Below are 54,210 nucleotides of genomic sequence, written 5' to 3'. Positions count from 1 at the left end.
GCCTTTCTTTGGGGTACGTTTCTTTGGCGACGCAAAGAAAGGTACCTCGGCCGCCGGGCCGAGACCCGGCCTCCGCCCTCACATCACGCGCCGCAGCAACCACAGAGACCGAACACCGAAGCACCGCTCAAAGCGTTCGTTCACGGCGTACGCCCATCCACCGTCACCCCCGGCAACACCCCCAACCCCCCACGATGAACGATAGGACAGTTCAGCACCACCCGCGTCACCTCCAGCACCACAAAACCCTTGTCGGCAGCATCCAGCACCTCCTCCTCCGACCGCAGCACGCCCGCCTGCGCAGGGTCGCGCCACGTGACCTTGACCAGCTGCCACAGCGGGCTATAAGCCGCGCTGCGGTTGGCATGGCCCACGGGCTCGGGGGCCGACGCAAACACGCTGGGCTGGCGGAAGTTGGTGCTGCCGTACACGCGAGACGTAGCGCCAGGGCGCCGGTTGCCGCCCACAGCGGCGGGCATGTCGGCCAGCGCATGGGCGAGTTGGGGCACATGGTTGGCCAGGTGCTCGCGCGCCACCTCGGCGTCGGAGGCGTCGGTGGTCACGTACAGCACCTCCTTGCCGTCGAACCAGCCGCGCAGCAGCGGCAGGTGCGCCCGCTCGGCGCTGGCCGGCCCGGGGCCGGTGTTGGCGACAGGTGTGGCGCAGCCTGTGATCAGCGCTGCAGCCAGCAGCAACAGGCCAGCCCCTGGGTGCTGGCGGTAAGGGCGTGTGGTGGCGTGCCTGCAAAGGGTGGGCATGGCAATGGTCCTTTGGAAGTGCGGTTCACCGGGCCATTGTGGTCCCACCACCCACCACCACCCATCAACCGAAGGAACGCGCCGTGGCCATCGCCCCCATGCGCGCGGTGATGGAGAAGAACTCCGCCACCGTATCGTCAATGATCTGCTGCGCCGTTTTGACGGAATCGATCAGCCCCGCCGTCTGCCCTGCCAGCGCCGGCGCGGCCTCCATGTCGCCGCCAAAGTACACGCGCTGTATGCCCTCGAAACTGTCGGCCGGCATCAGCCCGGCTTCGTGGATCGCGGCGGTGCGCTCGGACTTGAGCGCGCGGATGCAGGGGCTGGCGCGGGTGTTGAGCATCCAGGTGCCGGTGGTGCTGGCGCCGACGATGGCGTTCTTGTAGTTGGCGTGCACCGGGCTTTCGGCGCAGCTCACGAAGCGCGTGCCCATCTGCACGGCCTCGGCGCCCAGGGCAAAGGCCGCGGCCATGCCGCGCCCGTCGCAGATGCCGCCAGCGGCGACCAGCGGCACATCGACCCGCGCGCGGATGGCCTGCAGCAGCACCAGGGTGGACACCTCCTCGGGGTTTTTGAAGCCGCCGCCTTCGCCGCCTTCCACCACCAGGCCATCGATGCCCGCATCCACGCACTTGAGCGCGGCCTCCAGCGTGGGCACGGCGTGGTAGACGGTGATACCCGCGTCCTTGAGCGGCGCGATGAACTTGGCCGGGCTGCCTGCCGAGGTGGTGACGAACTTCACGCCCGATGCGCAGACGAAACGCAGCATGGCGTCGTCCTTCAGGAAGCGGATGGGCAGGTTCACGCCGAAGGGCAGGCCGAGGGCGCGCATCTTGGTGATCTCGGCCTGGCAGTTGGCGGTTTCGCCCGACGAAGTCTCGATGATGCCCAGGCCGCCGGCGCGCGAGACGGCCGAGGCCAGCGGCGTGCGGGCGATCCAGCCCATGGGCGCCTGGATGATGGGGTAGCGTGCGCCCGTGTGGGCGAGGACGCGGTTGTTGCCGGTGGTCGGGGTGGTCATGCGTGCGGTCTCCGTTGTTCTTGGGAAAACCCATTATTCGGGGCCGCCCGCCCGCTGCATGTCGCCCGCGTTACGGGACCATGGACCAGGGGCACTCTGCCAGCAGGCGCTGCCAGTCGGCGGTGGGGGCGGCCTGCTGCACGCCATCGCCTGCCTCCAGCCGCAGCCCGCTGTCGAACACCAGTGTTTCGCACGTCACCGGATGCGGCACCCGCAACTGCCAGGCATGCAGCCACAGCCTCTGCAACCCCAACCGCTCGGCCCACCACCGATTGATCGGCCCCTTGCCATGCGTCGCATCCCCGATGATCGGATGCGCCAGGTGCTTCAGGTGCCGCCTTATCTGGTGCCGCCGCCCTGTGGTCGGCACCGCCTCTACGAGCGAGGCACGGGTACCGGGAAAGCGCGGGTCGCTGACCTCGGGCAGGGTGAGCCGGGCCACGAGGCGAAAGCGCGTGTGCGCGTCCTGCACGGCCGCATCGGCCGGGGCGTCGTCGGGTTTCAGGGCATGGTCCACCTCGGTGGCCTCGGGGGCCCAGCCGCGCACCATGGCCAGGTAGCGCTTGTGCGTGGCCTGGTGCTCGAAGGACTGCGACAGCGCGCGCGCCGCGTCGCTGTGCAGCGCCATCACCAGCACGCCGCAGGTGCCTTTGTCGAGCCGGTGCACCGGGAACACATGCTGGCCCAGCTGGTCGCGCAGGGTCTGCATCACGAAGCGTGTCTCGCCCGCGTCGAGCCCCGTGCGATGCACCAGCCAGCCCGCGGGCTTGTAGACCGCGACGAGGTGTTCGTCGCGCCAGAGGATGTGCAGCGGTGGGGACATGGGCGCGGGCGACGGAGTAAATGGCACGAGGTGAAGGGGGGCGAGGGCGCAGACAACTGACGGATTCTGGCAGCAGGGGCGCTAAGCTTGTGCCAGGAGCCTGGAGAAACTGCGAATAAGGGAGAGACACGCCATGAACCATGCCAACAGCCATGCGCCGCATGCCCAGCGCCTGCAATGCCGGTGCGGGCAGGTCACCGGCGAGGTGGTTGAGACCCGTTCGGCCCTGCACGCAGTGTGCTATTGCCGGGACTGCCAGGCCTATGCCCACCACCTGGGCCAGGCTGGCATGGTGCTCGATGCGCTGGCGGGCACGGAGGTCGTCGCCACGCATGCGCGCAACATCACCTTCACCGGCGGCACGGAGCACCTGGCCTGTGTGTCGCTCACGGACAAGGGCCTGCTGCGCTGGTATGCGCGCTGCTGCCACACGCCCCTGGGCAATACCGGGCGCGACTGGCGCATGCCCTATGTGGGCCTGGTGCACAGCTGCCTGCGTCCGCAGGGTGGCGAGCCGTTGGCGCCACCTGCTTTCCCGCCCGTGCAGATGCACCTGGAGACCGCAGGTGCCAAGGGCGGAACGCCGCCGAAGCTGGGCGGGTGGAAGCAGGCCAGGGCGCTGCTGGGCTTCATGCCGCGCATTGCCGCGTCGCGGCTGACCGGCAGCTACCGGGCGACCCCGTTCTTCGATGGCACGGGCGTGCCGGTGGTGCCGGTCCAGGTGCTGACCGCGGTCGAGCATGCGCGGGCCATGGCGGCGGTGGGGGCCACCGCATAGCCGCCCTGGCATGCCAGAATGCGCCCCAATAGCCGAAGGAGCCCCTGCCGATGATGACGATCCCGCGTGCCCTTGCTGCCGCCCTGACCTTGGGAGTTGCCATGTCTTTTTCCGCCACTGTCCATGCAGCCGTGAACGATGGCATCGCTGCTTATGGCAAGGGCGACTACGCCATGGCCTTCAAGGAGTTCAGCGCTGCGGCGAACGCCGGCGATGCCGCCGGCAAGCACATGCTGGCCAGCCTCTACTACACGGGCCAGGGCGTGGGCAAGGACGTGAAGAAAGCCGCGGCGCTGTTCGCCGAGGCGGCGGACGCCGGCTACACGCCCTCCATGGCCAATCTGGGGTTGATGTATTCCAAGGGCGATGGCGTGCCGCAGGACCTGCAGCGTGCAGAGCACTACGCCACGCTGGCGGCAGAAAAGGGCGACGTGCAGGCACAGTTCAACCTGGGCCAGTCCTACCGCAAGGGCGCCGGTGTGCCCCAGAGCCACGAGAAGGCGGCGCTGTGGTACCGCAAGGCGGCCGAGGCCGGATCATTGGCCGCGCAGAACGAATATGGCCTGTTGTTCGCGCAGGGCCACGGCGTGCCGCAGGACTATGTGCGGGCCTTTGCCTGGATCGACATGCCGGCCAATGCCGGCGACCCGCAGGCGATCAAGAACCGCACGCAGCTGCTCTCCATTCTGGACGCCAAGGGGCAGGTGGCTGCGCGCAAGCTGGCTGCAGAGTACGCTGCCAAATACGGCGGCAAGGCCCGCTGATCCGAAGGAGGGTCTTTCACCATGTCCGCAGGCGATTGGAAAGACATGTATGCCGCCGCCGTGGCGGGCGACCTGGCGCTGGTGCGCCACCACATCAGCGCGGGGGTGAACCCCAATTACCAGCATCCCGAGATCCTGTGCACACCGCTGGTGGCCGCACTCATCCACGGGCACGATGCCATCGCGCACTACCTGCTGGACAATGGCGCAGACCCGCAGCTGCGCTCGGAGTTCGACGACATGACGCCGCTGCAGGCGGCCCAGCGCCATGGGCGCAAGGAGTTCGTCGCGCTGCTGCGCGAGCGTGGCGCACGCGAGGTCAAAACCCCTTTCTGGTGGCGCTGGCTGCCGGTGTAGATCAGAGGCTTGCGGCTTCCTTGGCGCGCATCTTCGCGGCGATGTATTCGCCATGCGTCACGTGCAGCAGCCCGGCCACCTTGCTGATGGCGTGCATCTCGTTCTCGTCCAGGCGGGCGTCGGCATACGCCACCTGCCACATGGCCTCCACGAGCTCGATCTTCTGCGGTTGCGTGAAGTGGGCGTTGAGGTTGCCGGTGAAGCGCTGGTAGTCGTAGGCGGTCTTGGCCGTGTCCACGGCCAGCTCCACCAGGCGCTCGATTTCATCGTCGGTGAGGGTGAAGCGCTCGCGCAGGGCGCGGACCATGGCATCGCGTTCCGCGGCGTCCATGGCGGCATCGGCGCGCACCACCTCCACCAGCAGCACGGCGGCGGCCAGTTGCACGGAATGCGCGCGCTCCGCAGGCGAGGCCTCGGGAGAAAACGGGGCGGTGAAGCTGTCGAACAGTTCTTTGAGGGTCTGGAACATGTGCCGGCCAAAAGAAAAGGGGTGGAAGATGCGCGAGAGGGTGCTGCGTGCCATGCCTGGTGGAGCCCGGGTGCAATGTATTGGTTCCCCCCGCCTTGCGGCCCGGCGACAATCGGAGGCAATGATGAAAAAAACGATTCTGCCCCTGCAACTGCTGTTTGCCTCCGATGTGAACGACCCCGCGCCCCTGGTGCTCTACCACGGACGCGGCTGCCCCGACGGCTTTGGCGCTGCGCTGGCCGCCTGGCTGTTTTACGGCGACAAGGCCGAGTATGTGGGCCTGGACCATGGCGACGTGCAGTCGGTGGACGACCTGCCGGCCCTGGCAGGCCGCTCGGTCTACATCCTGGACTTTTCGTTCTCGGCCGAGATCCTGTCTGCCATCGACGAGCGCGCGGCGCGCCTGGTGATGCTGGACCACCACAAGAGCGCAGCCGAAAAGCTCACCGGCTTTGCCTGCCGCTGCGGTGTGGTGCACTTCGACATGGACAAGTCGGGCGCGCACCTGGCCTGGGAGTTCTTCCACCCGCACACCCCCATGCCGGCGCTGCTGCAGTACGTGGAGGACCGCGACATCTGGAAGTGGGAATTCCCAGAAAGCGCGGCCTTTCTCTCGGCGCTGGACATGGAAGAACAGAGCTTCGAGCGCTGGCGCGAGATCGCGTCCTTCACGCCCGAGCAGCTGGAGCGCTTCATGGCCCGCGGCTCGGCCATGGACGAGAAGTACCGCAAGCTCTGCGCTGACATCGCCGAGGGCGCGCAGCCCCTGGTGTTCAACGGCATCGAGGGCCTGATGGTGAATGCGCCCGGCATGTTCCACAGCCTGGTGGGCGACATCCTCTCGGCCAAGACCGGCACCTTTGCGCTGATGTGGAGCGCCGGCGCCAAGGGCGTGAAGGCAGGGCTGCGCTCGCAGCGCAATTTCGACTGCATCGCCTTGGCCGAAAGCATGGGCGGTGGCGGCCATGCGCAGGCCTGTGGGTTCAAGATGAAGATCGAGCGCCTGCCTGAACTCATGTCGGGCGTTCTGAACGCCTGAGCGTTAGACCAAGCGCAGGTCCGTAGCACGGGCCCCAGGGAACACCCTTGCCAGGGCCGTGGCATTCAGCCCGTACATGCGGCCGAACAGGCCGCCGAGCACGGCGCGGTAGTCGTTGAGCACCGGGTGGTCGCGGTCCTGGAACAGGGTGGTGGCCGTCAGCGCCTGTTGCTCGCCCGCGATGCGCCCGCCCGCCACGCCGCCGCCCAGCACCCAGAACACGGTGCCGTGGCCATGGTCGGTGCCGCGGTTGCCGTTTTCGCGGAAGGTGCGGCCGAATTCGCTGACCACCACGACCACGGTGTTCTTCCACGCCGGCCCCATCTCCTGTGCAAAGCCCGCCAGGCCCTGGCCCAGTTCCTCGAAGCGGTTGGCCAAAGCGCCCGTGGCATTGCCCTGGCCCACATGCGTGTCCCACCCACCCACGTCGACAAAGCCCAGGTGGTAGCGCGTCTGCATCAGCCGCGCCATGCGCCGGGCCGTGCCCTCGAAGCCCTTGGTGCTCAGCGCATTGCGGCTGGCGGCGTCCATCTCGCCCTGCATGCTGCGCGCCACCTCGCCCTGGGTGGCAAAGCCCTCGGCCACGGGGCGGGCCAGCGCGGTGCTGCGGTACATCATGTCGATGAGCCCGGCCTGGCGCTCGTCCACGCCGGTCTTGCCGGCGGCTGCGGCCAGCGCCGTGTTGGGCACGTCCACCGTACCGCGCAGCACCAGCGGCAGGGTGCTGGTGAAGGCCATGGGGGCGGCCGTGGTGCGCCTGGCGCCCAGCTCGGCCGCCAGCCGGTTCAGAAAGCCCGAGCCATAGTCGCGCCGCCCACCCAGGGGCTGGCCCAGCTCGATGCTGTCCTGCGTGTCGAAATGGCTGCGCGAGAGGTCGTCCGTGCCGGCAAAGGGCACGAAGGCCAGTTCGCGCCGCTGGTACAGCGGCAACATCGAATCGGCCAGTACCGGGTGCAGGCCCCAGTCGCTGGTCAGCTCCAGCGCGCCACCGTCCTCCCCGGGGCGCGCAATGGCGATGTTGGGCCGGCTTTCGTAATAGAAGCTGCTGCCGGTGGGTACGAGCAGGCTCGCGCAGTCGTAACCACCGCGCAAAAACACCAGCAGCAGGCGCGCATCGCCCGCGCGCGGGGCGGCGGCCACCTGGGCGGTGGCCAGGCCCAGGGCGCTGGCGCCCAGGGCTTGCAGGTAGTGGCGTCGCAGCATATGCGGAGTCCTTTCAGCCGTGCATGAATTCGGGTGAGGAAAGGAACAAAAGGTTCCATTCGCGCGGCGACTGGGCCTGGACCAGCGCGGCCCGCGTGGCCGGTGCCAGGGTGGCATCGATCTGGCGCAGGTACGGCGTCTGCGCCAGCAGCGGTGGCGGCATGCGCTGGCCCTGGCCGGCAATGCCTGCACCGAGCGCACGGGCCGCCTCGAAGCGCGTGCTCATCTGGCCCGAGCCCGACCAGGTGGCGGCATCGAGCGGGTAGCCGTCGGGCGTGGCGCGGCCATACAGTGGCTCGGCCAGGCGCTGCAGCCAGTTGAGCAGGGGATCGGTGCTGGCCAGCACCGGCTGCTCGCCATGCACCAGGCGCGCGCCGGCCAGCAGGTACTGCACCGGGTCGCGAAAGCGCTGGCCCAGCGAGGCCTGGAACTCGGCCGACTGGAACAGCGTAGCCAGCACGGCGGCGATGTCGCCATCGGTGCGCTCGAAGCTGCGCGCCAGGGCGTCGAGCAGGGCGGGCGGCGGCGCGTCGCCCACCAGGTAGACGGCCATCTTGCGCGTGACGAAGCGGGCCGTGGCGCTGTGGCGTGCCAGGCGGTCCAGGGCCTCGTCCAGCTCCGCCAGGCCTTGGGCGCGCAGGGGCTGCCCCAGCAGGGTCTTGGCGTCCCAGTCGTGGCGCTGGGGGTTGAACTCGAACAAGCCCTGGCGCACGTAATGGGCGCGCAGCGCGGGTTTCATGCGCGGGGGCTCTTCGTCCAGCGGGCGCAGGCTGATGCCCACGCCCGTGAGCACGCGCGCCAGCTCCTGCACATCCTGCTGGCTGTAGCCGCCGCCCACGCCCAGGGTGTGCAGCTCCATCAGCTCGCGCGCGTGGTTCTCGTTGATGCGGCCGGCCGCGTTCTGCGCGTTGTCCAGGTAGCGCAGCATGGCCGGGTGGCGCGTGGTGGCACCCAGCAGGTCGCGAAAGCGGCTCAGCGCATGGGGGCGCACGGCGCGCTCCTCGTAGTCGCCCACGGCGGCACGCAGGTTGGCCTTGCCGGCAAACACGTTGAAGTGGTTCATCCAGAACCAGGTCATCTTCTCGCGCAACTGAGCCGGCGAGTACAGAGCGCGCAGCACGAAGCGCTGGCCGGCCTCGCGCTGCAGGTTGCGCATGTCCTTCTGCCAGGCCTCCAGCGCGGCCTTGCGCTCGTCCTCGGTGGGCAGCGCGCGGGCCTCGCGCTGGCGCTGCTCCATCTGCAGGGCCAGGGCCTCGAACGGGGTGCGGCTGATGGCCATGGCGTCGATCTGCGCCTGGGCTGCGGCCGGCAGCGGGGCGCTGGCAGGTGCGCGCAACTGGTCCGCGAGCCAGGCCTGGGCGCCCATGGCGGACATGGCCTGTGCGCCCTGGGCGGTGCTGCCCCAGGTGATGCGGTCCATCAGCCGCGCGCGCAGGGCGTCATCGGGGATGTCGGCCTGCGCCAGCGGCGCGGCGGCCCAAGTGGGCACCATGCTGGCCGATGCACCCAGGGCGACCAGGGCCAGCCACTGGCGGCGGCTGATCGCCGGGGTGGAAAAGGGGGCGAGAGGGTCTTGGCGCATGGTGCGGCATCCATCCAGGTGCCCTGCTGAAGTCAGGGCGGACCGCCATGCTGCGCCTGCCGCCCAGGCAAGGCAAGGGCCCGCAGCGGCTTTTACCCACGCGAAACAAATGCGCGCGGGGTTGTTTGCATTTGTAGCTTTTTCCCAGGCTACCGCGCCTGTGCCGCTTCCTCGAACTTGTCGACCTTGCGCAGGGGCTTGAACACCGTGGCCCAGGCCGCCACCACGCCCAGCGTGCACACGCCGCCCAGCACGGCCGCGGGTACCACGCCCAGCCAGGCCGCGCTGGTGCCGGCGCGGAACTCGCCCAGCTCGTTGGAGGAGCCGATGAACAGCATGTTCACCGCATTCACGCGCCCGCGCATCTCGTCGGGCGTGGAGAACTGAACCAGCGCGCCGCGGATGTACACGCTCACCATGTCGGCGGCCCCTGCGACCAGCAGGGCCGCGAACGACAGCCAGAACAGCGTGGACAGCGCGAACACCAGGTTGGCGGCGCCGAAGATGGCCACGGCGATGAACATGGTGGAGCCCACCCTGCGGTTGAAGGGCCGCATGCTCAGGTACAGGCCGGCGCCCACCTCGCCCACGGCCATGGCACTGCGCAGTGCGCCCAGGCCCGCAGGGCCTACGTGCAGGACCTCGTGCGCGTAGATAGGCAGCAAGGCCACCACGCCGCCCAGCAGCACGGCGAACAGGTCCAGCGAAATGGTGCCCAGGATGATGGGGCGCGAGCGGATGAAGCCGATGCCCGCGCCAAAGCGCTGCCACATGCTGCCCTGCGCCGCGGCGGGGGGCGCGGCGTAGGGCACGGCCACGCGCGTGAGCAGCCAGGCGCCCAGCGCAAAGCAGACGAAGCACAGCGCATAGGTCAGCTCGCCCCCGCCCACGGCGTAGAGCAAGCCGCCCAAGAGCGGCCCGCCGATGCTGGCCGCGCGCATCAGCATGCTGTTGGCGGCCAGGGCCTGGGCCAGTTGCTCGCGCGGCACGATCTGCGGCAGCAGGCTTTGCATGGCCGGCCCCGAGAAGGCGCGCGCGCAGCCGAACAGCACAAGCACCGCGTAGATGCCGTTCACCCCCGTGGCGCCATGGCCCGACAGCCACCACAAGAGGCCGCTGCAGGCAGCGCCCACGGCCCAGCTGATGGCCAGGATGCGCCGGCGGTCGAAGCGGTCGATCAGGTCGCCGGCCGGCAGCAGCAGGCACAGCATGGGCAGAAACTGCGCCAGCCCCACGTAGGCCAGGGCCAGCGGCTCGCGCGTGAGGTCGTACACCTGCCAGGCCACCACCACGGCCTGCACCTGGGTGGCGAATACGGCGATCAGGCGGGCGGACAGAAACGCCAGGAAGCCGCCGTGGCGGTAGACGCTGGGGGCCGGCTGGCCTGCTGGCAGGGGCGTGGAGGTCGGGGACGGTTCGGACACAGGCGAGGAGCAGCGGGAAAGTGCGGGCGCGGGAGGCGTGTGGGGCGAAACCCCAAGGGTTCCCGCCTGGCGCCGGGAAATCAGGGTTTTTACCAGGGCCCCGATGCTACCGGCTTTGCGCCCGGCCTGCTCGGCGACTTCCGGGGACGCGGCGCAGGCGCCAGCTGAAAGTCTTGCAAAAGTTCCTGTTACATCCGCCGATAACCCAGAAACAAGGGGCTGGCATGGGGCCGGCCCTGGCGGCGGCGGCGCATGCGCAGCCCTGCCTGTTCGATCGGTCAGGAGTTCTTCTTCGGGCATGCCATGGCGTTGATGATCAACACCAATGTGATGACGCTGAGCGCGCAGCGCCACCTGAGCGTGGGGCAGAACGCGCTGGCGACTTCCGTGCAGCGGCTGTCCTCGGGCCTGCGCATCAACAGCGCCCGGGACGATGCAGCCGGCCTGGCCATTTCCGAACGCTTCACCAGCCAGATCCGCGGCCTGAACCAGGCGGCGCGCAATGCCAACGACGGCATTTCCCTGCTGCAGACGGCCGAAGGCGCCATCAGCACCATTGCGTCGAGCCTGCAGCGCATTCGCGAACTCGCCGTGCAGGCCGCCAACGGCACCTACAGCGCCACCGACCGCCAGGCCATCCAGGCCGAAGTGGCGCAACTGGCCTCCGAGATCGACCGCACCGCCACCACGGCCCAGTTCAACGGCATGAACGTGTTCGACCCCAGCCAGGGCAGCCTGGTGGGCGATGCCAAGCTGCTGGCCGTGTTCGACGGCATGACCAGTGTGGGCAGCTGGCTGGAGAGCAGCGAAACGCTGATCAGCAAGCTCTACGGCATCAAGGCCGACGGGGCGGCGCTGGCGGTGAAGTACACCGGCTACACCGACGGGGCGGGCGGAGTGGCCGCTTACGTGCAGGCCACGGGCTTCGATGGCCAGGGGCGCGGCACCGGCCTGACGCTGCAGGTGGACATGGCCGACTTCGTGCCGCCCAACTTCCCCGACGGGGGCAACGCGCCTTACTACAACGACCGCATCATCGCGCACGAGATGGTGCACGCAGTGATGGCGCGCAGCACCAATTGGCAGGACATCACCACCAACAACCTGTGGTTTGCCGAGGGCACGGCCGAGTTCATCCAGGGGGCGGAGGAGCGGGTCAAGGGCGACATCGCCAACATCGGGCTGCCCGCCGTGGTGGCGGCCATCAACGGCCCGTCGAACACCAGCGAGTTCTACTCGTCGAGCTATTCCGCCGTGCGCTACATGCACAACCGCATCAAGGGTGCGGGCGGCGAGGGCGTGAAGGATGTGCTCACCTACCTGAGCGCCAACCCGGGTTCGACGCTTGACCAGGCGCTGGCCAACGCCTCGCAGGGGCAGTTTGCCAGCGCCGCCGACTTCAAGACGCAGTTCGCCGCCAACGGCGCGGCCTTCATCAGCGGCTTCGACCTGAACAATGCCGATACCGGCGCCATCGGCGGGCAGGATGTGGATGGCGGCGAGACGAAGACCGCCACCAGCACCGTGCCCAACAGCGGCAGCCGCTCGGGCACCGACGTGCTCGACGGCTTTGCCGAGTCCTTCGAGACCATTGCCACGTCCAAGGGCGGCACGACGACCAAGGTCTTCCAGATCGGGGCCAATGCCAACCAGACCCTGGAAACATCGATAGGCGCCATGGGCCTGACGTCGCTGGGGCTGCGCAGCACGCTGGACGTGACGGTCTCGCCGGCCCAGGCCATCGTGGCGGTGGACCGGGCGCTCGACTACGTCAACGGCCAGCGCGCGGTGATCGGTGCCCAGGCCTCGCGCCTGGAAACGGCCGTGGCCAACCTGCAGAACAGCAGCGAAAACCTCTCGGCCAGCCGCTCGCGCGTGCTCGATGCCGACTTCGCGGTGGAGGCCGCCACGCTCGCGCGCCAGCAGATCCTGCAGCAGGCCGGCTCGGCCATGGTGGCGCAGGCCAACCAACTGCCGCAGGGGGTGCTGGCGTTGCTGCGGTAGCGGGGTTCAGTAGGGCTTCTGGTGCCGGTGCCGGTAGTCCCACGGCGCCAGCGGGCGCTTCTGGGCCCACAGGCCTTCCCCCCCGGCACGTGCCCGGCGCTGCAGCGGTGCCAGGTGCGGGTGGTGCTCCGCATACGGCGCGTACACCCAGGCCAGGCCTGCGGCCACCTGGGCCGTGGCCACGTCGGCGCCGTTGCAGCGCACATTGGCCACCGTGCGGCCATAGCTGTCCTCCTCGATGGGCTGCAGCGTGGCCTGGCGCTTGAAGCACATCTGCGCCAGGTTCTGCCGCGCCTTCTGGCCGAAGGCCTGCCTGCGTTCGGGCGCGTCGATGGCGGCCACGCGCACCTTGATCCGTTCGTAGGCGCCAGGCGCGCCGCAGCGGGCGGTGAGGGTGTCGCCGTCGCTGATGGCGACCACGAGGCAGAGCAGGGCAGCAGGCAAGGGCATGGGCAGGTGCGGAAAAAAAGTGGCGCATTGTCTCCTACTACACTTCGCTGCAGCGCGGCACGGGAGGCCGGGCGCACAAGCAACGACAACAGAGCAAGAGGGGAAATATCCGTGATGCGTACCGAGATTGGTGTGGCCCGTTCGGGCCGGGGGTGGCTGTGGGCTGCAGCGGCGTTTCTGATGCTGGTGGCCGCCCTGCCGGGGGGGCAGGCCAAGGACGAAGCCGGCGCCTATGGCAAGACGCTGGAAAAGATCTACGACCTGTCGCCCGAGACGCTGGCGAAGTTCCAGCGCTTCCAGGAAAAGCAGGCCCAGACGCCAGGCGACAAGGGCAAGGGAATCTACGCCAACACCGAAAGATGGCGCGGTGACGAGCTGTCGCTGCCGACCAGCAAGAACCCCTTCACCGTCGTCGTCAAGGTCTCGGGCGTGGCGCTGGCCGACGGCGATGCCGGCTCGCGCTGGCAGACCAGCCTGCAGTTCGACGGGCCCTCGCCCATCTCCTTTCTACCCGAGCTGGTGCACAAGGGCGCGCGCGCAGGGCAGCTGGTGTCCATGGTGGGGGCAGCCAAGGGCGTGAGCTTCAAGGAAGACCGCAAGGCCGCCCCGCAGCTGGAGTTCGAGTCGTCGCGCAACCTGCGCATCGACCGGGTGCAGGTCGAGGTCTGGTCGGGCATCCGCAAGTCGACGTGGGTCGAACTCTTGATGTCCTGGTCGCCCATTCTCACGGGCGTGGTGTTCCTCGGCGTGGTGCTCTGGTTCCGGCGGCGCTGAGCTAGGGCAACGCAAAATCAAGTCTTCGCGATGGCGCGTGCCCTGATTTGGGATGGGCTGCCAGGCGCAAAGCGCAGCCATAGCCTGTGCTATGGCGAGTATTTGCAACGCCGCAGACCGCCCAAAGCGGGGCGCGCGGCGCGCGAGGGACTTGGTTTGGCGTTGCCCTAATCTTCGCTGGTCCACTCCACCTGTACGCCCAGGCTGCGCAGGTTCTCCACGAAGCGCGGGTGGGCGCGGCGGATGGGGGCGGCGTTGCGGATCTCCGAGCGCCCCTCGATGCTGGCCGCAACCATGAACAGGGCAATCGCCACGCGGATGATGTAGGGGCTCTCCACCAGTGCGGGGCTCAGAGGGTTGCCGCCGAAAGTGATGAGGCGGTGCGGGTCCGACGAGAACACGTGGGCGCCGAACTTGGAGAGTTCGCCGGTCCAGCCCAGCGCGCCGTCGTAGACCTTGTTCCAGAACATGCAGTTGCCCTGCGCGCGCACCCCGAGGGCGATGAAGATGGGCAGCAGGTCCACCGGGAAGTAGGGCCAGGGCGCGGCCTCGACCTTGGTCAGCACATTGCTCGTGAACGGTGTCTGCACCTTGAGCGGGCCGGGGCAGTGCGCGCGCGACCAGCCGTCCTCGTGTGTCACCACCACGCCGAACTTGGCGAAGGTGCGGTCGATCAGCGGGAAGTTGCCAGGCGCGCTGTTGCGCACGATCACGTCGCCGCCGGTGATCGCGCCCAGGGCCAGGAAGGTGGTGATCTCGTGGAAATCCTCGTCGAAGCGGAACTCGCCGCCGCCCAGCGCCGCGCCGCCCTGCACCGTGATGCGCGAGGTGCCGATGCCGTCGATGCGCGCGCCCAGCATCACCATGAAGCGGCAGAACTCCTGCACATGCGGCTCCGACGCCGCGTTGGTCAGCGTGGAGGTGCCGTTGGCCGCCACGGCGCAGAGCACGAAGTTCTCGGTGGTGGTGACGGAGGCGTAGTCGAGCCAGTGGTCCGTGGGCGTGAGCGCGCCCTGGTGGCTGCTGCGCACCAGCAGCGAGCCCTCGGCACGCTCCACGCTGCCGCCAAAGCGCTGGAAGACTTCCACATGCGGGTCGATCTCGCGCACGCCCAGGGTGCAGCCCTTGACGTTGTCTTCGAGCCGCGCCACGCCAAAGCGCGCCAGCAGCGGCGGGATGAGCATGATGGACGAGCGCATCTCCTCGGGCAGGCGGTGCTGTGCGGGGTCGAACACCGTGTGTTCATGGTGCAGGCTCAGGGTGCCCGTGGCCTGGTCCATCTGCACGCTGCTGCCCAGCATGCGGAAGATGTCGAGGATCTTGCGCACGTCGGTGATGTCGGGCACGCCATGCAGGCGCAGCGGCTCGCGCGTGAGCAGGGTGGCGCACAGCACCGGCAGCACGGCGTTCTTGTTGGCGGACGGGGTGATGCGGCCACGCAGGGGCGTACCGCCGTGGACGATGAGATTGGACATGGGGAGAGGGGCAGAAGAAGCGAAAAAGCAGGACGTGCAACGGGGTGCACGGCCAAGGCAAGGGCCTGCACTTTACCCTTGCCGCGCCCCGCTGCCTGTATCTGCCGGTAATCTGCCGCTCAGCAGGTCGGCTTTAGAGCCGGCACTCCAGAGCTCCGCCGGGGGTCAGAAGCCGAAGGGCTGCCCCGGCTTCCAGGCGTCGGCCAGGCGCTTGGCCTCGGCCACTTCCACGATGCTCATGCTGGGCGCCAGGCGGCGCATGGTGCCGGCCGCCCAGAAGGCGCCGCGGTTGGGCGGCACGAGCGTGTCGTCCTGCTGCTGCTCCTTGTGCGCGCGCTGCGCCAGGTCGAGCAGCATGTGGGCCGCCACGGGGCGGCGGCCCACGTTGTCCAGGCCGGTGGAGTAGAGCAGGCCCAGGCTGTACAGGCCCGAGGGGTCGCCCTGGCGCGCGGCGCGCTGGTACAGGTTCTCGGCCTGTTCGGCCTGCTGGGTCACGCCCAGGCCACGTTCATAGCTGTAGCCCAGTTGTACGCTGGCCAGGGCCAATCCTTCATTGGATGCCTTGGTCAGCCACTGGATGGCCTGCTCGGGGTCCTTGGCCACGCCGCGGCCATCGCGCAGCGTGGTGCCCAGCACCAGCATGGCGCGCAGGTCGCCCTTTTCCGCCAGGGCCTGCAGTTCCTTCACCGCCTCGGGCCCCTCGCTGCTGCGGCGGGCCTGTTTCTCCAGGGCTTGCATGCGCGCCTGCTGTTCCTGGGCGGCCTTCTGGGCCGCCACTTCGGCGGCGCGGGCATCGGCTTCGATCTTGGCGGCGCGCTCCTGGGCGCGGGCCTTGTCGGCCTGGACCTTCCAGCCCACCAGGCCCAGGACCAGCACCACGGCCAGGCCCAGGCCGATCCAGGTCGTGGGGAGCTCGCGCGAAGTCTTCTTGCGCGCCTTGGCCTTCTTCTTGGCCTCGGCTTCGGCGGCAGCCGCCTCTGCAGCGGCTGCGCGCGCCCGGGCGGCCTTGCCTATGTAGGGGGCGGGCGCCGGGGCCGGTGCTTCGGCGGCCTTGGGTTCTGCAGGCTTGGGGGGATCCACCTTGTCGTAGGCCACTTGGCAACTGGGGCACTGCCAGTCGGGTGCCGTGTCGCTGGACTGGCGGGTGTATTTGCAGCGGGCGCAGACGCGCCCTGTGGCGGCGGAGGGAGCCGCAGCGGCGGCGCCTTCCTTGTCGATGGGTTCCAGGGACAGCGAAAGCGATGGTGGTCCGGCTTTGGTGTTCACGTAGTTCGTCCTTCACCGCGCACGCTGGCGCGGTCCTCCCGGGCTCCTTGTTCAGCCCCTCCCATAGGGTGCCGCCGGCCCAATGGCGTGTAGTGTATTTGTAGTAATTGGTTTTTTGTATGTCGGGATGTGTAACTGTGCTGCTATGCAGCATCGCCCCGTGCCACTTGGGAAGGGATTTGTAACAATCACCACCAAACATCGCGGACAGCGGCTGGCTGGCTATCGAAATGAGAGCGGCATGGCATCATGTGGCATGGATAGTGCAGGCCAGCAGTCGCCTGGATACTGGAAATGAGCATGTCATCTCCTCAATGGGTTTCATTTCTAGAATGCCGGGAACCACCGGCCCGCCCTGGGTCTCACAGCGACACCCGCCTGCCGATGCCTGCCCTTTCGGAGTGCTGCCTTTGAATCCGCCGATGTCCCCGCGCCAGTCCCTTTGCCCCGCTTTGCCTTTGTTCTTCCGCTCGCTCCGCCCGCTGGCCCTGGTGCTGGCGGGTGCAGCAACGCTGTTCCTGACGGGCTGCGCAGCCCTGCCCAGCGGCCCGCAGGGCCCCCAGGCGCCGCAGGAGAAATTCGGCTCGCTGGCCACCTACTCGCGCCTGTTCGATGCCACCCCGGCACAGACCTGCGAGGCATCGCGCCGGGCGCTGCTCAGCCAGGGCTACATCATCAACACCAGCTCGGCCGAACTGGTGGAGGGCAAGAAGAACTTCCAGCCCGGCGCCGAGACGCATATGCAGATGGTGATCCGCGTGGTCTGCGTGCCCGAGTCGCCCACCGGCAAGATCAGCCTGGGCTTCGTCACCGCCATCCAGGACAGCTTTGCGCTGCGCAAGACCAACAACTCGGCCAGCCTGGGCGTGGGGGCCATCGGGTCCGTGTCGCTGCCGTTCTCGTCGAGCAGCGAGTCGCTGGTGCGCGTGGGCAGCGAGACCATCACCACGGACACCTTCTACGAAAGCTTCTTCGACCTGGTCAAGCGCTACCTGGTGATCGATGAGGCGGCCCAGGTGAATGAATAGGCCCCCCTGAGTCGCTTCGCGCCTTCCCCCGAGGGGGACGCCACCAGGGGCCTGGCAAAGCCAGTTCCACGGTGGCACTGGCCTGCCGTGTGCCCGTTGCTGCGGGCAGCCGACGGTACGTTGCATCCGGAAAGGCAATGCCGCATACCTCGCGAGATGCTGAGGGCCACGTCAGCTGTACAGCTTGGCCCCGGCATCGCGGATGCGCAGCGCCGCCTCGTGGCCCAGCGCGTTGACCACCGGCTCCCACACGCTGGCATAGCGCGGCAGCGCGTCGGGCGCGAACGAGGTGTGCGGCCAGTCCGAGCCCCAGACCAGGCGCTCGCCCATGTGTGCGGCCACGCGGGTGATGGCCGGGTGCAGCAGGCCGTAGGGCGCACTGGCCTGCAGCCGGTACCAGCCCGAGAGCTTGACCCAGGCGCCTTGCCCGGCCAGCTTGGCCAGGGCCTGCCAGGCGCGGTCGTCGGCCGGCAGCAGGCCGTGCAGGCCGGCCAGGTGGTCCAGCACGCAGGCCACGGGCGTGCCCTGGTGCAGGTGGACGATGGTGGCCAGGTCTTCGGGGCTGGCGTACCACTGCACGTGCCAGCCCCGCTCGGCCAGGCGCGGGGCCAGGGCCTTCATGGTCTCGGGGCCATTGCCCACGGGCGAGACGAGGTTGAAGCGCACGCCGCGCACGCCCAGCGCGTGCATGCGGTCGAGCTCGGCGTCGGGCACATCGCCGTCCAGCACCACAACGCCGCGGTGGCGGCCAGGGGACAGCGCCAGCGCATCGAGCAGCACGCGGTTGTCGGTGCCGTACACGCTGGGCTGCACCAGCACCAGATGGCCCACGCCATGCGCGGCGGCCAGCGCCTCGATGTCGGCCAGCGGCCGGTGCACGGGCTCGTAGTGCCCGGCCTGCGCCGGGGCGGCACGGTCAAAGACGTGCACATGGGTGTCCCAGCCCGAAGGCAGGGCAGGGGAGAGAGGGGTCAAAGCGGAAGAAAAAGCCATTTCGATCAACTGCGCATGCACAAAGCGTGCGCGCTTGGAACGCGAACACGCTCCTGGAGTTCACCCCACGGAAATCTTGCGCTCGCGCACCACCTTGGCCCATTGCTCCTGCTGCGCGGCGATGAACTTGCCGGCTGTCTGCTGCGAGGCATCGGCAAACACGTCGCCGCCAAGCTGGCGCACGCGGCCCAGCACCTCGGGGTCGGCCAGGGCCTTGCGCACTGCGGCCACCAGGGTGGCCTTGGTATCCGCCGCCATGCCGGCGGGCGCCAGCAGCGGATTCCATTCAAGCACCTCGTAGCCGGGCACGCCGGCCTCGGCCATGGTGGGCACCTCGGGCAGCGAGCGGGCACGCACCATGCTGGTCACCGCCAGCGGGCGCAGCTTGCCGGCCTGGATGTGGCCCAGCGACGAGGCCACGTTGGCAAAGAACAGCGGCACCTGCCCGCCCATCACATCGGTCATGGCCGGGCCGCCGCCGCGGTAGGGCACGTGCAGCAGCTGCACACCTGCGCGCCCCTCGAACATGGCGCCCGCCAGGTGCTGGGCCGAGCCATTGCCCGAGGAGGCATAGGTCAGCTCGCCCGGCCTGGCCTTGGCCAGTTGGAGCACGTCCTTGACCGACTTGGCCGCAAAGCCCGGCGTGCACACCAGCACGTTGGGAAAGGTCGCCAGCACCGCCAGCGGCGTGAAGGCCTTGGCACTGTCATAGGGCAGCTTGGGGAACAGCGGGGGGTTCACCGCGAAGGACGAGGCATCGAGCAGCAGCGTGCTGCCATCGGGCGTGGCACGTGCCACCTGGGTGGCGGCCAGTTGGCCGCTGGCGCCGGGCTTGTTCTCCACCACCACGCTCTGGCCCAGCGCGTCGGCAATGCGAGGCGCGACGATGCGCGCGATCAGGTCGGCGCCACCGCCGGCGGGGTAGCTCACCACCAGGGTGATCGGTCGGCCGCCGGCCACCGTGGCCGCATGGCCGGCCGCGAGCCAGGGCGCGGCCAGCGCGGCACCGGCGGCCTGCACCAGCAGGCGGCGGCGTGGGAGGGAGGCGGAGGATGGCGAAGAGGTCGTCATGTTGCGGGGCTCCTGCAGTGGTCCGAAAGAGAGGGGTGGAGGCTCAGGTCAGCGTGACGGAGTAGTGGAAGGCATGCGCATCGCCGCGTGTGGTGCGCCATTCCACACAGCGACCCGCAAGGTCGTAGGCATTGCGCTCCACCGCCACGCAGGGGTGGCCTGCCTGCAGGCGCAGCTGGGCGGCCTGCGCAGCGGTCAGCACGCCAAAACCGATCTGGTCCACCGCGCGGTGCACGTGCACGCCGCAGCGGCGCGCGAACATGGGGTAGAGCAGGTCGTCCCAGCCGCCCAGCTCGTCGTCGGCCAGCGGGGCGAACAGGTCCAGCGGCAGCCACATGTCTTCGAGCAGGCAGGGCTGGCTGGCCAAGAGGCGCAGGCGCAGCAGGCGCAGCACGGTCTCGCCCGGGCCCACGCCCAGGGCGCGCGCCACCACAGCGGTGGCCGGCACGCTCTGGCGCAGCAGGATGCGCGATTGCGGCACCTCGTTGCTGCCACCGCCAAAGCGGAAGAAGCGCAGCATGGAGCCGCCCGACAGGCCCTGGCGCACAAAGGTGCCTTTGCCGTGGATGCGCTCGATCAGCCCCTGCTCGACCAAGAGCTCCAGCGCGCGGCGCATGGTGCCCAGGGCCACCTGGTGCTCGGCGGCCAGCAGGTTCTCGGACGGCAGGGCGCTGCCCGGCGGCCACTCGCCCGCCACCACGCGGGCGCGCAAGGCGGCGGCCAGCGAGGCATAGCGGCGCATGCCGGGGGAAGTGTCGACCAGGGCCAGGTGCGGGGAAGCTTGCATGCTGAGAACTATAGTTCTCTAGAGGACTATGGAAATCCGGGATTACCCTGAATGGCGCGTCGGGGGCCCGTTGCGGGATTTCAGCGCCAGAAGAGGGCGCTACAGCACAGCCTGCTCGGCCCAGGTGCCGGGCGCCAGCCCATCGAGCGTGTAGGGCCCGATGGCGGCACGGACCAGCCGCAGGGTGGGAAAGCCCACCGCCGCCGTCATGCGCCGCACCTGGCGGTTGCGGCCCTCGCGGATGGCCAGCTCGATCCAGGCCGTGGGGATGGCCTTGCGCTCGCGGATGGGGGGTGTGCGCGCCCACACGGCCGGCGCAGGGTCGAGCAGGCGGGCGCGGGCCGGGCGGGTCGGCCCGTCATTGAGCTGCACGCCGTTGCGCAACTGCGCCAGGGCGTCTTCACCGGGCTGGCCCTCCACCTGCACCCAGTAGATCTTTTCCATCTTGAAGCGTGGGTCGGCGATGCGGGCCTGCAGCGGGCCATCGCTGGTCAGCAGCAGCAGGCCCTCGCTGTCGGCGTCAAGCCGCCCGGCCACGTACACGCCTGGCTGGTCGATGTAGTCCTTGAGGCCCTGCCACTTGCCCTCGGCGGTGAACTGGCTGAGCACGCCATAGGGTTTGTTGAAGCGGATCAGGCGCGGGGTCATGGGCTGTGGCAGGCGAAGTGAGCACCGAGCATAGCTGCCGCAGGCGGCCTTTCTGCCGGCCTGGCCGCAGTGCGGCGCTGCTGCTAAATGGTTCTTATTATCGTTATTGCGGTTTCCGTGAGACACTGGCGCCGCTGTCCGCCCATTCCGGGTGGCTCTGCCCCCTATCCTGCTGCCTAACCCATGACCGACAAGGACCTGCTGGCCATCATCGACCGGGCCGTTGACGAATTCAATGGCGACCTGGACGAACTCGAAAGCGCCATCGGCATGCTGGTGCTGGGCCGCCACTACGGCTGGCGCGTGATGCTGCTGATCCACAGCCCGAGCACGATCCGCAAGTACACCAAGATCCTGAACGTCCAAAGCCTGCGCGACGTGCTGCCCGAGGTGGGGGTCCTGGCCCATCGCTCCAAGGCATGGCGCCTGGTGGAAGGCACCAGGAACTTCTGGAAGGTGGTGCGCGGCCAGGTCAGTGGTGTGCGCAGCGCCCGGGTCGACAAAAGCCCGGGCGGCTGAGGATCAGGGGAAGCCCACGCGGTCCAGCATCTGCTGGACCTTGGTCACGTTGGCGCCCACGGCGCTGATCGGGATGGTCTCGCTCTTGAAGGGCTTGTTGCCCGTCATGGCCTTGAGGGCCGGGTTGTCGATGGCCAGGCCCTTGGCGGCCGGCCATTCGTTGTTGCCGTTGGCGAAGTAGTTCTGCGCATCGGCGCTGGCCAGGTATTCCAGGAACTTGATGGCGTTGTCGCGGTTCTTGGCATTCCTGGCGACCGCGCCGCCGGCGATGTTCAGGTGCGTGCCCCAGCTTTGCTGGTTGGGGAAGACCACGCCGACCTTGTTGGTGGCGGCCACGTCCTCGGGCTTGCCCGAGCGCATCATGCGCGCCAGGTAGTAGCTGTTGGTCACGCCGATCTCGCATTCGCCGGACGCCACGGCGTTGATCTGGTCGGTGTCGCCGCCCTTGGGCGGGCGTGCCAGGTTGGCCACCACGCCCTTGAGCCAGGCCTCTGCGGCGGCGTCGCCCAGGTGCTCGGCCACGGCGCCGAACAGGCTCAGGTTGTAGGGGTGCGAGCCCGAGCGGATGCACAGCTTGCCCTTGTTCTTCGGGTCGCCCAGCTTCTCGTAGGTGTCCACATCCTCGCGCTTGACCTTGATCTTGTTGTAGACGATCACGCGGGCACGCGTGGACAGGCCGAACCACGAAATACCGCCGTCGGCCGCCGGCGTGCTGCGCAGGTTGGCCGGGATGGCATCGCTCAATACCTTGGACTGGATGGGCTGGAACAGGCCATCCGCCTCGCCGCGGTACAGGCGGGCCGCGTCCACCAGCAGGATCACGTCGGCCGGAGAGGCCGTGCCCTCGGCCTTCAGGCGCGCCAGGATGCCGGCGTCGTCGGAGTCCACGCGGTTGATCTTGATGCCGGTGGCCTTGGTGAAGTTGTTGTACAGCGCCTCGTCCGTCGCGTAGTGGCGGGCCGAGTACAGGTTGAGCTCGCCCGTCTGCGCGAAGGCGGCCGAGGCCGCGAGCGCGGTGGCGAGCAGGATGCCGATGGTTTTCTTCATGGTGGAGCAGCTTTCTGGAGAAGGGGTGTGTTTATGGAGAAGGCGCAGGCGGCAGGCCCAGCAATTCGGGGGTGGCGTCGGCCAGGGTCTTGCAGCCGGTCAGTGCCATGGCGATTTCGAGTTCGTCACGCAGCAGGCGGATCACCTGGGCCACGCCGGCGGCACCGGCATTGGCCAGGCCCCACACGGCAGGGCGGCCCACCAGCACGGCCGAGGCGCCCAGCGCCATGGCCTTGAGCACGTCGGTGCCGCGGCGGATGCCGCCGTCCACCAGCACGGGCATGCCGCCCTGCACGGCCTGCACGATGCGCGGCAGCGCCACGGCCGTGGCGGGTGCGGTATCGAGCGTGCGACCGCCGTGGTTGGACACCACCAGCCCTGCCACCTGCAGGCTGGCGGCCTGGCGGGCGTCGGCAGGGTGCAGCACGCCCTTGAGCAGCACCGGCAGCCGGGTGATGGACTGCAGCCAGGCCACATCGTCCCAGGTGGGCGCCTGGTGCAGCAGGGCGTCGAACATCGCGCTCTGGCCGGGCTGCAGTGCCGGGCGCGGGGCCGGGGGCAACTGCGCCAGGTTCACCGCGCCCATGCCGGGCGGCAGCCGAAAGCCGGCGCGGCGCTCGCGGTCGCGTGCGCCGCTGGAGGGGGCGTCCACGGTGAGCACCAGGGCCTCGTAGCCTGCGGCCTCGGCCCGCTGCACCAGCGCGCGGTTGAAGCCCTGGTCGTGCTGCAGGTACAGCTGGAACCACAGCGGGCCCCGGCCCTCGTCGCTGAGTGCGGCCTGGGCCACGGCTTCCAGCGGCAGGGTGGACTGGGTGCTGAGCACCAGCCCGGCGCCCAGCGCGGCGGCCGCGTAGGCCGTGGCCAGTTCTCCATCGCCATGGGCCATGCGCTGGAAGGCCACGGGCGCCAGCAGCACGGGGTGCGCCAGCGTGCGGCCCAACAGTTCCACGCGCGTGTGGCCGCCTGCCAGGGGGCGCAGCACGCGCGGCCACAGGGGCAGCGCATCCCAGGCGCTGCGGTTGGCGCGCAGGCTGATCTCGTCGGCTGCACCGCCTGCGAAGTAGGCCCAGGCGTTGTCGTCCAGCAGGGTGCGCGCATGGCGCTCATGGTCGTCGAGCGAGACGATGTGCGCAGGCACCTGCTGCAGGGCGGGGGTGGGAGGGGTGGACATGCGTGCCCAGCCTACACGTCGGCCCACATGCGCAGCAGGTTGTGGTACGTGCCGGTCAGGCCCACGATGGCGCCCGATGCATCGCCCACGCTGCCGCGCAGCTGGGTGAGGTGCTGGTCCATGTCGAACAGCAGGCGGCGCTGCTCGTCGCTGCGCACCATGCTCTGCACCCAGAAGAAGCCGGCCAGGCGCTGGCCGCGCGTGACGGGCTCCACCCGGTGCACGCTGGTGCCGGGGTAGACCACCATGTCGCCGGCGGCGTACTTCACGCGCTGGGGGCCGTGGGTGTCTTCGATGACGAGCTCGCCGCCGTCATAGTCTTCGGGGGCGCTCAGGAACACGGTGCACGAGATGTCGGTGCGCACGCGCCCCTTGCCGTCGGGCAAAAAGCGCACGGCGCTGTCCACATGGTTGCCGAAGGCATTGGCCGCCCCGCCATAGCGGTTGAACATGGGGGGCGAAATGGTCTTGGGCAGGGCGGCCGAGAAGAACAGCGGGCTGCGTTCCAGCCCGCGCAGCAGCAGCTGGCGCAGGGCCTGCGCCGCCTCGCACTGCTCGGGCAGCTGCTCGTTGTTCTTGGCCTGCGCCGCCTGCGGCCCGGCCGAGGCCCGCCCGTCATGCCACGGCGCATCCCGAAGCAGTTCCTGGGCGCCCCGCAGTTCGTCGGCGTTCAGGAGGTTCGGGATGTGCAGCAGCATGGCGGGTGTCGGTGTCTCGGGTGGGGCCAATGGTAGGGCAGTCGCTCAGAAGCGCGTGCCTACGGTCACGCGGATGTTGCGCGGCTCGCCCAGCGTGACGAAGCCGGGGTACAGCTGGTCGCCGTAGCTGCGGTTGGTCGCGTTGGTGATGTTCAGCTTGGCATACAGGCTTTCGGTGAAGTTGTACTGCGCCATCAGGTCCAGGGCCACATAGCCTTGGGCGTACGCCGTGGCCGAGGCCGCACCGGTGGTGCCGCTCACGGGACGGTTCTCGCTCACGCCGCGCACGCCGCCGGCCACGCGCAGCTTGGTATTGGCCTGGTAACCCAGCCACACGCTGGCGCTGTGCTTGGGCGTCAGGCCCACGCGCTGGCCGATGGTGTTGGCTGCGGCGCTGCCCGTCTTGTCGATGGTGGCCACGGGGATCCAGGTGTACGACGCATAGATGTCCCACTGCGGGTTGATGCGGCCGACCACGTCCAGCTCGACGCCGGCGGCGTGGCGCTTGCCGTTGAGCAGGTAAGCGGTGCCGGCAAAGTCGGCATCGGTGGTGCGCTCGTTGTACTTCTCGGTGCGGAAGATCGCGCCGCGCGTGGACAGGTTGCCGCCCAGCCAGTCCAGCTTGGCGCCGAGCTCGAAGTTGCGGCTCTTTTCCGCGTCGGTGTTGGCGGTCTGCTGCGTGGTGAAGCGGTACGTGTCGGCCGAGGTGTTGAACGAGGTGCTGTACGAGAAGTGGTAGGAGGCCGTGTCGCTCGGCTGGAACAGCACGCCCACACGCTGGCTCCACAGCGAGTTGTAGCGCAGGCGCGTGGTCTCGTGGGTGATCACGTTGTTGGCGTAGGCGTCACGCTCGGGCGTGGAGCTCACGCGGTCCCAGCGCAGGCCGCCCAAGAGCTTCCAGTGCGGGGCGATCTGCACCAGGTCCTGCACATAGGCGCCCACCGAGGTGGAGTCGTAGTTCTGGTCGTAGCGGTACGAGGGCGACAAGGCGGTGGTGCGGCCGTCGTCCGGCGTGCCCACCGTGGTGTTGCCCTTGTTGTAGTTGGTGCCGGGCTGGCCCAGGGCCACGTTGAAGAAGGCCTTTTCCTGGCTGGCGTCGATGCCGGCCATCAGCTCGTGCTTCATGCCGCCCCAGTTGGCCTTGGTGGTGTAGTTGGTCTGGGCGTACACGCCTTCGTGCGTGTCGGCGCGCGGGCTCAGGCCGGCGCTGGTCAGGAGGGTGCTGCCGTTCAGGTTGGCCCAGGTGGTGGCGGCGCCGCCCGTGGTGCCGTAGCCTGCCGTGGTGCCCCACTGCGAGCGGTCGAAGGTGCCGGCGCGCAGCTGGGTGGTCAGCTCGCTGCCGTCGTCGAAGCGGTGGATCCACGAGGCCATGGCGTAGGTGGCCTTGCCGCGCAGGTAGTCGCTCTGCGTGCCGTAGAAGTTCTTGGGGTTGATCAGCGTGGGGGCCGTGCCCTGCAGGTAGCGCAGGTTGGCCCATGGCACGTTGTCCGAATTCAGGTGGAACAGGCCGACCGAGAACTCGTTGCGCGTGCCCACGCCAACGCTCACGGTGGGGGCGATGCCGTACTTGTCGATCTTGGCACCGTGGTTGTCGCCCTTGGTGTGCATCAGGTTCAGGCGGAAGGCCGCGTCTTCACCCAGCAGCTTGTTCAGGTCGGCCGTGGTGCGCAGCACGCTGTCGGTGCCGTAGGTGGCTTCCAGCTCATACTGGTCCAAGAGCAGCGGCTTCTTGTTGACCTGGTTGACCACGCCGCCGGTGGAGCCCCGGCCGAACAGCATGGAGGCCGAGCCGCGCAGCACTTCGATGCGGTCGTAGTTGAAGGTGTCGCGCTCGTACTGCGAGGGGTCCTTCATGCCGTCGATCATCAGGTCGCCCACGGTGGACACGGAAAACCCGCGCAGGCGGATGTCCTGGTCCGTGCCGTTCTCGGTGGCCGCGAAGGTGATGCCCGAGGTGTAGTGCAGGGCCTGCTTGAGGGTATCGAGCTTGGCCTCGTCCATCAGGCGCTCGGTCATCACCGTCAGCGACTGGGGAATGTCGCGGATGTCCTGCGTGCCCTTGCCGATCTGGGTCTTCTTGGTCTGCAACTGGTCCTTGGACTGCACTTCGGCGGCTTCCTTGACCGTCACCGTGCCCATGGTGGCCTCGGGCGTGGCGGTCTGCGCCCAGCTGCTGACCGAGGCGGCCAGCATCAGCGCGCCCAGGGGCAGCAAAGCCTTGTCGCTGGCCGGTGCGATGGCAGCCGTTGCGGGGCGGGACGGTTGTTGCGGGCGCAGTTTGCTGCCCCGCTTTGCGGGTTGTTTTGCCAAAGTGGCCTCCAGATGGATAAGAAAAACGGTGTGACGGGCAAGACGCCAGTGGCTGGCAGGGCGCGCATTCGGGTGGCTGGCCAGGCGCTGTCTACCCAAGAATGTTACATTGGATAACTATGTGCCCCAAGCCGCTGCGATGCATCAACGCAACATCTTCGGCGGTTAACGTGGTGCCAAATGTGCTCTTTGCACAACTTCATGGAAAGAGCAGGAGATGCCGGAACGCGTTGTGGCGCGCCTGCACCTGCCCTTGGTGTGGCTGGGTAAGCGATAAGGGTAGTGCAACTGATTTGCAATCAGGGGTAAATGTAATGAGAAGCAAGTAGGTGTGTCAAGTACAACTGCTCCGTATTCGCATTCACATACTGCCAATGCAACGGGATTGGAACAGCCTGCCCGCCGCTGGGCAGGCGTGGTGGCTGCAAGGACTACCGTGTGCGCAAGCCCGCGCCGCGCATGTGCGGGTCGGCCGGCTGGGTTGGAGAAACGAGGGGCGCGGCGGGCGCTCAGTCGCTGCTGCCGCCCGTGACCGCCTTCACCCCGGCGGCGCCCACGTCCACCGTGGCGCCCACCACCTTGGCCCCCACCTTCACGGTGGTGGCCGCCACGCTCACGGCGGCATCGGCCACGGTGACCACGGCGCAGCCTGTGCACAGGAGTGCCACGGCAGCGGATGCCATGGCCAGGCGCGCAGCGGCCCGGGCCGATGGGGCAGGTTTGGCCTGCCGGGCTGGATGGGGGTGTTTCATGCGGGTGCTCTGGCAGGCGTGCGCCGCCATCATGCGGCGGGAACAAAGAGGGCGGGGTCCACCATGGTGCGGTTGAGCATCACGCCCCAGTGCAGGTGCGGGCCCGTCACGCGGCCGGTGGCGCCCACGGCGCCCAGGCGCTGGCCGGTGGCCAGCACATCGCCCACCTTCACGTCGATGGCGCTCAGGTGGCACACCATGGACAGCAGGCCCAGGCCGTGGTCCAGCCACACCGTGCCGCCGTTGAAGAAGTACTCGCCGGTGTCGATCACGCGCGCCGGCAGCGGCGACAGGATGGGCGTGCCCGTGGGGGCGGCGATGTCCATGCCGCTGTGCGGATTGCGCGCCTGGCCATTGAACACCCGGCGCAGCCCGAACGAGCTGGAGCGCCGCCCCGGCACCGGCACGCGCATGCGCAGCGAATCGAGCGCCTTGCCGGCGGGCTGCTCGGTGAAAGTGGCCATCACCAGGGCCTGGTGGTCGCGCTCGCGCTCATAGCGGGCCTGGTCCTCGGGCGACAGGTCCACCGTGCGCGGCGATACGGTGAGGTGCTGCTCCTTGTACTTCTTGGGCGCCACGGTGTAGGGCAACTGCCGCGCTGCGCCACCACCGGCCGGCTGCAGGGTGGCGTGTGCGGGCCCGGGCGTGGCGGACAGCGGGATGCCCACCACGGCCGTCCATTCGATGGCATCGCCCACCACCAGCACGGGCAGCGGCTCGCCCTTGGCCCCGGGGGTGTGCACCACCGGCCGCGTTGCCGCCGGCCCCAGCGACAGGCGGGCCACGCCGCCCGGCACCTGCAGTGCCTGCGGCCATACCGTGGGGGCGGCAGCTGTGGTGGCCTGTGCCTTGGCGTGCGCACCCGGCGCATGCAGGGCCAGCAGGCTGCCGCCAGCGGCGAGCAGGGCAGTGCGCCGGGACATCAACGGTGCAACGGTGGGGAGGGAGGCGTGAAGGGCGTGGTGGTGCATGGCGCAAGCAGACAACAGGCGCCATTGTGCCGCGTCATCTGGGGAATTCGGCCTACATGGGGTCCTCGGGGGCTCTCCAACAATCGCGCCATGCCCAAACCCGGTCGCACCGTGCGCATCGCGCTCCTCACCTTCGTGGCCACGGCCGCCCTCGTGCTTTTCGCACTCAATTTCACGGCTGGCGAGAAAAAGATCCAGCACCAGTTGCCGCGCCTGTACAGCAGTGCCAGCCCGCAGTTCGAACGGGCCATGGGCAGCCTGCTGGGCCCGGGCATCCTGGGCGGCAACGAGGTCAAGGAGCTGATCAACGGCGACCAGATCTTTCCGCCCATGCTCGCGGCCATCCGCTCGGCGCAAAAGAGCGTGGCCTTCGAGACCTACATCTACTGGTCCGGTGACATCGGCAAGCAGTTCGCCGATGCCCTGGCCGAGCGCGCCCGCGCGGGCGTGCCAGTGCATGTGCTGCTCGACTGGGTGGGCAGTGCCAAGATGGAAGAAAGCTACCTCACCGAGATGCGGGAGGCCGGCGTGCTGGTCGAGAAGTTCCACAAGCCGCACTGGTACAACCTGGCGCGCATGAACAACCGCACCCACCGCAAGCTGCTTGTGGTGGATGGGCAGGTGGGCTTCACCGGCGGCGTGGGCATCGCGCCCGAGTGGACCGGCAATGCCCAGGACCCCGACCACTGGCGCGACTCGCACTACCAGGTGCGTGGCCCCGCGGTGGCGCAGATGCAGGCCACCTTCCTGGACAACTGGCTCAAGGTCACGGGCAAGGTGGTGCATGGGGATGCGTATTTCCCGCCCATTGCACCGCAGGGCAACCAGCGCGCGCAGATGTTCTCGAGCTCGCCGTCGAGCGGCAGTGAGAGCATGCAGCTCATGTACCACATGGCCATCACCGCGGCCGAGCGCAGCCTGGACCTGTCGGTGGCCTACTTCGTGCCCGACGACCTCACGCGCCAGCTCATGCTCGATGCCTTGAAGCGCGGTGTGCGCATCCGCCTCATCACACCCGGCCCGTACACCGACACCGAGACCGTGAAAGCCGCCTCGCGCGCCACTTGGGGCCCGCTGCTGGCGGCCGGTGCCGAGATCTACGAGTACCAGCCCAGCATGTACCACTGCAAGGTCATGATCGTGGACCAGCGCATGGTGTCGGTGGGCTCCACCAATTTCGACAACCGGTCTTTCCGCTTGAACGACGAGGCCAACCTCAATGTCTACGACTCGGCATTCGCCGAGCGCCAGACGCGCGTGTTCGAGGAGGACCTGGCAAAGTCCCGGCGCGTGACCTACGAGGAGTGGCGGAAGAGGCCGCTCAGGGAAAAGCTCGCTGAGCGGATGGCGGCGTTGCTGGAGTCTCAGTTGTAGACGGCGCTTTACCGTTCACAGCTGGTTACTTTGCGGGTCGCCGTAGCGCGTTTGCAGCCCGTTGCGCATTCCTACAATCCCACCATCACAAATGGAGGGAAAGGGATTCCATGGCGCAGCGGCGAAGCATTCTGGCGGGCATATCGGCATCCATCGTCGCGGGCGCCATTCCGGGCATGGCAGCGGCGGCTGCGCAGGCCGCCACCGCCGGCAGGGCTGGCATCCATCCCTGGGCCCGTGTCGGCGACACGGTGGCCGCCGATGTGTTGGTCGATGGCAAGGTGGTCGCGAGGCTCGACCACAAGGTCCAGGTGGAAGGCCTTCCCAGGCGCCCGGCGCTGGTGTTCTCCCTGCCTGCAGGCATCAAGCGCATAGGGCTCAAGGGCGACGCGACGCTGCAGGGCAAGGCCGTGCCGTTCGACAGGACCTGGACGGTGCGCGACATCGGCCCCTTGTCGGCACCTCTGTACGACCAGGGCAAGCCCTGGATCGAGCGCATCCGCGGCCTGGAAAAAAGCTTGGAGCTTGCGGTCAGTGTCAAGGCAGGCGATGGCGGAGCCAGGAAGAAGCCCGCCAAGGCCGCTTTCGCAGACCTCGAGAAACAGCTGGGGGTGTCGCTGCCCCCGCTGGTGAAGGTTCTGGGCGACTGGCGGATCGAAGTCAACGACTCCTATTTCCTGTCGGCCGCTGCGATGTGCACGGTCACCGACCTGCTGCTGGGGCCCGAGTGGGGCTACGAGCGCAAAGGGCCCGACGGGATCGATACCATCCTGTCTGCCGCGGTGCGCGCCCGCTACGACCGCAGTCTGGCCGTGTTCGTCGAGGTCGGCGATGGCCTGGGCGCATTCGCGTGGGACCCTGCGGGCGCCACGCCCGGTGAACCGCTGGGCCCCTGGGGCGATGGCGGCAACCCCGGGGCCAGGCCCGGAGTACCGGGCGAAGGGGTGTGGTACTGGCTGCACCAGGACCACCTCGACAGGCCGCGGCTGCTGCTGGACGACGACTACCGACCCAGGACCACGGAAGCCGCGCTGACCCACGTGTTCCAGCGTTTCGCGGTGACGGAAGTGGATTCGCCCGAGGCCGACAACGAAGTGGTGGTGGACAGCGCCAACCCGCGCCCCAACCTGTTGCAGTTGCACTTCGAGGACGGCAGGCGCCCGCGCCTGTGGCTGCGCAGCTACGACTACAACTACAGCATGTATTGAGGACGGGTTCGGCAGGCGCAGCGCAGCTGCGGCAGGCATTCAGATGACCGACGAAAGTACCGGGGGAGAAATGGATTTCATGGCACAGCAACAGCAACAGCCTGGGCCACAGCGGCGGCACGTTCTCGCGGGCATGTCGGCCTGGTTGGCGACCGCCATGGCCGGTGCGCACGGCGGGCAGGCCTTTGCCGCAGAGGGCGACGCCGTCCCCGTGGGCACCCCGGGCAAGGCCGGTATCCATCCTTCGATCGAGCCGGGCGACCGCGTGGCGGCCGACGTGTTCGTCGACGGCAAGGCGGTGGGCAAGTTCGATCACCAGGCCACGGCGGACGGAATCGCCCGATCCCCGGTGCTGGTGTTCCCGCTGCCCGTGGGTCTCAAGCGTGTGCGATTGCGGGGCAAGGCCACGCTGGAGGGCAAGTCCCGCAGCTTCGACACCACCTGGAAGGTGCGCGACCTGGGGCCCATCCTGGGTCCTCTGTACGACCAGGGCAGGCCCTGGATCGAGCGCGTGCGCGGCGTGGCGGCCAAGGCGGAGTTCATCACCGTCACGCCGGGCGATGGCGGCGCCAGGAAGAAGCCTGCCAGGGCGGCCTTTGCCGATCTGGAAAAAAGCCTGGGCGTGCCCTTGCCCCCGCTCGTGAAGGTGCTGGGGGACTGGCAGATACAGCTCGGCGACTCCGGCTTCCAGTCCGCGGCAGACATGGCCAAGGTCACCGACATGCTGCTGCGCGACTGGGACTACCAGCGCACGGGCCCTCGCGGCCTGGACAAGATCCTGCCGCGTGCCGTGCGGGCCCGCTACGACCGCAGTGTGAGCATCTACATCGAAGTGGGCGACGGGCTGGGCGCGCTCGCCTGGGACCCGGCGGGTGTCACCCCGGGCGAGTTGCCCAACAGCTGGTACGGCAAGGGCCAATCCGGCGCCCAGCCCGGCCCGGCGGGCGAGGGGGTGTGGTTCTGGATGCACCAGGAGCAACTGCACAAGCCCGTGCTGCTGCTGGACGAGGAGCACCGCCCCCGGCGCACCGAATCCGTGCTGAATGCGGTGTTCCAGAGCTTTGTGTTCCTGACACCGTCGGAATCCGAGGCGGACGATGAGCTCGTGGTGGACACGGCCAACCCGCGCCCCAACCTGCTGCAACTGGGCTTCGACACCACTGGCCAGCCGGATCTCTCGCTGCGCAGCTACGACTACCAGTACGGGCTGTATTGAGGGGGCGCTGCGGTGCGTGCCTCCGCACGGCCGCTCGGCAGATCTCAGTGCTTCACGAATTCGTAGGTCACGGCCTCGCTGTCCACCATGTCCAGCACTTCGTGCAGCGCGTCTTCGTCGTCGGTGCTGCTCCACAGCTCTTCGGGGTCGGTGGCGAACAGCGGCTCGATGGCGATGTCCATGTAGCGGCCGTCGGGCAGGCTCAGCACGGGCGTGCCCTCGGAGGTTTCGACCAGCTCCCAGTCTTCGGGGACGGACATTTCGAGTTCGATGGTGACCTTGAGTTTCTTGTTGGCCATGGGAGTGTTCCTGTTGGATATGGGCAATAAATGGATGTGGTCAGGGTAACCGCATTCGGTCCGGTCCGAGTGACGGCGCATGCGTACCTGCAATGTCCTCGTTGTCTGCAGTATCCTTTTGTTGCGAATCGCCCGCGCAGACGGTGGCGGTCGCGCGCAGCCTTGATCCCTTTACCCCCAATCCTTCGGAGTGCCCTCACATGATCGCCAAGAAAGCCCTCGCCATGGCCGCAGCCGCCGTGGTCGCCACCCTTGCCCTGAGCAACGCCGCCCAGGCCGGCCCGCGCCTGGACAAGATCATGGAGAGCAAGGTGCTGCGCGTAGGCACGCCGGGCGACTACCGCCCCTTCGCCATCAAGACCGACGCCGGCCTGTCGGGCCACGATATCGACGTGATCGAAGCCATGGCCAAGGAACTGGGCGTGAAGATCGAGTACGTGCAGACCTCCTGGCCCAAGCTCATGGCGGATCTGCAGTCCGACCAGTTCGACATTGCCGTGGGCGGCATCACGCGCAACGTGGCGCGCATCCGTTTGATCGAGATGCTGCCGGGCTACGCGCCCTTCGGCAAGGTGGCCCTGGTGCGCTCGGCCGACAAGGCCAAGTACACCACCGTGGACGATTTGAACAAGCCCAACGTGCGTGTGATCAAGAACCCGGGCGGCACCAACGAGACCTATGTGCTGCAGAACCTCAAGGCCGCCCAAGTGAGCACGCACGAGAAGAACGCCGAGATCCCGGCACTGATCGCCGAAGGCAAGGGCGACGTGATGATCACCGAGACCTACGAAGCCCTGGTCTACAGCAAGGCCGACCCGCGTTTGCACGCCGCCTTCATCGACGCGCCGCTCACGCCCAAGAGCTACCTGGGCTTCATGCTGCCCAAGGACGATGCGGACTACACGCGCGTGATGAACTTCGTGTGGGGCCAGATCGACAGCCGGGGCATCCTGAAGGGTGCCTCCGACAAGTGGCTGAAGTAAGCCGCTGATGACTGGGCCGGCTTTGGCCCGGAGCGGGGCTATCAGGCCTGCGCTATCACGTGCGCGCGGTAGCTTTCGCTGCCCTCGGCCCAGCCCAGCAGGCGGTCGATGTTGGGGTGCTTGCCCGGGAAGGCCTTGGCATCGGCCACATGCTCGGCATACCACTCCAGGCCCAGGGCAGCCGCCTTGGGCGTGATGCTGCCGCCATACAGCGCAGCCAGCGCGGCATACACCACCAGCGAGCCGGTCTGGCCGGGCTTGTTCTCGATGGTGGCGAGCACCTGGCCATCTGCGCCCAGCAGTTGCAGCGAGGCGAGATGGGAGGCGGAGGGCAGTTGCTGGAGGCGGGCGGCGAAATTCATGAGGAAATCGGTACGGTTTGATGGAAGAGAACCGCCGATCTTAGAACCTCTGCGCCCCATCCATTCCTGCCATCAGTGCTTGGTCGGCAACTTCATCGAATCATCGACCGGCGTCTCGGTGTGCATCACGCACTGCCAGCGTCCGTCAGCGTGTATCCAGGTGGAGCTGTCGTGCATCACCTGTTCGGTAGCCTTGGCCTTGTCGCCGCGCGGCGCCACACCCTGCTTCACGCGGTAGGTCAGGATGCCCATGGCATCGGTCGGAAACTCCACCTGCATGTCGCTGAACTCGAAAGCGGTGACTACCATCGGGCCTTCCTTGGCCATCTTGCCGTACATGGCGCGGTCGAACTTGAGCGCGCCGTGGCTGCTGACCATCATCGCGGGCTCGGCCAGCAGCTCGGTGGCAGCGCCGATGTTCTCGTCGACCATGGCTTGCCAGAATTGGGTTTCCAGATCGATGAGTGTCTGGCGGGGTGCGGTTGTCGTGGGCATGGGGACCTCCGTTGTTGCACGAACAAGGGTCCATGGTGCCGCTGGCGGGCCCGGGCGGGGATCGGCTGAGTGCGATGGGTGGGGTAGGGAAGGGCTGACAGTACGCGGGTCCGCTGTCACGCGGGAGATTTTTGCGGCATTTGGCGCTGGCTGACGTATTCCTCGGGGCTGATGTGCTGCACCTCACCCTCTACGGTGATCACCATGTGGGTGTTTGCATTGCGCGCCTCTTCTGCTGCGCGCAAGCCCGCCCTGGTAAGCGCTGCCAATGCAGCCTGGGCCAGGTCGTCGGTAGTGGACTGTGCGTCGATAGTCGGTGTGCTCATGGATTGGTTCCTTGCGCCAGCAGCAATGGCTGGCGGTGCTGGTTGTCATACAGAAACCAGGCATCGACGATGGGCTGGTAGGTGTGGGCCAGATGGAACCGCCCGGCATCAAACCGCCGCTTCACGACCTCGTCAGCAATGTTATGTCCACCCTGCGATACCCGCAAGCGCACCCGTTCGATGGCCATGTCGGCATTGGGCAGTTGCAGGAAAAAGAGGTTCACCCGATAGCCCAGCGTTCGCCAATGCCGGATCTTGCTGGCATAGGTGCGGCCGGACAGGGTGGTTTCCAGTGCAAAGCTGCGTCTGTGGGCTACATGTTCATCGATTTCCGCCAGCATGATGCGCCCCGCCTTGATGGCGGCTACTTCGGGGGCAAAGGGCGACAGGCCCGCAGCGATCAGGTCCGCGTTGACGAACACGGGGCACCGGGCTTCCGCTGGTAGGAACTCGCGCGCGAACGTCGTTTTGCCAGCGCCATTGGGACCGGCAATGATGATGGCCTGAGCTTGTGCTGCGGTGTTTGCGTGGTCGCTCACAGATGCATTGTGCCTTTGCTGTGTCGAGACCACAGGCCTCACTAAGAACAAAGGCGCCGAGGCGCCTGTGTTCGTAGAGGGGCTTACTTGCCCCAGCTGTCCTTCAACCCCACCGCCAGATTGAACACCGGCTTGCCCGGCTCGTGGTCCACCCGGTCGGCGACGAAGTAGCCGTGGCGCTCGAACTGGAACTTGTCGTCCTTGTGGGCATGGCCCAGGGAGGGTTCCACGATGGCGGTCACGGTCTTCAGGCTGTTGGGGTTCAGGCCTTCGATGAAGTCCTTGCCGCCGGCGTCGGGTTGGGCTTCGAGGAACAGGCGGTCGTAGATGCGCACTTCGGCCTTGACGCCGTCGGCCACGCCCACCCAGGTGATGGCGGCCTTGACCTTCACGCTGTCGGCGCCGGGGGTGCCGCTCTTGGTGTCGGGCACCACGGTGGCCAGCACTTCGGTGATCTTGCCGTCGGCATCCTTGTTGCAGCCGGTGCATTCGATGACGTAGCCGCCCTTCAGGCGCACCTTGTTGCCTGGGAACAGGCGCTTGTAGCCCTTGGGGGGCACTTCCTCGAAATCCTCGCGCTCGATCCAGACTTCCTTGCCGATGGTGAAGTGGCGGTCGGGGCTTTCCACGCCTTCGGGCGGGTGGGGCAGCGAGGGCAGGGTGCAGTCCTCCAGGTGGCCGGCGCCCATGACCTCGTCCCAGTTGGTGAGCACCAACTTGACGGGGTTGAGCACGGCCATGCCGCGGAAGGCCTTGAGTTCCAGGTCTTCGCGCAGGCAGCCTTCCAGCGTGCTGTAGTCGATCCAGCTGTCGCTCTTGGTCACGCCGATGCGATCGGCAAACACCTGCAGCGATTCGGGCGTGTAGCCGCGCCGGCGCAGGCCGACGATGGTGGGCATGCGCGGGTCGTCCCAGCCGCTCACTTTATGGTCGTACACCAGTTGGGCGAGCTTGCGCTTGCTGGTGATCACGTAGGTGAGGTTCAGTCGCGAGAACTCGTACTGGCGCGGGGGCGGGTTGCCCAGCAGGCCGCCTTCGGTCAAACGCTCCAGCACCCAGTCGTAGAAGGGGCGCTGGTCTTCGAATTCCAGCGTGCACAGGCTGTGGGTGATCTGCTCCAGCGCATCCTCGATGGGGTGGGCATACGTGTACATCGGGTAGATGCACCAGGTATCACCGGTGTTGTGGTGCGTGGCGCGGCGGATGCGGTAGATCGCCGGGTCGCGCATGTTGATGTTGGGGCTGCCCATGTCGATCTTGGCGCGCAGCACCATGGAGCCGTCCTCGTGCTCGCCGTTGCGCATTTCGCGAAAGCGCTTCAAGTTCTCGGCCGGCGTGCGGCTGCGGAAGGGGCTGTCCACCCCGGGCTTGCCGAAATCGCCGCGGTTGATGCGCATCTGCTCCACGGTCTGCTCGTCCACGTAGGCGTGGCCGGCCTCGACCAGGTACTCGGCCGCGCGGTACATGAAGTCGAAATAATCGCTGGCCTGGTAGGGCGCGGCGTCGGGGCTGCCGTTCCAGTCGAAGCCCAGCCATTTGACGGCGTCGATGATGCTGTTGACGTACTCCGTATCCTCTTTCTCGGGATTGGTGTCGTCGAAGCGCAGATGGCACACGCCGCCGTAGTCGCGTGCCAGGCCGAAGTTGATGCAGATGCTCTTGGCGTGGCCGATGTGCAGGTAGCCGTTGGGCTCGGGCGGAAAGCGCGTGCGGATCTTGGCCGGGTCGGGCTGGCCCTTGGCGTGGTGGGCGGCATCGCCCGGCGTACCACCCCACTGGCGGCTGGCGTAGGTGCCCTTTTCCAGGTCGTTTTCGATGATCTGGCGCAGGAAATTGCTCGTCTTGGCGGTCTCAAGGGCCGCTTCGGGTGCTGCGGCAGGGGTGTTTGCTGGGGTGGACGTGGTCATTGGTCCATTTTAGGGGGTGGCCGGCCCGTCTGCTGCACTGCAGCGTGCCCGGGTGACGCGCAGGGTTGCAATGGTGCCACCGGCCCCCAAATGGGAACGGAGGGGCACCTTGCGCCGCCCTTTTCCTGGCCGCTTTGCCCTGTTACAACGGTCTGGCGTGAACTATTGCCCAGGAGTGCGCACTCACGTGTACGTAAAGAAACAATAAAGATGGTGTTTCGTGCCATCCTTTCGGACATCTGGTGCGTTGAGTACCAGTGAGGCGATCCTGAGATCAGGGCAGCCTCCACTACCAGGAGATTTCCATGACGAAAACCCGTTCTATCCAATCCGTGGCCGCTGCCGCCGGTGTGGCCCTGGCGCTGTTTGCAGCCGCTGGCTCGGCCCAGGCCCGCAGCGATGTCAATTGGTCGATAGGCCTGAGTTCGCCAGGCGTGGTGGTGGGCGTGAACAGCGGCTACCCCGTGTACTCGGCCCCGGCGCCTGTCTACTATGCGCCGCGCCCTGTGTACTCGGTACCGGCACCGGTGTATTACGCACCGCCCCCGCCCGTGTACTACGCACCGCCCCCACCCCGGTACTACTACCGTGGCGGCGGCTACGGCCACCACCATCACCACGGCCACGGCGGCCGTGGCCGCTGGGACCGCTGAGTTCCTCCGCATTCGGGTTGAGGGCCTCATTGCCTGGCAGCGCAGCCCCCTGTGCTGCAGTGCCAGGCTGAAGGCGAATACGGTGACGGGCACCGCATAATCCCGCGTTGGCAAGAACCAAAGGCTGCCTGGCCGTTCCTTCGATAGATGGTCAGGCCCCACCAACGCCCGGAGTGCATGCATGTCTGCGAACCAGAAAAAGACCGTATTTGTCCTGAATGGCCCCAACCTGAACCTGCTGGGCACGCGCGAACCCGCCGTGTATGGCGCGCACACCCTGGCCGATGTGGAGCAGATGTGCGCCGAGGCCTGCGAGCGCCACGGTTTCACGCTGCGCTTTCACCAGAGCAACCATGAAGGCGCCCTGATCGACTGGATCCACGAGGCCGGCCGCCTGCATGCCGCCGGTGAACTGGCTGGCGTGGTGATCAATGCCGGCGCCTACACCCACACCAGCGTGGCCTTGCACGACGCCACCAAGGGCACGGCCATCAACCTGATCGAGCTGCACATCAGCAATGTGCACGCGCGCGAGGCCTTTCGCCACCACTCCTACATCGCCGCAGCGGCCAAGGCCGTGATGTGCGGCTTTGGCGTGCGCGGTTACGCGCTGGCCATCGACGGCCTGGCGGGTATGTGATGGCGGCTGGGGTCGAGGAAGAAGGGGGCACCACGGCCCCAGGTCGGGATGATCGCCCGGTCGCCAGCCTGCCGTCCCCCGAGATTGACCGGCTGCGTGCCCTGGCCCAGCGCCACACCACGCCCTGCGGCAGTGGTGAGACGGTCTGGCACAGCTGGGGCGAGGCGCATGCGAATGTGCCGCCCCTGGTGCTGTTGCACGGCGGCAGCGGCAGCTGGACGCACTGGGTGCGCAACATCGAACCCCTGGTGGCCGCCGGCCGCCATATCTGGATACCCGACCTGCCGGGCTTTGGCGATTCGGCCACCCCGCCCACGGGCGGCGATGCCGATGCCCTCGTCGAGCCCATGGCCGATGGGCTACGCGCCCTGTTCGGCCCGCGGCCGGTGGACCTGGTGGGTTTTTCCTTCGGCGGGCTGACCGCCGGGCTCCTGCTGGCGGCCCACCCCGAGCTGGCGCGCCAGCTGGTGGTGGTGGGCGCCCCCGCCATGGGCGTGGTGGCGGAGCGGCCCGTGCGCCTGAAGGGCTGGCGCCACCTGCCCCCAGCCGAGCAGCTCGACATGCACCGCTACAACCTGGCCGCGCTGATGCTGCGCGAACCGGCCCTGGTCGAGGGCCTGGCGCTCGAAGTGCATGTGGGCAATGTGGTGCGCGACCGCATGACGCGCCGCCGCCTGGCGCGCACCGACATCCTGGCCCGCTCGCTGCCCGCAGTCACCTGCCCGGTGCATGTGATCTATGGGGAAGACGATGCGCTGTACCAGGGCTTCATGGCCGAGCTGGAGGCCGCGTACGCTGCCGCCACGCCCGATTTTCGCGGCATGGTGCTGGTGGCCGGCTCCGGGCATTGGGTGCAGTTCGAGCGGCCTGAGGCCTTCTTGCGGGAACTGCTGGCGGCGTTGGCAGATGGAGCCGAGTGAGCGCGCGATGACCACTGAGGCACCCAAGGCTCCGCCCATCGCCGCTGTGCCCGAGGCGGCAGCCCCGCGCCCACCCCGCCCGCCGCAGGAGGCCCCGCGCATCAACGGCCAGGTGGCCGTGCTGCAGGTGGACGAGCGCGAGGTCGAGATCACCGCCATGCGCGCCCAGGGCGCGGGCGGGCAGAACGTCAACAAGGTATCGAGCGCCGTACACCTGCGCTTCGACATCGCCGCGTCTTCGTTGTCCGAAGGGGTGAAGGAGCGCCTGCTGGCCCTGCGCGATGCGCGCATCACCCAGGAGGGCGTGGTCGTCATCAAGGCCCAGCAGTACCGAAGCCAGGACATGAACCGGGCGGATGCGATGGAGCGCTTGAACGCCCTGGTCAACACCGTGGCCGCGCCACCGCGCGTGCGGCGGGCGACCAAGCCGACCTATGGCTCCAAGCAGCGGCGGCTGGAGGGCAAGAGCCAGCGCAGCGCGACGAAGGCGTTGCGGGGCAGGGTCGTGGATTGAGCGGCGCGACACGGCGCACGGCGTGAACCAGACCGTTTTCCGCCAACTTGGGACGTTGCGCGGGCAACTGGGCGACACGCGATGGATGGTCTGACGGTTTTCCCGCGCGGAATCTGATTCGGGAGGTTGCTACAGTCCTGCTGTGCCGGGATGTTGAACCGGTGGAGTGGTGCAATGAGCGGAGCAGTAGAGCGCAGCCTGAAGGTTCTCGAGTACCTGGCCGAACACCCTGAAGGAAGCGCGGTATCGGCGCTTGCGGGCCGTCTGGAGCTCCCCTTGTCTGCCGCCCACCGCCTGCTGGCCGACCTGATCCGATACGGCTATGTGGCGCAGGACGCCCGTGATGGCCACTACCGGCTCACCACCAAGATGGTGTCGATCGGGCTTGCTTACCTGAGCCGCACCGGAGTTGTCGATCTGGCGCAGCCGCTGCTCGACCAGTTGGCGAGCGTTTCCGGGGAACTGGTGCGCCTGGCTGTCGTGGACGGCGATGAGCTCATCTTCGTCGCCAAGGCGCAGGGTGCCCGCCATGGGTTGCGGTACGACCCCGACATGGGCCTGTCGGTCACGCTGGCGTGCAGTGCCGCGGGCCATGCATGGCTCTCCACGCTGCCGAAAGACGATGCGCTCTCCCTCGTGGCGCGAAAAGGCCTGTGCGATCCCCGTGACTTCGGCCCGAATGCGCCAACCTCCATAGCAGCCGTGATGGACTATGTGAACGCAGCGCGTGACAAAGGCTACAGCACGATTGTCGAGGTCTTTTCCCCCGGCATGACGGCCATGGCTGCGCCGGTGTTTGGCGCCGATGGGGTGGCGGTCGGAGTCGTCACCATCGCCGGCCCCATGGTGCGACTGACCGAGCAGCGCATGGCCAAACTGGCTCCCGACATCCTTTCGACTGCGGCAGAGGTTTCACGGGCCAGCGGCGCTTCCGCTCTGTTTCGCAAGCGCCCCTCTTAAGGACTGGTGGCCATGCCTTTGCCCCTTGCTCCCCTGGACCGGAGGTACCTGCTAACCCTTTGAAAAAGTGTTTTCAAGTGTAAAAAGGAAAGAGTTTCCATATTGGAAAATGTTTCCATTGTGTTTAGTATGCGTTGGCGGACGGGGGAGACCTTCGTTCCGACAAACGCAGAACCACACAGGAGACAACTTTGAACACTTCGGCACGCGCCCTGCATCTGGCGGGCATGCTTTCAGCGATCTTGATGGGATTGGCGGGTTGTGGCGGCGGCGACTCCGACCCGCAAACGGTGGTGGCCCCCAGCATCGACCCGTACTACAACGTGTGCCGCGGGGTCGATCCGGCCTGCTACAACGACTGGGGTGCCTTCGCCAACACCCCCAACCGGGTACTGATCTATTCGCGCACGGCGGGGCCGCGCCACGCGAACCTGGGTACCCCGATGGCCGCCGGGCTCAATCCGGCGATGAATGCGGACAACGTCATGCAGGCGGGCCTCAAGCGGATGTTTGAGGAAGCGGGCATTGCCGCCGACTGGACGGAAGACGTCACGGTGATCGCTAACCGCATCAACAACTACAAGGCGGTGGTGTTCGCCAGCTCCAACCGCGATACGCTGTGGAACGAAGCAGTCACCACCAGCAACGATGCCGCCCGCACCGCGCTGCGCAACTACATGCGGCGCGGGGGCGGCTTCGTGGGCTTGCACAACGCGTTCGGGGCCGAATACAACTGGCCGTACTACGAGGGCCTGTTGGGCAACGCCAACTTCTACAACCATGCCCCCAACCGCAATGGCGATGTGCAGATCCTGGCGGACGACCCCTCCACCCAGGGTGTGCCGGCACGGTTCGCGTTCCAGGACGAGTGGTACAACCTCACGCCATTTCCGACGAACGTGAAGTTCCTCGCGAAGGTGGATACCGCCACCCTCGATCCGTTGACCGCCAGCCCGCATCCTGGCCACAAGGATTTCCACCCGGTCGCCTGGTGCCAGTACTACGACGGCGGCCGGGCCTGGCTCACCACGCTGGGCCACAACACGCACTCGTTCCAGGCCAATTCCGAGGGACCGGGGGCGCAGGCGTTTCAGAAGCTCGTGGTGCAGGGCGTGAAGTCCGTGATGGGACTCACCCCGTTCTGCACGGCGGCGAAATAGCACGCTGGTTTCATCTGCAAGGAGACATCAATGCACAAGAAACTCACCACGGCTGTTTCGCTCACGGCAGTGGCATTGGCCTCGGCCGCCTTCCTGCACGGGTGCGGGGGAAGCAATGGCGGCCCTGCAAACGCTGCTGGCGCTGCGGCAGACCTGCAGAACTGCTGTACTGCGGGAGACAAGGACTTCCCGAAGGTCGGCGGCAACCTGGGCAACCAGAACTACTCGGCGCTGGCGCAGATCGGCAAGCAGAACGTCGCCAACCTGGGGGGCGCATGGACCAACCGGATCGAAGGCGGCCTGAACACCGGAACCAACCAGAGCACCACGGTGGTGGTCGATGGCGTGATCTACATCGAATCGGCGCTGGGCAACGTGATTGCCGTGGACGGCAAGACGGGTGCGACCAAGTGGAAGTGGACCACGCCCTACGGCGTGATCACCCGCCGCGGCGTGGCCGTGGCCAAGGACCTGGGCCTGGTCTACACCGTTGCGAACGGCAACCGCCTGGTGGCGCTGAACAAGGACACGGGCGCGGTGGCCTGGATCAAGCAGTACCCGTCGGACGCCGCCGACCCGAACTACCTGGGTTCCGTCCAGAAGGTGGCCATCGTGTACCACAACCGCCGGTTGCATGTGGGCACCAACGATGGCAACCGCGGGGCCGCCTTCGCCGCCGATGCCACCAACGGCAATGTGCTGAACTACTTCTGGGGCATACCTCGCCAGGGCGAGCGTGGCTACGAAACCTGGGGCGGCGCGGAGGAAGCCAAGCGCACGGGCGCGACCCCATGGATCCACCCCGCCGTGGACCCCGAACTCAACCTGGTGTATTGGACCTTCGGCAACGTGCGCGGCGGTTCGTCGCAGGACGGCTCGGAGCGGCCTGGGCAGAATCTTTTCTCCAACTCGATCGTCGCTCTGGACCTGACCACCGGCGCCTACAAGTGGCACTTCCAGTCGGTGCACCACGACATCTGGGACATGGACAACGTGATGTCCCCCGTGCTGGCGGATGTGCAGATCGAAGGGCGTGAGCGCAAGGTGGTGATCTACGGCAGCAAGACCGGGATGTACTACATCCTCGATCGCAAGGATGGCAGCGCGCCGTTGGGCATCGAAGAGCGGCCCGTGAAGCAGGACGCGCGCCAGGCCACCTGGCCGACGCAGCCGTATCCCAAGCAGGGTGGCTTCACCGAGCTGTGCGTGGTGCAGCAACCCCTGGGCACGGAGGTGCCCGGCGACCCCAACCGTGCGGTGCCCAACTACCAGACCGGCTGCCTCTTCGATCCGCACTGGGACATACCGATCCTGTCCATGCCGGGCCACGGCGGCGGGGCCAACTGGAACCACCAGTCGTTCAGCCGCTCCACGGGCCTGGTCTACACGGGCATGGGGTACGTAGGTGCCGCGCATTCGCTCAGCGAGTCCAGCAATGGCCTGCGGCCACCCGGCTCGTACGTCACCGGTGCGGTGGTGGCCGTCGATCCGAGCACCAACCTCGTTCGCTGGAAGAAGCAGATGCCGTATTCGCTCGCCCATGGCAACGGGATCCTCACCACGGCTTCGAACCTGCTGTTCATCGGTCAGCCGGACGGAAACCTGCTGGCGATGGAGGCCGAGAACGGACGGGAGCTGTGGCGCTTCCAGACCGGTGCGGCTATCAGCGCCAGCCCGGTCACTTACCAGATCGATGGCGAGCAATACGTGGCGGTGTACGCGGGCGGCACGTCCATTCCGTACAGCGATGCACCACGGGGTGACTACCTCTGGGCTTTCAAGGTGGGCGGGACCGTGGCACCAGCACCTGCGCCCATCCCGCCGCAGGTCCGCCGCCCCGTGTCCGGCAACCCTGTGGAAGGCGCCGCCTTGCCGACGCCCAACACCGTCATCCTGGGCCGCATCCCCACGGCGACCAATGCGCCGGGGGCGGTGGAGTCCGGCGCGGTGAACGCGGTGACACCGACCTGGATGCGCGTGCCCGCCAACACGACGGTGACGTTCACCAACCCGGCCGGCAACACGGGCGTGCACTGCGCAACGCAGTTCTTCGAAGGACGCTTCAACTTCCGCCTGGCCCCCGGACAGTCGGCCCAGCATACGTTCGACAAGCCCGGTGAGTACTTCTACAACGACTGCTACAGCCCGCGCTCCACGGGCAAGGTGGTGGTCTACTGAGGCGAATTCCCATTCGCCTGCCCGCCAACTGATGGGGACACCCAAACGCATCCTTCGGGGTGCGTTTGTCTTGGGGCGTGCCAGCGTGTCAGGGTCTGCGTTGGTGCCGAAATCGCAACAATCCGTTTGACCCCCGGGGCTTGGTCTCAGCCGTGGTAAGTCCTACAGTACCTCTCAGACCCTGGAGAAAGTACGCCCACCATGTCGGCCACCACCCAAGCCCCTTCTTCGTCGCCTGCCACCGTGCCCGCCCTGTTCGTATCACATGGCGCACCGCTGTTCGCCATCGATGCCGGTACCACCGGCCCTGCGCTCACGCAGTGGGGCCAGGGGCTGCGCGCGCAGTTTCCGGGGCTGCGCGGCGTGGTGATCATGTCGCCGCACTGGATGGCGCGCAGCCCGCAGGTGATGACCGGGCCGCAGCCGGCCACCTGGCATGACTTTGGCGGTTTTCCGCCCGCGCTGTACCAGTTGCAGTACCCGGCCCCGGGATCGCCTGCCCTGGCGCAGGAGGTGCTCTCGCTGCTGCAGGCTGCGGGTGTGGCCGCGCAGGGCGATGCGGCGCGGCCCTTCGACCATGGCGCCTGGGTGCCACTGATGCATTTGTTCCCCGATGCTGACCTGCCCGTGGTTCAGGTGGCACTGCCCGCCAGCGCGGGCCCGGCCGAGGTGGTTGCGCTGGGCGCGGCGTTGCGCGGGCTGCGCAGCCAGGGTGTGCTGGTGGTGGGTTCGGGCAGCATGACGCACAACCTGTCCGAGTTCTTTGGCGGCGCGCGCGAGCCGGCGCCCTATGTGCTGGAGTTCAGCCGTTGGATCGAGGACGCGCTGGCCCGGGGCGACATGCAGGCGCTGCTCAACTACCGCAGCCAGGCCCCGCACGCCACGCGCGCGCACCCCACGGAAGACCACTTTCTGCCCATCTTCTTCGCGCTGGGCGCGGCGGGCGACGACCTGCAGCCGCAGTACCTGAGCCGCGAGGTGATGTACAGCATGTTGTCCATGGATGCTTTTGCGTTGCAGCCTGCGGCACACTGAGCATTGTTCGCCGCTCTCCGGCATCTTTCCAATACCAAGATTCATGACTACACCCCAATTGCCACTGACCTATCTGCACCGCCCCGCCGCCTCCGGCACCGCCGAGCCCTGGCTGCTGGTGCTGATGCATGGCGTGGGCAGCAATGAAGAGGACCTGTTCGGCCTGGCGCCGCATGTGCCCGGGCGCTTTCACGTGCTGAGCCTGCGCGCGCCGTTCCGCATGGGGCCGGAGGCCAATGCCTGGTTCGAGTTCTCGGTCTTGCCCAATGGCGAGCGCCGCATCGACGAGGCGCAGGAACTGCAGAGCCGTGCGCTGGTGGCCCAGGCGGTGGAAGCCGCTGCGGCCCAACTGGGCGTGCCGGCCAGCCGCGTGGTGGTGGGCGGGTTCAGCCAGGGCGGCATCATGGCGCTGTCGCTGCTGCTCACGCAACCCGCACTGCTGCAGGCGGCCATGGTGTGGCACAGCCGCCTGCTGCCCCAGGTGCTGCCCGCAGCCGCGCCGGCCGCCGCGCTGCAGGGCAAGCAGCTGTGGGTGAGCCATGGCCAGCAGGACAACGTGATTCCGCTGGCGCAGGCGCATGCCATCCGCGAGCACTTTGCGCAATTGCCCGTCGCGCTCCACTACCGCGAGTTCCCGGGCATGCACGAGATCCGCCCGGCCGAACTGGCGGCTACGGTGGACTGGTTGCAGGCGCTGTAGGAATCCGCCGCGTGGTGCGGGCGCTGTTGCGTGGGTGCAGCGTGCCCATGACGAAAACAGGGCGTTACCTCTTGCTGGAACCTAAAGGGTTTCCAATGGTCAGGCCATGACCCGGGCGGCTGCGTTGGCCGCACCCCGGGCCATGACGCAAGGACCCCTGCATGCCCGATCCAGTGCTCGACCCCGACCGCGACTTCTCTGAACTGCGCAGCGACCACCGACCGGCACCGCCACGCAGCACGGGCGGTGCGACGGTGTGGGTGGCGGGTGTGCTGGTGTTGGCCCTGGTGGGCGCAGGCTACGCCTGGTGGCAATGGCAGTCCAGGAACAACACAGCGGCCGAGCCGCCGGCTGCCGCGGCGCCGCCCGAAGCCCCGGCATCGGCCCCTGTGGCGGCTGCATCGGAACCTACGGGGCCTCAGAACCTCATCGATCCCCTGGCCCAGGCCGATGCGGCCCCGCTGCCCGCCCTGGCCGAGTCGGATGTGGCCGTGGCCCAGGCGCTGACCGAGCTGCTGGGCCAACCCTCGGTGGGCTCATTCCTGCAGCTCGACGGCTTTGTGCGCCGTGTGGTGGCCACGGTGGACAACCTGCCGCGCGCCCAGGCGCCCGCGCGCATGTGGCCGGTGCAGATGGCGCCGCGCCGCTTTGCCGTGGAGGGCGTGCCCGGCACGCAAGGCCAATTGGCCATTGCGGACGGAAACGCCGGGCGCTACGGTGCTTTTGTGGCGTTTGCCGAGGCCATCCCCATCGACCAGGCCGTGGCCGTGTATGCGCGGCTGTACCCGCTGTTCCAGCAGGCCTACGAAGAGCTGGGCTACCCGGGCAAGTACTTCAACGACCGCCTGGTGGCCGTGCTCGATCATTTGCTCAAGACGCCCGAGCCCACCGGCCCGCTGCTGGTGCAACTGACGGAGGTGAAGGGGGAGGTCACATCGACCCGGCCCTGGGTGCGCTACGAGTTCGTGGACCCTGAGCTGCAGGCCCTGTCGAGCGGGCAGAAGATGCTGGTGCGCATGGGGCCCGACAACGAGAAGCGCCTCAAGGCCCGCCTGGCCGAGTTCCGCAAGCGCGTGGCCACCGGTGTGGTGCCCAAGGCGGCGGGCAAGGGGGCTCAGGCCAAGCCACAGGCCACTGCGGGCAAATCGGCACCGGCGGCCAAAGCGCCTTAGCGGCCGGCCAACCTAGTCGGCGACGCGCACGACCGTCTTGCCGAAGTTCTGCCCCTGCAGCACCTTGCGCAGCGCTTGGGGCGCGTTCTCCAATCCGTCCACCATGTCCTCGCGCAGGCGCACCTGGCCCTGGGCGATCCAGCCGGCCATCTCGCGGCGAAAGGTGTCGAAACGCTCGCCGTAGTGGTCCAGGATGATGAAGCCCTGCATGCGCACGCGCTTTTGCAGCAGCGTGGCGGTGAGCCGGGGCAAACGGTCCGGCCCCGGCGTGGGCGTGCTGTCGTTGTAGTGCGCGATGAAGCCGCACACCGGCACGCGGGCGTGCAGGTTGAGCAGGGGCAATACTGCGTCGAACACCTCGCCGCCCACGTTCTCGAAGTAGACATCGATGCCCTGCGGGCAGGCCGCCGCCAAACGTTCGGGAAGATCGGGCTCGCGCCGGTCCAGGCAGGCGTCGAAGCCCAGTTCCTGCACGGCATGGCGGCATTTGTCGGCGCCGCTGGCAATGCCCACCACGCGCGCACCCTTGAGTTGGGCGATCTGGCCCACGATGGCGCCCACGGCGCCGGTGGCAGCGGCCACCACCACGGTTTCGCCGGGCTTCGGCTGGCCGATGTCGAGCAGTCCCACATAGGCGGTGAAGCCCGGCATGCCAAGGCCGCCCAGCGACTGCGAGGGCTGGGCCGCGCCGCCCAGTGCCAGCAGGTCGCTGCCGTCGGACAGGGCGTAGTCCTGCCAGCCGGCATTGGCCAGCACCAGGTCGCCTTCGCGGAACTGCGCGTTGCGCGAGGCGGTGACCCGGCTCACCGTGCCGCCGACCATGGGCGCACCGATCTCCACGGGCGGGGCGTAGCCCGGGCCGATGGGGTCCATCAGGTTGCGCATGTAGGGGTCGATGGACAGGTACAGCGTCTTGAGCAGTACCTGTCCTTCGGCGGGCTCCGGCACGGGCTGCGTGTCCAGCCCGAAGTGCTTCGGTTCAGGCAGCCCCTCGGGCCGTGCGGCCAGCGTGATGCGGCGGTTGGTCAGGTTGGCCATGCTCATGCTCCTGCAGGACGAGGTCCGTGGCGCAGCGTGAGCAACGTGCCCAGTGTGAGGGCCGCCAGCGCGAAGGCCGGGCCGCCCAGGGCGCCCACGTGGTCCACCATCAGCCCGCCGAAGATGGCGCCGCTGGCAATGGCGATCTGGAAGGCCGCCACCAGCAGGCCGCCCGCGCCCTCGGCCTGGTCGGGCGCGGCGCGCACGATCCAGGTCTGAAAGCCGACCGGGAAGGCACCGAAGGCAAAGCCCCACAGCGTGACGGCCACGGCCGTGATGGCGGCCGATTGACCGGCCACCAGCAGCGTGGCGGCCAGCACGGCGATGACGGCGCCGCCGGCCACGATGGCCTGGCGCTCGCTGCGCCCGGCGATCCAGCCGCCCACGAAGTTGCCGAAGAAGCCGCCCACGCCATAGCCCAGCAGCACGGCCGTGATGGTGGTCACCGACAGGTGGGTGACCTGCTCCATCAGCGGGCGGATGTAGGTGAAGCCTGCGAAGTGGCCCGAGATGACCAGCAGCACCGCCAGCAGCGCCACGCGCACGGGTGGGCGGCGCAGCAGCTCGCCCAGCACCTGGAGGTTGGGGTTGTCGCGCGGGGGCAGGGCGGGCAGGGCCACCAACTGCACGGCCAGCGTGATGAGGCTGATGCCGCCGGCCGCGATGAAGGCGCTGCGCCAGCCCCACATATCGCCCATCCACGCGCCGATGGGTGCCGCGCACACGGTGGCCACCGACACCCCGGTGAGGATGAAGGACATGGCCCGCGCGAACAGCGAGGCCGGCACCAGCCGCATGGCCAGCGCGGCCGACATGGACCAGAAGCCGCCCAGCGCGATGCCCAGTGCCACCCGCGCCACCAGCAGTGTGGGCAGGTTGCTGGCCAGGGCGGAGAGGGCGTTCGATAGCACCAGCATCACCGTGAAGGCCAGCATCACCCATCGCCGGTCGATGCGGCGCGTGAGCAGCGGCAGCGAGGGCGCGGCCACGGCCGCCACCAGCGCGGTGACGGTGACGGCCTGGCCGGCCGCGCCATCGCTCACGCGCAGGTCGCTGGCCATCGCGGTGAGCAGGCTGGCGGGCAGGAATTCGGCCGTGACCAGGCCGAACACGCCCAGCGCCATGGAGGCGACGGCTGTCCAGCGCGCCTCGGTGGGCTCTGCGGCGGGTGGCGGGGGATTGTTGGGTGCAGCATCGGCCAGGGCGCCGGCAGGCGCATCGAGGCAGGTCGAGCAGGAAGGGGATGAAGACACGGGAAAGGCCCTGGGGATGGATGGAAGGCCATGGTAGGAATAAGATGCAGGCGTTTCCATGCCCTAAAAGCCGAAATGCTTGACTTTTTGTCCCGCCCCTTCGACCAGGTCGCCCAGGAGCCTTTTGCCGAGCCGCCGGACCTGCTGACCCAGATATTGCTCGGCCTGCGCCTGGACGGCGTGGAGTATGGCCGCTGCGTGCTGCACCCGCCCTGGGCCATTGCCTTTCCGGCGCAGCGCTCGGCGCGGTTTCACTTCGTGGGCCATGGCGGGGCCTGGCTGCGCACGCCCACCACCGAGTGGCAGCGCCTGAACCCGGGCGATGCGGTGCTATTGCCGCATGGCAGCTTCCACGTGATGGCCAGCTCTCCCGACGTGCCGCCGGTGGACATCGACTCGCTGGCGCGCAAGGCCGTGTCCGAAAACATCTACCTGGTGGACGGGCGCGACCCTGCCCGGGCGGACCGGCTTGTCGCCGATGCCATTGCACCGCCCCCGCCGCAGGCCCCCGACGTGATGTTCTGCGGCGCGCTGCGCTTCAACCTCGATCCGCTGCACCCGCTGATGGCCATGATGCCCGAGGTGATGCTGGCCGGCGACCTGGCCCGGCGCGACACCATGGTGCCCGTGCTGCTCGAAGCGATGGAGCGCGAGGTGGCGCAGGACCGCATGGGCGCCTGCGCCATCCTGGCGCGGCTGGCCGATGCGCTGGCGGCCAGCATCATCCGCGCCTGGGTGGAGTGCAGCTGCAATAGCCCCACGGGCTGGATCGCGGCGGTGCGCTGCCCGCGCATCGGCAAGGTGATCGCCGCCATCCATGCCGACCCCGAGCGCGACTGGAACGTGCCCGTGCTGGCCGACCTGATGGGCGCCTCGCGCTCGCGCTTTTCCGAGTCGTTCACGCGCACCATGGGCGAGAGCCCGGCGCGCTACGTGGCCAAGGTCAAGATGTCGCAGGCGCGCCGCTGGATCGCGCGCGACGGAATGCGCGTGGCGGTGGCGGCCAACCGGCTGGGGTATGAATCGGAAGCGTCGTTCAGCCGGGCATACAAGCGCATCATCGGGCATCCGCCGAGCACCGCGCGCGCGCAATGAGGGAGGCGGCTGCGGGTTCTATGCCTTGGGCAGCGGCAGCGCCGTCTTGTAGCGCACCTGCTTGAGTGCAAAGCTCGAGCGGATCTTTTCCACGCCGGGGATAGGGGCCAGCCGGTCCAGGATGAAACGCTCCAGCGCCCCGATGTCGGGCACGGCCACGCGGATCAGGTAGTCGCTGTCGCCGCTCATGAGGTAGCACTCCATCACCTCGTCGTGCTCGGCGATGCGCTGCTCGAAGTCGCCCAGCGCTTCCTTGCTCTGCGTTTTCAGGCTGATGCTGATGAACACGTTGAGCCCCAGGCCCAGGGCGGCCGCGCTGGCCAGGGCCACGTAGCGGCTGATGACGCCCGCGGCCTCCAGCGCCTTCACGCGCGCCAGGCAGGGCGAGGGCGACAGGTGCACGCGGCGCGCCAACTCCACGTTGGACAGGGAGCCGTCGGCCTGCAGCTCGGCCAGAATGCGCAAATCCAGGGTATCCAGCTTCATGTGCTGCAGTGTAGGTGGTTTGCCGCATGAAATGCTGCACCCGGGGCTTGGGCGAGCCAAAACGGCATCCCATTCGGGGGCGCAAGGGCTACAGTTGTGGCATGAACGCCCCCACCGCACACCACCACCTGCTCACGCCCGCATCGGCCACCGCGCTGGCCGATACGGACCCCCAAGAAACCGCCGAATGGCGCGATGCCTTCCTGGCCCTGGTCGCGACCGAGGGGCCCGAGCGTGCGCGCTTCATGCTGCAGGAAATGGTGCGCCTGGCGCGCGCGGGCCGCGTGGGCTGGCAGCCGGACCTGAACACGCCGTACGTGAACACCGTGGCCGTGCAGGACCAACCGGTCTTCCCCGGCGACCTGGCGATCGAGGAGCGCGTGGCCTCCATCGTGCGCTGGAATGCGCTGGCCATGGTGGTGCGCGCCAACCAGGCCTATGGTGAACTGGGCGGGCACATCGCGAGCTACGCGAGCGCTGCCGACCTGTTCGAGAGCGGGTTCAACCACTTCTTCCGGGCGCGCGAGGGCTTGGGCGAGGGCCAGCACCGGGGCGACCTGGTGTTCTTCCAGCCGCACAGCGCGCCGGGCGTGTATGCGCGGGCGTTCCTGGAAGGGCGCCTGAGTGAGCAGGACCTGATGCACTACCGCCAGGAGCTGACGGCGCCGGGCGCGGGCGCGCAGGGCCTGTCTAGCTACCCGCACCCCTGGCTGATGCCGGACTTCTGGCAGTTCCCCACGGGGTCCATGGGCATCGGGCCCATCAGCAGCATCTACCACGCGCGCTTCATGCGCTACCTCACGCACCGCAATTTGCTCGACTGCACGGCCCGCAAGGTCTGGGGCGTGTTCGGCGATGGCGAGATGGACGAGCCCGAGAGCATGAGCGCGCTGACCCTGGCGGCGCGCGAGGGCCTCGACAACCTGGTGTGGGTGGTCAACTGCAACCTGCAGCGGCTGGACGGCCCGGTGCGCGGCAACGGCCGCATCATCGACGAGCTGGAGCGCCTGTTCGCCGGCGCGGGCTGGAACGTGGTCAAGCTGGTCTGGGGCAGCGACTGGGATGGCCTGTTCGCCCGCGACCTCACGGGCGCGCTGGTGCGCACGCTCGAAGGCACGGTGGACGGCCAGATGCAGACCTTTGCGGCCAAGGACGGGCGCTTCAACCGCGACAACTTCTTCGGCCAGAACCCCGAGCTCGCGGCCCTGGCCCAGGGCATGACGGACGAGCAGATCGATCGCCTGAAGCGCGGCGGGCACGACCTGGTGAAGATCCACGCCGCATACGCCGCCGCCGCGCGCCACCAGGGCCAGCCCACGGTGATCCTGGCGCACACCAAGAAGGGCTATGGCATGGGTACGGCCGGCCAGGGCAAGATGACCACGCACAGCCAGAAAAAGCTGGACGAGACCGACCTCATCGAGTTCCGCAACCGCTTCAACCTGCCGCTCACCGACGAGCAGGCCACCAGCCTGGCCTTTTTCAAGCCCGCGGAGGACAGCCCCGAGATGCGCTACCTGCGCAGCCACCGGCAGGCCCTGGGCGGCTACCTGCCGCGCCGAGACACCACCTGCGAGGCGCTGCCCGTGCCCGCCATCGGCAGCTACGCCCAGTTCGCGCTGCAGGCCGATGGCAAGGAGATGAGCACCACCATGGCCTTTGTGCGCATGCTGGGCAGCCTGCTCAAGGACGCTACGCTGGGCCCGCGCATCGTGCCCATCGTGGCCGACGAGGCGCGCACCTTCGGCATGGCCAATCTGTTCAAGCAGGTGGGCATCTACAGCAGCGTGGGCCAGCGCTATGCGCCCGAGGACATCGGCTCGGTGCTGAGCTACCGCGAGGCGCTGGACGGCCAGATCCTGGAAGAGGGCATCAGCGAGGCCGGCGCCATCGCCAGCTGGACGGCCGCAGCCACCAGCTACACCGTGCACGGCCTGGCCATGCTGCCGTTCTACATCTACTACTCGATGTTCGGCTTCCAGCGCGTGGGCGACGCCATCTGGGCGGCTGCGGACCAGCGTGCGCGCGGCTTTTTGCTGGGCGCGACCTCGGGCCGCACCACGCTGGGCGGCGAGGGCCTGCAGCACCAGGACGGCAGCAGCCATCTGGTGGCCGCGACCATCCCCAACTGCAAGGCCTACGACCCGGCCTATGCGGGTGAGATGGCGGTGATCGTCGACGCCGGCATGCGCGAGATGGTGACCGAGCAGCGTGACGTTTTTTACTACGTCACGCTGATGAACGAGAACTACGCCCAGCCCGACCTGCCCGAGGGGGCGCACGAGGGCGTGCTGCGCGGCTGCTACGTGTTCCGGCGCTTCGAGGCCGAGGGCGCCTCTGCGGCCACGGCCCGCCATGTGACGTTGCTGGGCTCGGGCGCCATCCTCACCGAGGTGGCGAAGGCGGCGCAGCAACTGGCCGCCGAAGGCATCACCGCCACGGTGGTCAGCGTGACCAGCTGGAGCGAACTGGCGCGCGACGGCGTGGCGTGCGAGCAGTGCGCCATCGCGGGAGAAGATCAGCCGGGTACCCCCTGGCTTGCAGCACAGCTGGCCGCCACAAGCGGACCGGTGATTGCTGCAACCGACTATGTGCGCGCCGTGCCGGAGACGGTGCGTGCCTTTGTGCCCGAGGGGCGCAAGTACATCACGCTGGGCACCGATGGCTTCGGGCGCAGCGATACGCGGGCGGCGTTGCGGGAGTTCTTCGGGGTGGATGCCGCCGCCGTGGTGCGCGCTGCGAAGTTTGCGCTGGGGACGGTTGCCGTGCGTTGAGCAAGCGGGCTGTGGCCGGGCATTCGTACAACCGCCTTGTCGTTTGTTTTGCCACTGCTTCCCATGGCGCGGCCCTTGCTCAGGTGGCCTCGTTGCCGAGACCGCGTTGGGGTTCCATGAGGGCTTTGGGCTACTGCAAGGGGCGGGTGTTGAAGTTGGGGAAGTTGCTGTAGCTTTCCAGGCCATCGGCAAATGGCTGGCGTGGCGCAGTCGGGGAACCACCAGTGCCCGACGGGGATGGCGTTCTTACAATGTGTTGCAGTCAGTCAACCGTTGGAGGGCGCCATGGCAGATGTCATCTGGAACCACAACCCGCCTACCACCTGGGTCGCGACGGTGGACGGCCAGGCCGTCTGCTCCGTGAAGCGCAAGGACATTGGCGGGTGGACCGCCGGATGGACGGACGAGCGATTGTGGCCGCCGCCGCCACACTTGCCCAAGGCCCAGCCGCAGCCCACGCGCTTCTTCAGTGGCTTGGACGAGGCCAAGCTGGCGGTAGAGAAGGCGCTGTCGGCCTGAGTGCTGTTCGAGCTTTTTGGTGCTGGTGCGTCGCGGTGGTACCGAGGCGTCGCAGGCGTTGGCCAGTTGTCTGTTGTTGCTGCATGCCTTGATTGAGGGCGGAGGCCGGGTCTCGGCCCGGCGGCCGAGGTACCTTTCTTTGCGTCGCCAAGAGGGTGTAGAAAAAACAAAATACAATCCTGCTGCATTGATTGCACAGGAGCAATGCGATGGCAAGGACAG

The 54,210-nt window shown here is 67.9% G+C and carries 55 protein-coding genes; 26 read left to right on the top strand and 29 right to left on the bottom strand.

Annotated features, from left to right (window positions below):
- Window positions 1–140: 140 nt before the first annotated feature.
- The 3 genes from AC07X5_RS30075 to AC07X5_RS30065 all read right to left on the bottom strand — a co-directional run bounded on the left by AC07X5_RS30075 (window position 141) and on the right by AC07X5_RS30065 (window position 2,602).
- Window positions 141–758 carry a DUF7482 domain-containing protein gene (locus AC07X5_RS30075; protein ID WP_494773126.1) on the bottom strand — a complete coding sequence of 206 codons (618 nt, stop codon included), beginning with the start codon at window positions 756–758 and terminating at the stop codon, window positions 141–143.
- A 64-nt stretch (window positions 759–822) separates the two neighbouring features.
- Window positions 823–1,779: an NAD(P)H-dependent flavin oxidoreductase gene (locus tag AC07X5_RS30070; RefSeq protein WP_494773125.1), complete on the bottom strand. Its 957-nt coding sequence runs from the start codon at window positions 1,777–1,779 to the stop codon at window positions 823–825.
- Between the two features lie 70 nt (window positions 1,780–1,849).
- Window positions 1,850–2,602 carry a pseudouridine synthase gene (locus AC07X5_RS30065; RefSeq protein WP_494773124.1) on the bottom strand — a complete coding sequence of 251 codons (753 nt, stop codon included), beginning with the start codon at window positions 2,600–2,602 and terminating at the stop codon, window positions 1,850–1,852.
- Between the two features lie 133 nt (window positions 2,603–2,735).
- Here AC07X5_RS30065 and AC07X5_RS30060 point away from each other — a divergent pair, with 133 nt between their 5' ends.
- The 3 genes from AC07X5_RS30060 to AC07X5_RS30050 all read left to right on the top strand — a co-directional run bounded on the left by AC07X5_RS30060 (window position 2,736) and on the right by AC07X5_RS30050 (window position 4,501).
- Window positions 2,736–3,380 (top strand): DUF6151 family protein, encoded by a 645-nt coding sequence (locus AC07X5_RS30060; protein ID WP_494773123.1) that lies wholly within the window; start codon window positions 2,736–2,738, stop codon window positions 3,378–3,380.
- Window positions 3,381–3,481: 101 nt separating this feature from the next.
- A complete protein-coding gene (locus tag AC07X5_RS30055; RefSeq protein WP_494773122.1) occupies window positions 3,482–4,144 on the top strand; it encodes a tetratricopeptide repeat protein in 663 nt (220 codons plus the stop codon).
- 21 nt (window positions 4,145–4,165) lie between these two features.
- Window positions 4,166–4,501 (top strand): ankyrin repeat domain-containing protein, encoded by a 336-nt coding sequence (locus tag AC07X5_RS30050; protein ID WP_494773121.1) that lies wholly within the window; start codon window positions 4,166–4,168, stop codon window positions 4,499–4,501.
- 1 nt (window position 4,502) lies between these two features.
- Here the strand turns inward: AC07X5_RS30050 and AC07X5_RS30045 are convergent, their stop codons facing one another.
- Complete coding sequence (locus AC07X5_RS30045) at window positions 4,503–5,024, bottom strand: tellurite resistance TerB family protein (RefSeq protein ID WP_494773120.1); 522 nt, start codon at window positions 5,022–5,024, stop codon at window positions 4,503–4,505.
- 67 nt (window positions 5,025–5,091) lie between these two features.
- Here AC07X5_RS30045 and AC07X5_RS30040 point away from each other — a divergent pair, with 67 nt between their 5' ends.
- Window positions 5,092–6,009 carry a DHH family phosphoesterase gene (locus AC07X5_RS30040; protein ID WP_494773119.1) on the top strand — a complete coding sequence of 306 codons (918 nt, stop codon included), beginning with the start codon at window positions 5,092–5,094 and terminating at the stop codon, window positions 6,007–6,009.
- A 3-nt stretch (window positions 6,010–6,012) separates the two neighbouring features.
- Here the strand turns inward: AC07X5_RS30040 and AC07X5_RS30035 are convergent, their stop codons facing one another.
- From AC07X5_RS30035 to AC07X5_RS30025, 3 genes are all read right to left on the bottom strand, one after another.
- Window positions 6,013–7,212, bottom strand: coding sequence for a DUF1501 domain-containing protein (locus AC07X5_RS30035; protein WP_494773118.1), 1,200 nt, complete (start codon window positions 7,210–7,212; stop codon window positions 6,013–6,015).
- A gap of 13 nt (window positions 7,213–7,225) precedes the next feature.
- Window positions 7,226–8,794, bottom strand: a complete 1,569-nt coding sequence (locus AC07X5_RS30030) for a DUF1800 domain-containing protein (protein WP_494773117.1) — start codon at window positions 8,792–8,794, stop codon at window positions 7,226–7,228.
- 149 nt (window positions 8,795–8,943) lie between these two features.
- Complete coding sequence (locus AC07X5_RS30025) at window positions 8,944–10,218, bottom strand: MFS transporter (RefSeq protein WP_494773116.1); 1,275 nt, start codon at window positions 10,216–10,218, stop codon at window positions 8,944–8,946.
- Window positions 10,219–10,521: 303 nt separating this feature from the next.
- Between AC07X5_RS30025 and AC07X5_RS30020 the strand changes: the two genes are divergently transcribed.
- Entirely contained in the window at window positions 10,522–12,222 is a 1,701-nt protein-coding gene (locus AC07X5_RS30020) for a flagellinolysin (protein ID WP_494773115.1), read from the top strand.
- Between the two features lie 6 nt (window positions 12,223–12,228).
- Here AC07X5_RS30020 and AC07X5_RS30015 read toward each other — a convergent pair whose 3' ends face one another.
- Window positions 12,229–12,672: a thermonuclease family protein gene (locus AC07X5_RS30015; protein ID WP_494773114.1), complete on the bottom strand. Its 444-nt coding sequence runs from the start codon at window positions 12,670–12,672 to the stop codon at window positions 12,229–12,231.
- Between the two features lie 114 nt (window positions 12,673–12,786).
- On the opposite strand from AC07X5_RS30015, the gene AC07X5_RS30010 reads away from it, so the two are divergent.
- The gene (locus tag AC07X5_RS30010) at window positions 12,787–13,446 is read left to right on the top strand and encodes a hypothetical protein (protein ID WP_494773113.1); all 660 of its coding nucleotides are present in this window, start codon (window positions 12,787–12,789) and stop codon (window positions 13,444–13,446) included.
- 167 nt (window positions 13,447–13,613) lie between these two features.
- Here the strand turns inward: AC07X5_RS30010 and AC07X5_RS30005 are convergent, their stop codons facing one another.
- Window positions 13,614–14,921 (bottom strand): UDP-N-acetylglucosamine 1-carboxyvinyltransferase, encoded by a 1,308-nt coding sequence (locus AC07X5_RS30005; RefSeq protein ID WP_409959128.1) that lies wholly within the window; start codon window positions 14,919–14,921, stop codon window positions 13,614–13,616.
- Window positions 14,922–15,086: 165 nt separating this feature from the next.
- A complete protein-coding gene (locus AC07X5_RS30000) occupies window positions 15,087–16,187 on the bottom strand; it encodes a tetratricopeptide repeat protein (RefSeq protein WP_494773112.1) in 1,101 nt (366 codons plus the stop codon).
- A 422-nt stretch (window positions 16,188–16,609) separates the two neighbouring features.
- Here AC07X5_RS30000 and AC07X5_RS29995 point away from each other — a divergent pair, with 422 nt between their 5' ends.
- The gene (locus tag AC07X5_RS29995; RefSeq protein WP_494773111.1) at window positions 16,610–17,215 is read left to right on the top strand and encodes a DUF2242 domain-containing protein; all 606 of its coding nucleotides are present in this window, start codon (window positions 16,610–16,612) and stop codon (window positions 17,213–17,215) included.
- A 171-nt stretch (window positions 17,216–17,386) separates the two neighbouring features.
- Here AC07X5_RS29995 and AC07X5_RS29990 read toward each other — a convergent pair whose 3' ends face one another.
- From AC07X5_RS29990 to AC07X5_RS29975, 4 genes are all read right to left on the bottom strand, one after another.
- On the bottom strand, window positions 17,387–18,208 hold the full coding sequence (locus AC07X5_RS29990) for an amidohydrolase family protein (RefSeq protein WP_409959122.1): 822 nt from the start codon (window positions 18,206–18,208) through the stop codon (window positions 17,387–17,389).
- A gap of 60 nt (window positions 18,209–18,268) precedes the next feature.
- Window positions 18,269–19,279 (bottom strand): tripartite tricarboxylate transporter substrate binding protein, encoded by a 1,011-nt coding sequence (locus AC07X5_RS29985; RefSeq protein ID WP_494773110.1) that lies wholly within the window; start codon window positions 19,277–19,279, stop codon window positions 18,269–18,271.
- Between the two features lie 43 nt (window positions 19,280–19,322).
- A complete protein-coding gene (locus AC07X5_RS29980) occupies window positions 19,323–20,066 on the bottom strand; it encodes a GntR family transcriptional regulator (RefSeq protein WP_494773109.1) in 744 nt (247 codons plus the stop codon).
- A 99-nt stretch (window positions 20,067–20,165) separates the two neighbouring features.
- Complete coding sequence (locus AC07X5_RS29975; protein WP_494773108.1) at window positions 20,166–20,714, bottom strand: pseudouridine synthase; 549 nt, start codon at window positions 20,712–20,714, stop codon at window positions 20,166–20,168.
- A gap of 183 nt (window positions 20,715–20,897) precedes the next feature.
- Here AC07X5_RS29975 and AC07X5_RS29970 point away from each other — a divergent pair, with 183 nt between their 5' ends.
- Window positions 20,898–21,233: a hypothetical protein gene (locus AC07X5_RS29970; protein ID WP_409959114.1), complete on the top strand. Its 336-nt coding sequence runs from the start codon at window positions 20,898–20,900 to the stop codon at window positions 21,231–21,233.
- A 3-nt stretch (window positions 21,234–21,236) separates the two neighbouring features.
- Here AC07X5_RS29970 and AC07X5_RS29965 read toward each other — a convergent pair whose 3' ends face one another.
- From AC07X5_RS29965 to AC07X5_RS29940, 6 genes are all read right to left on the bottom strand, one after another.
- Window positions 21,237–22,280, bottom strand: a complete 1,044-nt coding sequence (locus AC07X5_RS29965) for an extracellular solute-binding protein (protein WP_494773107.1) — start codon at window positions 22,278–22,280, stop codon at window positions 21,237–21,239.
- Window positions 22,281–22,311: 31 nt separating this feature from the next.
- The gene (locus AC07X5_RS29960) at window positions 22,312–23,451 is read right to left on the bottom strand and encodes an alpha-hydroxy acid oxidase (RefSeq protein WP_494773106.1); all 1,140 of its coding nucleotides are present in this window, start codon (window positions 23,449–23,451) and stop codon (window positions 22,312–22,314) included.
- Window positions 23,452–23,462: 11 nt separating this feature from the next.
- Entirely contained in the window at window positions 23,463–24,149 is a 687-nt protein-coding gene (locus tag AC07X5_RS29955; protein WP_494773105.1) for a Fe2+-dependent dioxygenase, read from the bottom strand.
- Between the two features lie 45 nt (window positions 24,150–24,194).
- The gene (locus AC07X5_RS29950; RefSeq protein ID WP_494773104.1) at window positions 24,195–26,459 is read right to left on the bottom strand and encodes a TonB-dependent receptor; all 2,265 of its coding nucleotides are present in this window, start codon (window positions 26,457–26,459) and stop codon (window positions 24,195–24,197) included.
- 509 nt (window positions 26,460–26,968) lie between these two features.
- Window positions 26,969–27,211 carry a hypothetical protein gene (locus AC07X5_RS29945; RefSeq protein ID WP_494773103.1) on the bottom strand — a complete coding sequence of 81 codons (243 nt, stop codon included), beginning with the start codon at window positions 27,209–27,211 and terminating at the stop codon, window positions 26,969–26,971.
- Between the two features lie 29 nt (window positions 27,212–27,240).
- On the bottom strand, window positions 27,241–28,134 hold the full coding sequence (locus tag AC07X5_RS29940; protein ID WP_409959104.1) for a peptidoglycan DD-metalloendopeptidase family protein: 894 nt from the start codon (window positions 28,132–28,134) through the stop codon (window positions 27,241–27,243).
- Window positions 28,135–28,272: 138 nt separating this feature from the next.
- Here AC07X5_RS29940 and AC07X5_RS29935 point away from each other — a divergent pair, with 138 nt between their 5' ends.
- From AC07X5_RS29935 to AC07X5_RS29925, 3 genes are all read left to right on the top strand, one after another.
- Window positions 28,273–29,556: a phospholipase D-like domain-containing protein gene (locus tag AC07X5_RS29935; protein WP_494773102.1), complete on the top strand. Its 1,284-nt coding sequence runs from the start codon at window positions 28,273–28,275 to the stop codon at window positions 29,554–29,556.
- Window positions 29,557–29,666: 110 nt separating this feature from the next.
- Window positions 29,667–30,764 carry a hypothetical protein gene (locus AC07X5_RS29930; protein WP_494773101.1) on the top strand — a complete coding sequence of 366 codons (1,098 nt, stop codon included), beginning with the start codon at window positions 29,667–29,669 and terminating at the stop codon, window positions 30,762–30,764.
- A 133-nt stretch (window positions 30,765–30,897) separates the two neighbouring features.
- Entirely contained in the window at window positions 30,898–31,980 is a 1,083-nt protein-coding gene (locus AC07X5_RS29925) for a hypothetical protein (RefSeq protein ID WP_494773100.1), read from the top strand.
- A 44-nt stretch (window positions 31,981–32,024) separates the two neighbouring features.
- Here AC07X5_RS29925 and AC07X5_RS29920 read toward each other — a convergent pair whose 3' ends face one another.
- Window positions 32,025–32,279 carry a hypothetical protein gene (locus AC07X5_RS29920; RefSeq protein ID WP_409959096.1) on the bottom strand — a complete coding sequence of 85 codons (255 nt, stop codon included), beginning with the start codon at window positions 32,277–32,279 and terminating at the stop codon, window positions 32,025–32,027.
- Between the two features lie 200 nt (window positions 32,280–32,479).
- Here AC07X5_RS29920 and AC07X5_RS29915 point away from each other — a divergent pair, with 200 nt between their 5' ends.
- Window positions 32,480–33,262, top strand: coding sequence for a transporter substrate-binding domain-containing protein (locus tag AC07X5_RS29915; protein WP_494773099.1), 783 nt, complete (start codon window positions 32,480–32,482; stop codon window positions 33,260–33,262).
- 41 nt (window positions 33,263–33,303) lie between these two features.
- On the opposite strand, the gene AC07X5_RS29910 is transcribed toward AC07X5_RS29915, so the two are convergent.
- The 5 genes from AC07X5_RS29910 to AC07X5_RS29890 form a co-directional block, all read right to left on the bottom strand.
- Window positions 33,304–33,624 carry a DUF2322 family protein gene (locus AC07X5_RS29910; RefSeq protein ID WP_494773098.1) on the bottom strand — a complete coding sequence of 107 codons (321 nt, stop codon included), beginning with the start codon at window positions 33,622–33,624 and terminating at the stop codon, window positions 33,304–33,306.
- Window positions 33,625–33,696: 72 nt separating this feature from the next.
- On the bottom strand, window positions 33,697–34,119 hold the full coding sequence (locus AC07X5_RS29905; protein ID WP_494773097.1) for a nuclear transport factor 2 family protein: 423 nt from the start codon (window positions 34,117–34,119) through the stop codon (window positions 33,697–33,699).
- 116 nt (window positions 34,120–34,235) lie between these two features.
- On the bottom strand, window positions 34,236–34,445 hold the full coding sequence (locus tag AC07X5_RS29900; RefSeq protein ID WP_494773096.1) for a hypothetical protein: 210 nt from the start codon (window positions 34,443–34,445) through the stop codon (window positions 34,236–34,238).
- Window positions 34,442–34,984 (bottom strand): ATPase, encoded by a 543-nt coding sequence (locus AC07X5_RS29895; protein WP_494773095.1) that lies wholly within the window; start codon window positions 34,982–34,984, stop codon window positions 34,442–34,444. The genes AC07X5_RS29900 and AC07X5_RS29895 overlap by 4 nt, the downstream gene beginning before the upstream one ends.
- An 83-nt stretch (window positions 34,985–35,067) precedes the next feature.
- On the bottom strand, window positions 35,068–36,891 hold the full coding sequence (locus AC07X5_RS29890) for a glutamine--tRNA ligase/YqeY domain fusion protein (protein WP_494773094.1): 1,824 nt from the start codon (window positions 36,889–36,891) through the stop codon (window positions 35,068–35,070).
- 305 nt (window positions 36,892–37,196) lie between these two features.
- Between AC07X5_RS29890 and AC07X5_RS29885 the strand changes: the two genes are divergently transcribed.
- From AC07X5_RS29885 to AC07X5_RS29840, 10 genes are all read left to right on the top strand, one after another.
- The gene (locus AC07X5_RS29885) at window positions 37,197–37,544 is read left to right on the top strand and encodes a hypothetical protein (RefSeq protein WP_409959084.1); all 348 of its coding nucleotides are present in this window, start codon (window positions 37,197–37,199) and stop codon (window positions 37,542–37,544) included.
- Window positions 37,545–37,725: 181 nt separating this feature from the next.
- Window positions 37,726–38,184, top strand: a complete 459-nt coding sequence (gene aroQ, locus AC07X5_RS29880; RefSeq protein WP_494773093.1) for a type II 3-dehydroquinate dehydratase — start codon at window positions 37,726–37,728, stop codon at window positions 38,182–38,184.
- Entirely contained in the window at window positions 38,184–39,104 is a 921-nt protein-coding gene (locus AC07X5_RS29875; RefSeq protein WP_494773092.1) for an alpha/beta fold hydrolase, read from the top strand. The genes aroQ and AC07X5_RS29875 overlap by 1 nt, the downstream gene beginning before the upstream one ends.
- Window positions 39,105–39,111: 7 nt before the next feature.
- Window positions 39,112–39,618, top strand: coding sequence for an alternative ribosome rescue aminoacyl-tRNA hydrolase ArfB (arfB, locus tag AC07X5_RS29870; protein ID WP_494773091.1), 507 nt, complete (start codon window positions 39,112–39,114; stop codon window positions 39,616–39,618).
- Window positions 39,619–39,792: 174 nt separating this feature from the next.
- A complete protein-coding gene (locus AC07X5_RS29865; protein ID WP_494773090.1) occupies window positions 39,793–40,578 on the top strand; it encodes an IclR family transcriptional regulator in 786 nt (261 codons plus the stop codon).
- A 191-nt stretch (window positions 40,579–40,769) separates the two neighbouring features.
- A complete protein-coding gene (locus tag AC07X5_RS29860) occupies window positions 40,770–41,738 on the top strand; it encodes a ThuA domain-containing protein (RefSeq protein ID WP_494773089.1) in 969 nt (322 codons plus the stop codon).
- A gap of 30 nt (window positions 41,739–41,768) precedes the next feature.
- Entirely contained in the window at window positions 41,769–43,916 is a 2,148-nt protein-coding gene (locus AC07X5_RS29855) for an outer membrane protein assembly factor BamB family protein (RefSeq protein WP_494773088.1), read from the top strand.
- Between the two features lie 201 nt (window positions 43,917–44,117).
- On the top strand, window positions 44,118–44,951 hold the full coding sequence (locus AC07X5_RS29850) for a DODA-type extradiol aromatic ring-opening family dioxygenase (RefSeq protein ID WP_494773087.1): 834 nt from the start codon (window positions 44,118–44,120) through the stop codon (window positions 44,949–44,951).
- A 43-nt stretch (window positions 44,952–44,994) separates the two neighbouring features.
- Window positions 44,995–45,651, top strand: coding sequence for an alpha/beta hydrolase (locus AC07X5_RS29845; protein WP_494773086.1), 657 nt, complete (start codon window positions 44,995–44,997; stop codon window positions 45,649–45,651).
- 161 nt (window positions 45,652–45,812) lie between these two features.
- On the top strand, window positions 45,813–46,823 hold the full coding sequence (locus AC07X5_RS29840) for a DUF3014 domain-containing protein (RefSeq protein ID WP_409959067.1): 1,011 nt from the start codon (window positions 45,813–45,815) through the stop codon (window positions 46,821–46,823).
- 12 nt (window positions 46,824–46,835) lie between these two features.
- On the opposite strand, the gene curA is transcribed toward AC07X5_RS29840, so the two are convergent.
- Window positions 46,836–47,867, bottom strand: coding sequence for an NADPH-dependent curcumin/dihydrocurcumin reductase (gene curA / locus AC07X5_RS29835; protein ID WP_494773085.1), 1,032 nt, complete (start codon window positions 47,865–47,867; stop codon window positions 46,836–46,838).
- The gene (locus tag AC07X5_RS29830; RefSeq protein WP_409959064.1) at window positions 47,864–49,114 is read right to left on the bottom strand and encodes an MFS transporter; all 1,251 of its coding nucleotides are present in this window, start codon (window positions 49,112–49,114) and stop codon (window positions 47,864–47,866) included. Before AC07X5_RS29830 ends, curA begins: the two co-directional genes overlap by 4 nt.
- 75 nt (window positions 49,115–49,189) lie before the next feature.
- Here AC07X5_RS29830 and AC07X5_RS29825 point away from each other — a divergent pair, with 75 nt between their 5' ends.
- Window positions 49,190–50,209 carry an AraC family transcriptional regulator gene (locus AC07X5_RS29825; protein WP_494773084.1) on the top strand — a complete coding sequence of 340 codons (1,020 nt, stop codon included), beginning with the start codon at window positions 49,190–49,192 and terminating at the stop codon, window positions 50,207–50,209.
- Between the two features lie 18 nt (window positions 50,210–50,227).
- Here AC07X5_RS29825 and AC07X5_RS29820 read toward each other — a convergent pair whose 3' ends face one another.
- Window positions 50,228–50,695: an Lrp/AsnC family transcriptional regulator gene (locus AC07X5_RS29820; protein WP_409959060.1), complete on the bottom strand. Its 468-nt coding sequence runs from the start codon at window positions 50,693–50,695 to the stop codon at window positions 50,228–50,230.
- A 101-nt stretch (window positions 50,696–50,796) separates the two neighbouring features.
- On the opposite strand from AC07X5_RS29820, the gene mdeB reads away from it, so the two are divergent.
- From mdeB to AC07X5_RS29805, 3 genes are all read left to right on the top strand, one after another.
- Window positions 50,797–53,469, top strand: coding sequence for an alpha-ketoglutarate dehydrogenase (gene mdeB, locus AC07X5_RS29815; protein WP_494773083.1), 2,673 nt, complete (start codon window positions 50,797–50,799; stop codon window positions 53,467–53,469).
- Between the two features lie 285 nt (window positions 53,470–53,754).
- The gene (locus AC07X5_RS29810; RefSeq protein WP_494773082.1) at window positions 53,755–53,988 is read left to right on the top strand and encodes a hypothetical protein; all 234 of its coding nucleotides are present in this window, start codon (window positions 53,755–53,757) and stop codon (window positions 53,986–53,988) included.
- Between the two features lie 19 nt (window positions 53,989–54,007).
- A partial coding sequence (locus tag AC07X5_RS29805) for a hypothetical protein (RefSeq protein WP_494773081.1) occupies window positions 54,008–54,210 on the top strand: 203 nt, incomplete at its 3' end.

The sequence above is a fragment of the Acidovorax sp. GW458-11-26-14-TSB4 genome, assembly GCF_059423865.1.
This window is presented reverse-complemented; position numbering and strand designations above follow the sequence as displayed.

Excerpts from the sequence above, each read along its gene's own strand:
- AC07X5_RS29910 (WP_494773098.1), bottom strand. The coding sequence starts at position 33,624 with ATGAATTTCGCCGCCCGCCTCCAGCAACTGCCCTCCGCCTCCCATCTC.
- AC07X5_RS29930 (WP_494773101.1), top strand. The coding sequence starts at position 29,667 with ATGGCGCAGCGGCGAAGCATTCTGGCGGGCATATCGGCATCCATCGTC.
- AC07X5_RS29845 (WP_494773086.1), top strand. The coding sequence starts at position 44,995 with ATGACTACACCCCAATTGCCACTGACCTATCTGCACCGCCCCGCCGCC.
- AC07X5_RS29810 (WP_494773082.1), top strand. The coding sequence starts at position 53,755 with ATGGCAGATGTCATCTGGAACCACAACCCGCCTACCACCTGGGTCGCG.
- AC07X5_RS29995 (WP_494773111.1), top strand. The coding sequence starts at position 16,610 with ATGTCCCCGCGCCAGTCCCTTTGCCCCGCTTTGCCTTTGTTCTTCCGC.
- AC07X5_RS29980 (WP_494773109.1), bottom strand. The coding sequence starts at position 20,066 with ATGCAAGCTTCCCCGCACCTGGCCCTGGTCGACACTTCCCCCGGCATG.
- AC07X5_RS29900 (WP_494773096.1), bottom strand. The coding sequence starts at position 34,445 with ATGAGCACACCGACTATCGACGCACAGTCCACTACCGACGACCTGGCC.
- AC07X5_RS29825 (WP_494773084.1), top strand. The coding sequence starts at position 49,190 with ATGCTTGACTTTTTGTCCCGCCCCTTCGACCAGGTCGCCCAGGAGCCT.
- AC07X5_RS29985 (WP_494773110.1), bottom strand. The coding sequence starts at position 19,279 with ATGACGACCTCTTCGCCATCCTCCGCCTCCCTCCCACGCCGCCGCCTG.
- AC07X5_RS29955 (WP_494773105.1), bottom strand. The coding sequence starts at position 24,149 with ATGCTGCTGCACATCCCGAACCTCCTGAACGCCGACGAACTGCGGGGC.
- AC07X5_RS29960 (WP_494773106.1), bottom strand. The coding sequence starts at position 23,451 with ATGTCCACCCCTCCCACCCCCGCCCTGCAGCAGGTGCCTGCGCACATC.
- AC07X5_RS30045 (WP_494773120.1), bottom strand. The coding sequence starts at position 5,024 with ATGGCACGCAGCACCCTCTCGCGCATCTTCCACCCCTTTTCTTTTGGC.
- AC07X5_RS29935 (WP_494773102.1), top strand. The coding sequence starts at position 28,273 with ATGCCCAAACCCGGTCGCACCGTGCGCATCGCGCTCCTCACCTTCGTG.
- AC07X5_RS30010 (WP_494773113.1), top strand. The coding sequence starts at position 12,787 with ATGCGTACCGAGATTGGTGTGGCCCGTTCGGGCCGGGGGTGGCTGTGG.
- AC07X5_RS29915 (WP_494773099.1), top strand. The coding sequence starts at position 32,480 with ATGATCGCCAAGAAAGCCCTCGCCATGGCCGCAGCCGCCGTGGTCGCC.
- AC07X5_RS30055 (WP_494773122.1), top strand. The coding sequence starts at position 3,482 with ATGTCTTTTTCCGCCACTGTCCATGCAGCCGTGAACGATGGCATCGCT.
- AC07X5_RS29975 (WP_494773108.1), bottom strand. The coding sequence starts at position 20,714 with ATGACCCCGCGCCTGATCCGCTTCAACAAACCCTATGGCGTGCTCAGC.
- AC07X5_RS30030 (WP_494773117.1), bottom strand. The coding sequence starts at position 8,794 with ATGCGCCAAGACCCTCTCGCCCCCTTTTCCACCCCGGCGATCAGCCGC.
- AC07X5_RS29925 (WP_494773100.1), top strand. The coding sequence starts at position 30,898 with ATGTCGGCCTGGTTGGCGACCGCCATGGCCGGTGCGCACGGCGGGCAG.
- AC07X5_RS29920 (WP_409959096.1), bottom strand. The coding sequence starts at position 32,279 with ATGGCCAACAAGAAACTCAAGGTCACCATCGAACTCGAAATGTCCGTC.
- AC07X5_RS29965 (WP_494773107.1), bottom strand. The coding sequence starts at position 22,280 with ATGAAGAAAACCATCGGCATCCTGCTCGCCACCGCGCTCGCGGCCTCG.
- AC07X5_RS29970 (WP_409959114.1), top strand. The coding sequence starts at position 20,898 with ATGACCGACAAGGACCTGCTGGCCATCATCGACCGGGCCGTTGACGAA.
- AC07X5_RS29840 (WP_409959067.1), top strand. The coding sequence starts at position 45,813 with ATGCCCGATCCAGTGCTCGACCCCGACCGCGACTTCTCTGAACTGCGC.
- AC07X5_RS30075 (WP_494773126.1), bottom strand. The coding sequence starts at position 758 with ATGCCCACCCTTTGCAGGCACGCCACCACACGCCCTTACCGCCAGCAC.
- arfB (WP_494773091.1), top strand. The coding sequence starts at position 39,112 with ATGACCACTGAGGCACCCAAGGCTCCGCCCATCGCCGCTGTGCCCGAG.
- AC07X5_RS29875 (WP_494773092.1), top strand. The coding sequence starts at position 38,184 with ATGGCGGCTGGGGTCGAGGAAGAAGGGGGCACCACGGCCCCAGGTCGG.
- curA (WP_494773085.1), bottom strand. The coding sequence starts at position 47,867 with ATGAGCATGGCCAACCTGACCAACCGCCGCATCACGCTGGCCGCACGG.
- AC07X5_RS30035 (WP_494773118.1), bottom strand. The coding sequence starts at position 7,212 with ATGCTGCGACGCCACTACCTGCAAGCCCTGGGCGCCAGCGCCCTGGGC.
- AC07X5_RS29885 (WP_409959084.1), top strand. The coding sequence starts at position 37,197 with ATGACGAAAACCCGTTCTATCCAATCCGTGGCCGCTGCCGCCGGTGTG.
- aroQ (WP_494773093.1), top strand. The coding sequence starts at position 37,726 with ATGTCTGCGAACCAGAAAAAGACCGTATTTGTCCTGAATGGCCCCAAC.
- AC07X5_RS30065 (WP_494773124.1), bottom strand. The coding sequence starts at position 2,602 with ATGTCCCCACCGCTGCACATCCTCTGGCGCGACGAACACCTCGTCGCG.
- AC07X5_RS29865 (WP_494773090.1), top strand. The coding sequence starts at position 39,793 with ATGAGCGGAGCAGTAGAGCGCAGCCTGAAGGTTCTCGAGTACCTGGCC.
- AC07X5_RS30040 (WP_494773119.1), top strand. The coding sequence starts at position 5,092 with ATGATGAAAAAAACGATTCTGCCCCTGCAACTGCTGTTTGCCTCCGAT.
- mdeB (WP_494773083.1), top strand. The coding sequence starts at position 50,797 with ATGAACGCCCCCACCGCACACCACCACCTGCTCACGCCCGCATCGGCC.
- AC07X5_RS30020 (WP_494773115.1), top strand. The coding sequence starts at position 10,522 with ATGGCGTTGATGATCAACACCAATGTGATGACGCTGAGCGCGCAGCGC.
- AC07X5_RS30050 (WP_494773121.1), top strand. The coding sequence starts at position 4,166 with ATGTCCGCAGGCGATTGGAAAGACATGTATGCCGCCGCCGTGGCGGGC.
- AC07X5_RS29850 (WP_494773087.1), top strand. The coding sequence starts at position 44,118 with ATGTCGGCCACCACCCAAGCCCCTTCTTCGTCGCCTGCCACCGTGCCC.
- AC07X5_RS29890 (WP_494773094.1), bottom strand. The coding sequence starts at position 36,891 with ATGACCACGTCCACCCCAGCAAACACCCCTGCCGCAGCACCCGAAGCG.
- AC07X5_RS29820 (WP_409959060.1), bottom strand. The coding sequence starts at position 50,695 with ATGAAGCTGGATACCCTGGATTTGCGCATTCTGGCCGAGCTGCAGGCC.
- AC07X5_RS29940 (WP_409959104.1), bottom strand. The coding sequence starts at position 28,134 with ATGTCCCGGCGCACTGCCCTGCTCGCCGCTGGCGGCAGCCTGCTGGCC.
- AC07X5_RS30070 (WP_494773125.1), bottom strand. The coding sequence starts at position 1,779 with ATGACCACCCCGACCACCGGCAACAACCGCGTCCTCGCCCACACGGGC.
- AC07X5_RS29855 (WP_494773088.1), top strand. The coding sequence starts at position 41,769 with ATGCACAAGAAACTCACCACGGCTGTTTCGCTCACGGCAGTGGCATTG.
- AC07X5_RS29990 (WP_409959122.1), bottom strand. The coding sequence starts at position 18,208 with ATGGCTTTTTCTTCCGCTTTGACCCCTCTCTCCCCTGCCCTGCCTTCG.
- AC07X5_RS29945 (WP_494773103.1), bottom strand. The coding sequence starts at position 27,211 with ATGAAACACCCCCATCCAGCCCGGCAGGCCAAACCTGCCCCATCGGCC.
- AC07X5_RS30005 (WP_409959128.1), bottom strand. The coding sequence starts at position 14,921 with ATGTCCAATCTCATCGTCCACGGCGGTACGCCCCTGCGTGGCCGCATC.
- AC07X5_RS30060 (WP_494773123.1), top strand. The coding sequence starts at position 2,736 with ATGAACCATGCCAACAGCCATGCGCCGCATGCCCAGCGCCTGCAATGC.
- AC07X5_RS29905 (WP_494773097.1), bottom strand. The coding sequence starts at position 34,119 with ATGCCCACGACAACCGCACCCCGCCAGACACTCATCGATCTGGAAACC.
- AC07X5_RS30015 (WP_494773114.1), bottom strand. The coding sequence starts at position 12,672 with ATGCCCTTGCCTGCTGCCCTGCTCTGCCTCGTGGTCGCCATCAGCGAC.